This window comes from Spirabiliibacterium falconis (assembly GCF_014885015.1).
Lineage (GTDB): Bacteria > Pseudomonadota > Gammaproteobacteria > Enterobacterales > Pasteurellaceae > Spirabiliibacterium > Spirabiliibacterium falconis.
Genome location: NZ_JABMIJ010000013.1, coordinates 1 through 57,671, shown reverse-complemented (window position 1 = coordinate 57,671; position 57,671 = coordinate 1). Strand labels below are relative to the sequence as shown.

The following is a 57,671-nucleotide window of genomic DNA, read 5'->3' as shown; positions in this document are numbered from 1 at the left end:
TACGAATATCATAATATTGGTGTGCCGTCCAATCCTGAGTTACTGGCTTTGAATTCGCTACCGAGTGACTTTAAAGATGAAGGGCTAGCGGAAAATCCAATGATTACCGATCCAGCAGATAGAGCAAAACAGCGTGGTAAATTTAAAGTGCCAACCTTGCGTAATGTGGCTGTGACAGGCCCGTATATGCACAATGGTGTATTTAACGATTTGCGTACTGTGGTCTTGTTCTATGATAAATACAACAACCCAGACAATAAAATTAACCCTGAAACAGGCAAGCCATGGGGCAAACCAGAAGTGGCGGGTACGTTGAGTGTGGATAAATTACTCGCCAAAAAACTAACTGATCGCAAAGTCGATGCATTAGTGGCATTTATGGAAACATTAACTGATAAACGCTATGAGCCATTGCTAGAGCAACAGAAAAAAGCACGAGCAGAGGCACAAATGAAAAATGCTGAACGCCAATAACGTAAAACCGCACTTTTAGAAAGTGCGGTTTTATTATTAAGCACTTGCACTTGTTGTGCGAGGTTTCGCAGTATATAAAAAGAAGAATAAAACAGGGATTAAATAACCAAAATAAAGGACTAAATCACTCACTGTTGGGTGATCTGTGTAACCGAAAATGCCACCGAGTAAAATCCCGAATGGGCTTTTTTCGTTCAGTGTATTTGACCAATTGAACAGCACTTCTTGCCCCCAGTGCCATAAGCCCGCATTATGAAAACCGCGAAAGGCACTTGCAATCAATCCTGCGGCAACAAAAATTAAGAAGATACCAGTCCAGCGGAAAAATTTCGCTAAATTGAGGCTAACACTGCCTTCATAGATGAGCCAACCGATCACAATTGCAAAGGCTAAGCCGAGCACTGCACCTAGTGGCATATACTGTGAGCTACTTTGTTGGAATACCGCAAGGAGGAAAAATACGGTTTCAATCCCTTCTCGTACCACGGCAAGAAATGCCATGCCGACCAACGCCCAACCTTGACCATTGCCTTGTGCTAAGGCGGCTGTGACTGAATCTTGTAAGTGTTTTTTGACAGAGCGGGCCGCTTTTTTCATCCATAAAATCATATATGTCAGCATACCTACAGCAATTAATGCAATCGAGCCAGCTACCATGGCTTGTGCTTGTTGTGGAATTTCGCCCGTGCCTTTGTAAATGCCGTACCCAAGTGCGGCACATAATATTAAGGCTGCTAGTACCCCAATCCATACTTTAGGGATCATATGGCGATGACCTGATTGCTTTAGAAAACCAGCGACAATTGCGACGATTAATGCGGCTTCAAGCCCTTCGCGCAACATAATGAGAAAGGTAACTAACATGATGTGTCCTTGATTGTAAATTGTCGCTAGATTATATAGTTTTTGACGTTTAAATACAAATGACACGTATTCTTAATTTATTACAAGTATTTTGTAAATATGCTATGATTTTCCTATTGTTATTCAGTTGGCACATTTTATGATTTCACTCTTTTTGACAATATTACGTTTATTAAAAGCTTTGTGGCTAGGAATGAAAAACCGTACATTTCGGGCATTACTTGTATTATATATGGCAATATTATTCGGAGGGACGTTATTTTATCATCGTATTGAGCAATTTAGCTGGATTGATGCACTACTATTTAGTGTTGCGACATCAGCAACAATAGATTTTCATCATGTGTATGTACAAAGCCCATTGGGTAAACTTTTTTCTATGTTATATTTATTTGTGAGTGTTGGTGTTTTCTTTAGCTTAGCGATTTATATTGCCAGAATTTTAACAACAGATAAGAAATAATAAATGGCGCATCCGAGAGGATTCGAACCTCTGACCGCTCGGTTCGTAGCCGAGTACTCTATCCAGCTGAGCTACGGATGCGCTGAGATATGTTTGAAACCGCACTTAGACTTTTGACACTCACCTAGAGTAAAAGTGAATGGCGCATCCGAGAGGATTCGAACCTCTGACCGCTCGGTTCGTAGCCGAGTACTCTATCCAGCTGAGCTACGGATGCGCAGTATAAATGGCGGTGAGAGAGGGATTCGAACCCTCGATAGAGTTTCCCCTATACACCCTTAGCAGGGGTGCGCCTTCAGCCTCTCGGCCATCTCACCACATTTGGTTTGAGCGCACATGATACGATTTTCTGAAAATAAGTCAAATGCTTTTTGTCATCAAACCGCACTTTTTTGTTTGGTTGCTTGATTTGCAAGCAATTTGTTACGTTTTTGTCTTCAAAAATGCACGCAGATTCGCCACATTGTGCTGTGTTTTTTGCTCAATTTGTTGTTCTGTCAGCGGTGGTTTATCGTGTTCCCAGATCAAATCATGCTGTGGCAGCTCAAGTAAAAAGCGGCTTGGCTCGGGTTGGAATATTTCGCCATATTGGCGACGTTCACGGCAGAGGGAAAATGTCAGTTCTCGTTGTGCGCGGGTTATGCCAACATAGGCTAAACGACGCTCTTCTTCAACATTGTCTTCATCAATGCTGGTTTGGTGTGGCAAAATGCCCTCTTCCATGCCGATAAGATAAACGTAGGGAAATTCCAGGCCTTTGGAGGCGTGCAGTGTCATCAGTTGTACTTGATCGGCATCGTCACTCTCTTCACCACGTTCAAGCATATCACGCAGTGTGAGGCGTGCAACCACTTGGCTGAGTGTTAATGGTGGCTCAAGTTCTGAGCCTTTTAACATTGCTTCTACCCATTCAAATAGTGTTGCCACATTGCGCATTTGCATCTCTGCAATCGTCGGGCTGGTGGCGTTATCAAAGAGATAGGCTTGATAATTGAGTCCCTCGAGTAGGCTGCGTACCGCACTTTCACCGCCTGTGCGCTGATTTTCATCAGAAAGTGCCACCAGCCAATCGGCAAAATTTTGCAATGCCGCGTAACCTTTGGGATTTATGCGTTGAATGAGCTCAAATTCAAAAATCGTCGCGAATAAGCTTTGGTGTTTCTCTTGTGCTAACTGCCCAAGTTTTTCCAACGTGGCGGGGCCAATTTCACGTTTTGGGGTGTTTATGATACGCAAAAACGCAGCATCGTCATCAGGATTCACCAATACCCGTAGATAGGCCATCATATCTTTTATTTCAGCACGGGAGAAAAAGGATGTCCCGCCTGAAATTTTGTATGGGATGCGGTTTTGCATTAAGACTTTTTCTAGGCTGCGCGCTTGGTGATTGCCTCGGTATAAAATTGCGTAGTCTTTGTAGTGAGTTTTGCGCATAAAGCGGTGAGCCACTAATTCGGCCACCACACGCTCAGCTTCGTGTTCTTCGTTTTTGGCTTCAATAACATTGAGCTTTTCGCCTTCTTCCAGTTGTGAGAAAAGGCGTTTGGCAAAGACATGATCGTTATTATCAATTAAAATATTGGCTGCGTTTAAAATCCGCTGGCTAGAGCGGTAATTTTGCTCGAGTTTGATTACCGTTAAATTAGGGTAATCATCACGCAAGCGTTGCATATTCTCAGGGCGTGCCCCTCGCCATGAATAAATAGACTGATCATCATCACCCACCACCGTGAAATTGGCATCATTGCCGACTAACAGTTTAATCAGTTCATATTGGCTGGTATTGGTATCTTGGTATTCATCCACTAGCAAATACCGCACTTTGCTTTGCCAACGGGTACGCACGTCAGCATTGTTTTTGAGGAGCAATGTCGGTTGCATAATTAAATCATCAAAATCCAGTGCATTATAAGCACGCATTTGCTCGTGATATTGCTGATAACACAGTGCAAAAATAGGTTCTTTTTCACCTTGTGCTTGGGCACTAGCCTGTTGTGGTAGATAAAGATTATTTTTACAACGAGAAATATAATTGTGTAATTCAGTCAGCAAGTCTTTATCATTTTTTAGCGTTTTAGCAAATAATTCCTTTAGTAACGCGAGTTGATCATATTGGTCAAATAGCGTGATGTTTGCCTTGTAGCCTAGCAGGCGGTATTCTCGCTTGAGAAAATCAAATCCTAGTGTATGAAATGTGCAGACTGTTAAACCACGCGATTCCTTTTTGCCGATGGCGTGCGCCACGCGTTCTTTCATCTCACGAGCAGCTTTATTGGTAAATGTAACAGCAGCAATATGGCGAGGAGGATAGCCACAATGGTGGATAAGATGTGCAATTTTATTAATAATGACGCGCGTTTTGCCCGATCCTGCTCCAGCTAGTACGAGGCAGGGGCCTGATACTCGGTGTACGGCTTGCTCTTGTTGTGGATTTAATTTCATTTTTATTCCTGTGTCCACGCATAGGGTAAAAGTGCGGTATCCATTATAAATGACAACGGAATATCCAAAATCGGTAGCCCCCATTGTTGTGCCATCGCATAATCATACTTCACACCAGCATAAGGTGAGTAGGGCGTGGTTGGATTGAGTAAAGCAACAATTGTGCCGCATCCAACAATGGTTTGCGTTGCCAATATAATGGTGATAAGTTTTAGCATAAAGGGTGCATTAAAAGTGGACATTATACGGGTTTTACCCAAAAGCGAAAGTGCGGTCAAACCGCACTTTGACGGTTATTTATGTTTTCTCTTTTGGTGGAATGGCTTTGCGTACGACTTTAGCGAGTTTCACCATATTATCACTGACCTCAACGATGGTAACGAGTAATTCTTCAATCTGGCACACTTCGCCCTCTGGTGGGATTTCTTCCAAATGTTCTAAAATTAAGCCGTTAAAGGTGCGAGGCCCTTCGGTAGACAGTTCCCAGCCAAAGAGCTTGTTTAAATCACGAATATTGGCTTGCCCTTCGATCAAAACAGAGCCATCGGATTGTTCGGTGACTTCTTCTTCAATCGATGGTGTCATCGAGGTGGTAAATTCCCCCACAATTTCTTCCAAAATATCTTCCAGTGTCACCAAGCCTTTAATATCGCCGTATTCATCCACGACCAAGCCAATTCGCTCTTTGTTATTTTTGAAATTTAATAGCTGAGTGTTAAGCGGTGTGCCTTCGGGAATAAAATAAATTTCATCGGCAGCACGAATGAGCGTTTCTTTGTTAAATTCATTTTTATCCAGCATAAGGCGGTATGCTTCACGTACGCGTAACATCCCAATGACGTTTTCGTCCATATTCCCTTTGTACAACACAATGCGGCTGTGGGCAGAGTGGTTAAGTTGGCGCATAATGGCACGCCAATCATCATCAAGATCAATGCCGCCAATGTCATTACGCGGCACCATAATATCGTCCACAGTTACCTGTTCCAGATCGAGAATAGACAGCAGCATCTGCTGGTGAGCAGAAGGGATGAATTTCCCTGATTCATGCACAATACTACGCAATTCATCTTGGCTAATAGTTTGCACTTTTTGCCCTACATTCATACCAAATAGGCGGATTAATCCATTAGTAAACGCATTGATTAAATACACCAGCGGCAATGAAATTTTTAATAAAAGGGAAAGAAAATGGCTGCTGGTAAATCCTACGCGTTCAGGGTGCATTGCCGCTAATGTTTTCGGTAAAATTTCAGAAAAAACCAGCATAAAGAAGGTAAGCAGCCCTGTGGCAATTGCAACACCCGCATCGCCGTATAAGCGCATCCCTAAAATTGTGGCAATGGCAGAGGCAAGAATATTGACAAGATTATTGAAAATTAACACCAGTCCAAGCAATGTATCGGTACGTTTAAGCAGTTTTTCTGCTTTTTGTGCACCACGATGCCCTTGCTCTGCCATAAAGCGCATGCGATGGCGATTAATGGAGAGCAAACCTGTTTCTGAGCCAGAGAAGTAGGCTGAGCAAAAAAGAAGAATGATTAATACAATAAACAGTGTACTCGAGGGGATACTGTCCAAAAATGTGTTCCTTATTTTAGTGAATCAATTATAAAGTGCGGTTTGAACCGACCGCACTTTACCCTGTTATAATGTTAAAAATGTTCTGCTGCCAAAATAGGCAATAGTGAGAAGAATCATACCTGAAATTGTATAAATAAGCACCCTCTTTCCACGCCAATGTAATTTTTGATGTCCAATGAGCAGCAAGCCAAACACAATCCACGCCAAAAACGAGAATGTGGCTTTTTGTATTTGTTCTGGTGCAAAAAAATTGTGTAGCGAAATAGCACCACTTAATAATGCCAACGTTAGCAACATTTCACCGACGCCAAGCAATTTAAAAAATTGTCGCTGCACACTCATAATAGAAGGGATTATCGGCGAAAACACGATTTTTTTGTGTTTTAATTTATAATCTAACCAGGTTAATTGAAAGGCGAAGAGTGTGGCAATGAAGCAGACCGCATACGACACCAGCGCAAGGGTAATATGAATTAAAAGTGCGGTATTATCGTTAAAATACGCGACCATATGCCCAGGCAGCAGCGTACCTGCAATAATGCTTAGCATGGCAATGCTATACACCACCGGCAGCAAAAACCACAAGGTATTTAAGTGTGATAGAGCCATTGTCATCAGTAATACAACTAACAACGTCATCACATTGAGAATATTTAACAAGGTGAACGTGAAGGGCGGCTCACCGTGGGCTACGAGCTGATAAATAAATACGCCATGCAGCAACAATGCGACGGCTGAAATAGCGACAAATCTCCCACGTTTCGGGCTTGAAACCGCACTTTGTGTTTGCGCGAGGAGCAATTGTGGCAACAGTGACAGCGTGCACACAAGATACGCTATCACAGCTAAACTGGCGAAAAACATCATACCTTGACTATCCATTCATTTAACCTAAATGACTTTATAGTTTACGGCAAAATTCATCGCCTTTCCGCAAAAAGTAGCAATTTTATGGCAAAATTGCCAGCCAAAAAACATTCACAGATGAAAAAATGCGGAAATTGGGTATAATCGGGCTTATCTTAATGACTAAAAACGGCAAAGTGCGGTAAAAGGACAGTTTATGTTTGAAAATTTATCTGATCGTCTAGCAAAAACGCTACGCAATATCACAGGGCGTGGGCGTTTAACGGAAGACAACATCAAAGAAACCCTGCGTGAAGTACGAATGGCATTGCTTGAAGCAGACGTGGCGTTGCCCGTAGTACGCGAATTTATTAACAACGTGAAAGCGCGTGCTATCGGCGTTGAGGTGAATAAAAGCCTAACGCCAGGGCAAGAGTTTGTGAAAATTGTACAAGCTGAACTTGAGCAAGCGATGGGGGAGGTCAATGAAAGCCTCAATCTTGCAACTCAACCCCCTGCCGTTATTTTAATGGCTGGTTTGCAAGGGGCAGGTAAGACAACCAGCGTGGGCAAATTGGCGAAATTCTTGCGTGAACGAGATAAGAAAAAAGTGCTGGTTGTCTCAGCTGATGTGTATCGCCCGGCGGCGATTAAACAGTTGGAAACATTGGCGGAGAGTGTTGGGGTAGATTTTTTTCCTTCACAAACGACCCAAAATCCCGTTGAGATAGCCCAAAGTGCGCTTGCTCACGCTAAGTTGAAATTCTATGATGTGTTGATTGTGGATACCGCAGGGCGATTACACGTAGATAGTGAAATGATGGCGGAGATCAAAGCCGTCCACAGTGTGTTAAATCCAGTTGAAACGTTATTTACCGTCGATGCCATGACAGGGCAAGATGCCGCTAACACCGCCAAAGCCTTTAATGAAGCGTTGCCACTGACGGGGGTTGTGTTAACGAAAGTGGATGGTGATGCTCGTGGTGGGGCTGCTCTGTCAATTCGACAAATTACAGGCAAGCCAATCAAATTTTTAGGGGTCGGAGAAAAAACGGATGCCCTTGAGCCGTTTCATCCTGATCGTGTTGCCTCGCGTATTTTGGGCATGGGCGATGTCCTTTCGTTGATTGAGGATATTCAACGTAATGTCGATCACAAAAAAGCCGAAAAAATGGCACAAAAGTTCAAAAAAGGTGATGATTTTACGCTGGAAGATTTCCGTGAGCAATTGATCCAAATGCGCAATATGGGTGGAATGATGAGTATGCTGGAAAAACTCCCAGGTGCGAAAAATTTGCCAGAGCATGTGAAAGGTCAGATGGATGATAAGATGTTTCATAAAATGGAGGCGATGATCAACTCAATGACCTTCAAAGAGCGGCAAAAGCCAGAGATTATCAAAGGTTCACGCAAGCGTCGTATTGCCGCAGGATCGGGTACACAAGTGCAAGATTTAAACAAAATGCTCAAGCAGTTTACGGAGATGCAACGTATGATGAAAAAAATGCGTAAAGGCGGCATGGCGAAAATGATGCGGGGTATGAAAGGTATGATGGGGGGCATGGGTGCAATGGGCAACATGTTCCGCCGTTAATTTTTAGGATAAAAGTGCGGTCAGCCTATCCTTACCGCACTTTTTAAATGAACGAATAGTTAACAATTTCTACTTGCAATTTTTTATCAGCACGCTATCATCTTTCGCTCGATTAATCTTGGGTTCCCTAACCCCAAATCAAACTAAAAAGGTACTCTATGATCTCTGCAAATGCGTTATTTAACACGCAACAAAAACGTCGTACGCTTATTTTATTAAGCCTATTCCACATTTTAATCATTGCCGCGAGTAACTACCTTGTGCAAATCACATTTGAAGTGAACGTGCCATTCACTGACTTCAGTTTTGATAGCACATGGGGGTCGTTGACATTCCCATTTATTTTTCTGGCAACGGATTTAACCGTGCGTGTTTTTGGCGCACGTGAAGCACGTTGGATTATTTTTGTGGTGATGATTCCCGCATTATTCATCAGTTATATTGTGTCCACGCTATTTGTCGATCAGCAATATCAAGGCATGGGTGCATTGGCTGATTTTAATATGTTTGTGTTCCGAATTGCCTTCGCCAGCTTTGCGGCCTATGTGTTCGGGCAGTTGCTTGATGTGTTGGTGTTTAACCGCTTGAGAAAATTGAAAACGTGGTGGATAGCTCCAAGTTGCTCAATGGTATTTGGCAGTGCATTTGATACACTATTGTTCTTCAGTATTGCCTTTTATCAAAGCACAGATCCGTTTATGGCAGAACATTGGTTTGCGATTGGCGTGGTCGATTATGGCTTTAAATTGTTTATTGGGTTGCTCTTTTTCGTTCCAACTTATGGTGTGGTATTAAACTTCATTCTTCGCAAACTCAGTGAACTGACACAACGCCAAGCGTTAGCAATAAGCTAACTGACTTAACCGCACTTTGCGTTGTAAAGTGCGGTTTTATGTCTTATCGTCATTTTGAAATAAAAAACATCCTTCGTTTGCTTAAACAAAGTGCAGCATAATGCAATAACAATTGAGATTAACCGCACTTTGCTATACACTATGATCCCGTCTTAGATAAGCCAACTTATCATCACTCAAATTCAACTATTAGGTTTCAAATGGCTACCAATTATATTTTTGTAACAGGCGGTGTAGTATCTTCTCTCGGCAAAGGCATAGCTGCCGCCTCCCTTGCCGCAATTTTAGAAGCACGTGGGCTGAATGTCACCATGATGAAGCTCGATCCTTATATCAACGTTGACCCTGGCACAATGAGCCCAACGCAACATGGCGAAGTATTTGTGACCCAAGATGGTGCTGAAACCGATCTGGATCTTGGGCATTATGAGCGTTTTATCCGCACCAAAATGACCAAACGTAACAATTTTACGACGGGTAAAATTTATTCTGAAGTGCTGCGTAAAGAGCGTCGCGGCGATTATTTAGGTGCGACCATTCAGGTTATTCCCCATATTACTAATGAGATTAAAGCCCGTGTGATTGACGGCGCTGCTGATCATGATGTGGCAATTGTCGAGGTGGGCGGAACTGTTGGGGATATTGAGTCGTTACCTTTTTTAGAGGCGTTACGTCAGTTAGCGGTGCAAGTGGGGCGAGAGCGTACATTATTTATGCACCTGACGTTAGTGCCTTATATTGCAGCGGCAGGTGAATTGAAAACCAAACCTACCCAACACTCAGTTAAGGAATTACTGTCAATCGGCATTCAACCTGATATTTTAATTTGCCGTTCAGATCGTGCGATTCCCGCAAACGAACGTGCCAAAATTGCATTATTTTGCAATGTGTCTGAAAAAGCGGTTATTTCACTTAAAGATGTGAGTTCTATTTATCAAATTCCTGCACTATTAAAATCACAAGGTTTAGATGATTTTATTTGTCAGCGTTTTCATCTTGATTGCCCTGAGGCTGATTTGAGCGAGTGGGAGCAAGTGCTCTATCGTGAAAGTAACCCAAGCAATGGCGATGTCACCATTGGTATGGTAGGTAAATATACGGAATTGCCAGATGCGTATAAGTCTGTAAATGAAGCCTTGAAGCATGCAGGATTAGCCAATCGCGTGAATGTGCATATTAAGTATGTTGATTCGCAAGATGTGGAAACAAAAGGTATAGAGATTCTCAAGGGGCTTGACGGTATCTTGATTCCAGGCGGTTTTGGCTATCGTGGGGTGGAGGGAAAAATCCTAACTGCACAATATGCCCGTGAAAATAATGTGCCTTATCTTGGTATTTGTTTAGGTATGCAGGTTGCATTGATTGAATATGCACGCCACAAAGCGGGGATGGCGGGTGCGAATTCCACAGAATTTGATAAAAATACGCCATATCCTGTGGTGGGATTAATCACGGAATGGCAAGATGCCGACGGGAATGTTGAAAAACGTTCTGATAACTCCGATCTTGGCGGTACGATGCGTCTTGGCGCACAACAATGTCATTTAGCTCAAGGCTCTAAAGCGCATGAAATTTATGATTCCGATACCATTGAAGAGCGTCATCGTCACCGTTATGAGGTTAACAACAATTTATTACCTCAAATTGAACAAGCGGGGCTAACAGTTAGTGGTTTATCAGCAGATAAAAAATTGGTGGAAATTATTGAGATTCCAAACCATCCATGGTTTGTGGCGGCACAGTTCCATCCAGAATTCACTTCAACCCCGCGTGATGGACATCCCTTATTTGAAAGTTTTGTAAAAGCTGCACGCATACATCAAGAAGCAAAGTAAATTCAACTGAATATACCTTTATCCGCTTTGTTGATAAGGGTGTTTTTTTATTAAAAGTGCGGTTTTGAGTGAGCAAGGATGAACATCGAAGTTTGTGTTGAGAACATGGAGTCTGTCCGCATAGCAAACGCAGCGGGAGTTGATCGCATTGAGTTGTGCAGTGCGCTTGCTGTCGGCGGGTTAACACCATGCTATGGCTTTCTGAAAAGTGCGGTTGAGACTGCCACATTGCCGATTGCGATGATGGTGCGCCCACGTGCAGGGGATTTTTTATTCAGCCGCAATGAGGTCGCCATGATGGTTGATGATATTCACATGGCGCGTGATATGGGCGTAAGTTGTGTGGTGATTGGTGCGCTGACCGAGAGTGGTGAAATTGATGTGGCAAGCACGAAACGCTTTATTGAGGCCGCTGATGGGCTGGAGATAACCTTTCATCGTGCTTTTGACTTATGCGCCAATCCACAAACCGCACTTGAAACGCTTATCGACCTCGGCTGTATCCGTTTGTTGACTTCAGGGCAAGCCTCTTCCGCTTGGCTTGGGCGTAAGCTGATTGCGCAGTTAGTCTGCCAAGCACGCGGGCGCATCAGTATTATGGCTGGGGCGGGCGTGAATGCGCAAAACGCCAACGATTTATTGACCGCCACTGGTGCTGATGAGCTGCATTTGTCAGCCAAGCGCTTTCGCAATAGTGCTATGATTGGTCAAAGTGCGGTCGCGATGGGGCAAAACGCCGATAATGATCAGCGTATTATGGTCACTGATGGTGAGGAACTCGTGCGGCTTCGCCGTTCATTGGGCTTGCAATAAATCAACACGTATGCGTTAAACTAGATTTAAATCAATCAATTTGTAATTTTTACAAGACAAATGGCATAAATGGCTTTAAAATCGGGAAAGATTTTTTTGAATTAAACCTTAGCACAAATGAGGAAACAAAAATGGCTAAAATTGTAAAAGTACTGGGTCGTGAAATTATCGATTCTCGTGGTAACCCAACTGTTGAAGCAGAAGTGCATTTAGAGGGCGGCTTTGTTGGTATGGCAGCAGCTCCATCAGGTGCGTCAACGGGTTCTCGTGAAGCGTTGGAATTGCGTGATGGTGATAAAGCTCGCTTCTTAGGTAAAGGCGTTTTAAAAGCGGTGGCTAATATCAATGATGTTATTGCGCCAGCCCTTGTTGGTAAAGATGCAACTAAACAAGCTGAAATTGATCAAATTATGCTTGATTTAGATGGTACTGAAAATAAAACAAAATTGGGTGCAAACGCTATTCTTGCGGTTTCTCTTGCTAATGCAAAAGCAGCAGCGGCTGCGAAAGGTATGCCACTATTTGCATGGATTGCCGAACTTAATGGCACACCAGGTCAATATTCAATGCCATTACCAATGATGAATATCATCAACGGTGGGGAACATGCAGATAATAACGTTGATATTCAAGAGTTTATGATTCAACCCGTAGGTGCAAAAACCTTAAAAGAAGCCCTACGCATTGGTGCAGAAGTGTTCCATAACTTAGCTAAAGTATTGAAAGCAAAAGGCTTAAGCACTGCGGTAGGTGATGAGGGTGGTTTTGCGCCAAACCTTGAATCAAATGCAGCCGCACTTGCGTGTATCAAAGAAGCGGTTGAAAAAGCAGGCTATGTGTTAGGTAAAGATGTTACCTTAGCAATGGACTGTGCATCATCTGAGTTCTACAACAAAGAAAATGGTATGTATGAAATGAAAGGTGAAGGCAAATCATTCACTTCGCAAGAATTCACACACTACCTTGAAGAATTATGTAAAGAATACCCAATCGTATCGATCGAAGATGGTCAAGACGAATCAGATTGGGAAGGCTTTGCTTACCAAACTAAAGTGTTGGGAGATAAAGTGCAATTGGTCGGTGATGACTTGTTTGTAACCAACACCAAAATCTTGAAAGAAGGTATCGAAAAAGGTATTGCCAATTCTATCTTGATTAAATTCAACCAAATTGGTTCATTAACTGAAACGTTGAATGCGATTAAAATGGCGAAAGACGCTGGCTATACTGCGGTAATTTCACATCGCTCTGGTGAAACAGAAGATGCAACGATTGCTGACTTAGCCGTTGGTACTGCTGCAGGTCAAATCAAAACTGGTTCAATGAGCCGCTCTGACCGTATCGCAAAATATAACCAATTAATCCGTATTGAAGAAGCACTTGGCGACAAAGCACCGTTCTTGGGCTTAAAAGCGGTTAAAGGTCAAGCCTAATAATTTAGGTTTATGGACAAAAGGCTACCACATTGATTGGTAGCCTTTTTATTTTGACCGCACTTTGCTTTTTGCCGCTTGCATTCCCTTCGGCGCAATGTCAAACTTGTATCATAACTCAATTCAAGGAGTGCTCATGTCACAGGATCCTAATTTCGCCCAAGAAGCTGAAAAATACGACAACCCTATCGCCAGTCGAGAATTTATTCTACAAACCATCCGCGATCATAATGCGCCGATGAGTCGAGCTGATCTACAAACCGCACTTTCGATCACAGATGAAGCACAACAAGAAGGGCTACGACGTCGTTTGCGAGCGATGGAGAATGACGGGCAGTTGGTATTTACTAAGCGTAAATGCTATGCCTTGCCTGAAAAACTCGCGTTATTGAAAGGCACTGTGCTGGGACATCGCGATGGATTCGGTTTTTTGCAGGTGGAAAATGGGCAAGACTGGTTTATTCCAAATAATCAAATGCAGCGTGTGATGCACGGTGATTATGTCTTGGCACAGCCCAATGGTTTTGACCGTAGAGGGCGGCAAGAAGTGCGGATTGTGCGGGTGTTAGAAAGTCGTAAAAAGCAAATTGTGGGGCGTTTTTTTCTGGAAAGTGGCATTGGTTATGTCGTGCCAGATGACAGCCGAATCACGCAAGATATTTTGATCCCTGATGAACATCGCTTGAGTGCACGTATGGGGCAAGTGGTGGTGGTTGAATTGCAGCATCGCACCCGAAAAAATCAGCCCGTAGGCAAGATTATTGAGATCTTAGGCGATAATATGGCGCCAGGAATGGAGGTGGAAATTGCATTGCGTAATCACGATATTCCTCATGTTTTTCCTGAAAGTGTGGAAAAGCAGATTGCCAATTTAAGTGAAAGTGTGCCAGAAGACGCGAAGCAAGGGCGAGTGGACTTGCGGGATTTGCCGTTGGTTACCATTGACGGTGAAGATGCGCGTGATTTTGATGATGCAGTATTTTGTCGTCAAAATGATAATGGCACTTGGACGTTATGGGTTGCCATTGCGGATGTGAGTTATTATGTCAGGCAGAAAACTGCACTTGATAATGAAGCACGTGAGCGTGGAAATTCTGTGTATTTTCCAAATCGGGTCGTGCCAATGTTACCTGAAGTGCTATCCAACGGATTGTGTTCACTGAATCCGCAGGTTGATCGCCTGTGTATGGTATGTGAAATTACGTTGAGTAAAAAAGGGAAAATGAATGACTATCGCTTTTACGAAGCGGTGATGAATTCGCATGCACGTTTGACGTACACGAAAGTTTGGAAAATTTTGCAAGGTGATGAAGTACTCCGTGAACGTTATGCACCGTTGGTTGGCGATTTAGAAGCACTGTATGCCCTTTATCAGGTTTTAATCACTGCAAGAAAAAAACGTGGTGCGATTGATTTCGATACGATCGAGAGCAAATTTATTTTTAATCCTCAAGGACGAATTGAGCGTATTGAGCCATTGGTGCGCAATGATGCACACAAAATCATTGAAGAATGTATGATTTTAGCCAATATTGCAGCAGCACGTTTTATGGAAAAAACCAAAGAGCCTGCTCTTTATCGTGTGCATGCCGTCCCGAGTGAGGAAAAATTAACGGCATTTCGTTCTTTCCTGAAAGAGTGCGGTTTAACCCTAAGTGGTGGATTAAAGCCGACACCTGCTGATTATGCTGAATTGATGGAAAAAGTGCGGTTGCGCGCTGATCATGAACTGATTGAAACAATGTTACTACGATCGATGAGCCAAGCGGTATATTCTGGGGATAATATTGGGCATTTTGGTCTTGCGCTGCCAGATTATGCACATTTCACCTCACCGATTCGACGTTATCCTGATTTGAGCCTACATCGTGGCATTAAATATCAGCTTGCCAAAGCGCAAGGCTCAAATAAACGCAGTACCGCCACAGGGGGGTATCATTACACGTTAGACGACATTGATCAGCTTGGCGAGCATTGTTCAATGACAGAACGCCGTGCAGATGATGCTACGCGTGATGTTGCTGATTGGCTTAAATGTGAATTTATGCAAGATCACGTGGGTGAAGAATTTGAGGGGATTATCTCTTCGGTAACGGGTTTTGGCTTTTTTGTCCGCTTAAATGATCTGTTTATTGATGGGTTAGTGCACATTTCTACATTGGATAATGACTACTACCAATTTGACCCTGCAGGGCAACGCTTAATTGGTGAAAATAGTGGGATGTACTACCGTCTTGGCGATAAAGTCAAGGTGCGGGTAAGTGCGGTGAGTTTAGCGGAAAAGCAGATTGATTTTGCCTTAATATCAAGTGAACGCAAACCACTACGCGTGGGTAAAACAGCAAAAGATCGCGCCAAAAAACCGCGGTATAGTGAAGCTCTCGAAAAACGCTTAGCTAAGGGTAAAACTGTACCGAAAAAAGAGAAAAAATCCAAAAAACGTCGACATAAACGCAGGAGCAATAAATAGGATAATGTTGCAATGAATACGCAGACCAATTTAATTTTACTGACCTTTGGTGACCGCTTAGAAACGCATTATCAAGCGGCGTTAGCTATACTGAGTTTTTTAGGTGATCCTAATATTCATAAAGTCATCGTGGTGACTGATCGTAAGGGCTTTTATCGCTGTTTTCATGATCAGGTTGAGTTTATTGACATCAATGAAACCATTTTAACGCAGTGGCAAGGTGATTATCAGTTTTTCTGGCGAGTCAAAATTAAGGCGTTACAGCATGTTCTAGCGCATTACCCCGATCAACACGTGCTATATATTGATTCGGATACATTTTTGGGTGCGCCGTTGAAGCCACTTATTGACAAACTGAATCAAAATCAAACCTTTATGCATACGTTTGAAGAGTATTTAAGTGAAGGAAAAAGTAAAACAGTGCGTAAAATGTGGGCTCGGCTACGAAACAAATCATTTGGTGGCGTTACAATCGATCAACAAACTGCGATGTGGAATGCGGGCGTTATTGCATTACCACGCGATATTGCGCATAAGACGCTATCGCTCGCATTGACGATTTGCGATGAAATTTGTGCGACAAATTGCCCGCGCCGTTTGGTCGAACAGTTTGCTTTCTCCTTGGCACTCAATCATGTTTGTCCGTTACAAAGTTGCGAGCATCTCATCGGGCATTATTGGGGCAACAAAGCACAATGGAATCAAATTGCACAAATGCTATTATTAACCGCCTTTTTGCATAACGAGACGCTTGAACAAATGAAAGTGCGGTTTAAACAAATTCCGGTCAGTGACATTCCCATTTATGTGAAAAGCAGTAGTACTGAAAAGCGTTTGATTCGCTTCATTAAACGGTGCTTTAAGCGTAATCAACAACACTTTTTTAGCCCACAGGAGCGTGTAGAATGACAGATGTGATTTATGGCATTCATGCGGTGTCGTCATTGCTGGCGCGTGCACCCGAACGAATTATTGAGGTGTTTGTGTTAAAAGGGCGCGAGGACAAGCGACTGACCGCACTTTTATCACAGTTACAACGTTTGGGCATTACCGTACAGGCGACCCATCGGGCGGCATTGGATAAAAAATGTGATGGCGAAAATCATCAAGGCATTGTGGCGCGTGTGCAGCCACAAAAAGAGCTTAATGAAAATGATTTAGACCGCACTTTACAACAGGTAGATAAGCCATTTTTATTGATTTTAGATGGCGTAACTGATCCGCATAATTTAGGGGCGTGTTTACGCAGTGCTGATGCGGCTGGCGTAACAGCGGTTATTGTGCCTAAAGATAAATCCGCACAGCTTAATGCCACAGCCCGTAAAGTGGCGTGTGGGGCGGCAGAAACGGTGCCATTAATTCGTGTAACAAACTTAGCCCGTACGTTACGTGAATTACAACATCAGCACAATGTCTGGATCGTGGGAACCGCTGGGGAGGCCACGCAAACTTTGTATCAAGCGACACTGACGGGTGCCATTGCGTTGGTGATGGGGGCAGAAGGGGATGGAATGCGTCGTTTAACACGAGAATGTTGTGATGAGCTTATCAGTATTCCGATGGCTGGCAGTGTGTCATCACTCAATGTATCCGTCGCAACGGGCGTGTGCTTGTTTGAAATTGTGCGCCAGCGTGGTGTTTAGGAGAATGAAATGGATTATCGAGTCGTTGCGTTTGATTTAGATGGTACATTATTAAATTCGCAAGGGCATATTCTGCCCGAGAATCTCCGTGCGATAGCTAAAGTGCGGTCGCTTGGGATAAAGGTCGTGCTGGTCACTGGGCGACATCATACGGCGGCACGTTTTTACCATGCTCAGCTTGGTTTAGATACCCCTATTATTTGCTGTAATGGAACCTATCTCTATGATTATCAACAGGAAAAAGTGCTGAGTGCCAATCCTCTCACATGGGCGCAATGTCGGCGAATTATCGCATTAAATGAACAATTTGGCATTCATCTATTGATGTACACGCGTGATGAAATGGCATTTTGTGAGATCAATTCGCATATGGCGAAATTTAAACAATGGGCGACGAGTTGCCCTGTCAATGAACGCCCGCAATTACGCCAGCTTACCAGTTTTTATGAGCCGCTTGCTGGTGGGGAAACCATCTGGAAATTTGTGTTAAGTGACCCTGACACAACGTTGATGCAAAAGGTGGTTAATACGCTACCTGAAGATCAATTTAGTTGTGAATGGTCGTGGTTCGATCGGGTTGATATTGCAAGTTATGGCAACACCAAAGGGCGACGATTGCTTTCTTTACTCGCATCGTGGCACATTTCACCGCATCAGGTCATCGCTTTTGGTGATAATCATAACGATTTGAGCATGTTGAGTCAGGTGGGGCTTGGTGTGGCAATGGGCAATGCTGAAAGTGCGGTTAAAACACACGCGACATGTACTATTGGCGATAATAATCAACCGAGCATCGCACAATTTTTAGGCAAACAGTTCGATTTTGTCGTATCTTAAGATTTTATTAAGATTTTTTTGTTGTAATGCTCCTGTCAATCAATGGGATTGAAAATAAGGCATAGGAGATTACAATGAAAAAAGTATTATTAGCATCAATGATGTTATCAATGTTTACGGCTAATGCGGTGTGGGCAGCATCAGAGACGAACTTACCAGAACCTCAGGCACAGCCGTATCCTAAGGTAGCAAAAGCACACAAGCATGAGCGAAAGCATGACCCTAAACACAAAGAAGCACGAGGTGGGTTTGTCGCCACAGATCAGGTTACGCCAAGTGATAAAATAAGCACGCTAAATGATCACAGCATGGTGGTGTTAGAGGGAGGCATTATTGCACAGACAGGGCGTGATGAGTTTACCTTCAAAGATGATGCTGGCGAGGCAAGCGTCAAAATTGATAAGCGTGCGTGGGCGGGGCAAACTGTTCAGCCTACAGATAAAGTGAAATTGGTCGGCAAAGTGGATAAATCGTGGGGAAAAACGACGCTGTATATTCACCATGTCATGAAGCAAACATCCACAAATTAAACTAAAGTGCGGTTAGACCGCACTTTTATGTAGAGTGTTAGATGCGAATTTTAGTCATCGAAGATGATAAGATAATTGGTGATGGAATCAACGTTGGGCTAACCCACTTTGGTTTTAGTGTAGATTGGTTTTGCAGTGGAAAAACAGGTTTTCATGCACTGATGAGTGCGCCTTATGACGCAGTAGTATTGGATTTGACATTGCCCGAAATGGATGGTATTGACATTTTGCGCCACTGGCGTGCAAAACACGATGATACACCAGTACTTATTCTTACTGCACGAGATAGTATCGATCAGCGTGTAGAAGGGTTGAAACAAGGTGCTGATGATTATTTATGCAAACCTTTCGCACTGACAGAACTAGTAGCTCGTCTTGAGGCGTTGATTCGGCGACGGACAGGGACGGTTCATCCCATAATAGAATATGGCAATATTCGTGTTGATCGTCAAAACTATCGTGTCAGCGTTAATGGTAAAGATATTGCACTGACTGCGATGGAGTGGCAGGTATTAAGTCTGTTTCTACAGCATAAAAACCGCACGTTAACCCGCACATTCATTGAAGAAAAGTTACACAATTGGAACAGTGAAGTTAGTAGTAATGCGATAGAAGTACATATTCACCACCTGCGTAAAAAACTGGGTAATACACTTATTAAAACGGTTCATGGCATAGGCTATCGTTTAGGAAATTGCAATGAAAACTAGTTTACGTTTGCGGTTGATTCTTATACTGTCTCTTGCGACGTTGCTTTTATGGATTGTCGCCAGTGCAGTAGCTTGGTTTACGGCAAAAGAAGAAGCGGATAAAGTGTTTGATCGACAACAAATTTTATTTGCTCAGCGGCTTGCAAGTTCTAATTTACACGATCGTTTTTCTCGTCCTCTCCCCCCTCCTGGACGATTTTTACATAAAAAATACCATGGTGATGATGACGCAATTAGCTTTGCACTGTTTAATGCACAAGGTGATAGGCTATTTAGCGACGGTGATCAAGGCAATTTTTTGCAATTTAAGCCGAAAAAAGGCTTTGGTGTACAGCAGATTAATGGCGAATCTTGGCGTGTATTTTGGTTGCCTACGCAACGAGGGCGGCTGTTTATCGCAGTCGGACAAGCGCAAGATTATCGAGATGACCTAGTAGAAAAGCTGGTTTTGGGGCAACTATGGATCTGGCTTGCGGGCTTACCGATCTTGCTTTTGCTGATTTTTTTCGTCGTTAATGCTGAATTAAAATCACTGAAGCGATTACAACAACAGCTTCATCAACGTTCACCACTAGACAATTCGCCGTTAGACAATGCACATCTACCAAGCGAAATCACACCACTTGTAGCGAGTTTAAATCACTTTATCATACGTACAGCACACCTCTTCGAACGAGAGCGTCGTTTCACGTCTGATGCGGCTCACGAATTACGCAGTCCTTTAACTGCACTTCGTGTGCAAACAGAAATCGCACAATTGCCCAACTGCCCAGATCGTGTACGTCAACAAGCACTGCATCAACTGACGTATGGGGTTGAGCGGGCGAGCCAATTGATTGAGCAATTGCTGATGTTGTCGCGCTTAGATCATGTGAATGAGTTAGTTGACACTGTTACGATTAATTGGGGAGAGCTGATTCATGACGTCATTGTACATGAAATGCCATTCGCTGAACAAAAACAGATTACGATCGATTTCATTGAGCATGACGCACCATCTGTGCAAGGGCAGCCAGTGCTATTGACAGTACTCATACGGAATTTAATTAATAATGCGATTAATTATTGCCCAAATTATAGCCATATTGACCTTATTTTGGATGAACGGCAATTCATCGTACAAGATAATGGCGACGGTGTGGCAGATGAACATATTGAAAAATTAGGGCATCGTTTTTACCGTCCTGCTGGTCAAAATGAAAAAGGAGCAGGGCTTGGTCTATCTATTGTTGAGCGAATTGCACAATTGCATCGATTTACCATTCATTACACTAATCGTGAGCCCAGCGGTTTTAAAGTGCTTGTAACATTTAGTGAAATTAGTTGATCTTGCTCGCAATTTGCGTATTCAATAATTGACAAGGTTGTTATAAACAGGTTAAAAAGAATTTAGATAAAAGTATAAAACACTTCACTTTTCACCTTTCGAGGCTTTTGCCCCAATGCCTAAAGGAGGTATTTATGCGAAAAAATATCGGTCGTCCAGATCGTGCAATTAGAATTATTATTGGTGCATTGCTATGTTTACTAAGTGCAATGAAGGTTATTGGTCCGTGGGGCTATATCGGTGTTGTGCTGGCGATGTCTGGCGTTATCGGTTACTGTGTGGCCTATCAATGTGCAGGATTTTCAACCTGCCCTTATGTACCCGAAGAAGAACTTGAAGAAGAATAATGAAAGTGCGGTTTGACCGCACTTTTTTATTATCCCCCCATTATTTCTTATTATTGCCACAATCTAATGGACTGATGTTAATTAATGCTAATGCATAGATTAGGTTGAATGTATCATATTAACCGCACTTTGATTGAATTTGCGTTAGTTTTGAGCAAAAAATGCGATTAACATTGCGCCTTTCATTTGTACTGATATAATAATGAAACTAATTATCAATAAGATTTCGGTTTGTTTGAGGCAGCTATGGACGCACTATTTGAGTTTTTAGAGCAATATACGGATTATATTATTTTAGGCACACTGGCATTGATGAGTTTTATTATGGTGTGGAAAGTGATTGAACGAATCCTCTTTTTTTCCAGCGTCAATGTAGCGAATTATGCCACTATCCACGATCTTGAAATCGACTTAACACGCAATTTAACCCCAATTGCCATTATTGGCTCGAATGCGCCTTATGTTGGCTTGCTAGGCACAGTAATTGGCATTTTATTGACCTTCTATACGATGGGGCAAGCTGGCGGCGATATTGATGCTGCATCAATTATGGTGAATTTATCGCTTGCGTTAAAAGCCACTGCGGTAGGGATTTTGGTTGCGATCCCATCAATGGTGTTTTATAACGGCCTTAATCGCAAGGTGGATGTCAATAAAATGAAGTGGTATGCCTTACAAGAACAGCAAAAAGTGCGGTAGAGAGGGGCTAGATGAAAAAATTTGATGAAATTAATATTGTCCCTTTCCTTGACATTATGCTGGTATTGCTTGCTATTGTGTTGGTGACTGCATCATTTATTACACAAGGAAAAATTCAAGTTAATGTACCAAAATCAAGCCATAATGTTACGATGAAAGCAGATGATTTGGCGAAATTGTTGACCATTACTGACGATGGAAAATGGTACTTTAATGACAAACCGATTGATCATGCACAATTAGAGCAAGAGATCGCTAAGTGGGATAAAAGTCAAAAAGTGACACTAAAAGTTGATGCCGCAACGCCATTTCAGCAATTTGTGAATGTAACCAACTTATTCTCAAAATATGAGATTAAAAATGTGGCTATTGTGACCATTAAGGAAGAAGGGCAGTAATATGAAAGGGCGTTCGCTTGTTGGTTTTGCAGGATCTTTGTTGCTGCACTCGGCGGTTGCCTCTGCTGTGATTATGGCGATAGCGAACACCGATGATCAAAGTATAAACGGCATTGCTGTACAAAATCCCAGTGACAGTATTTCAATGGAGATGGTGATGGCAATGATTCAAGCGCAAAAGCAGCCTGAGCCTGTTGTACAGGAGCAAACAGAGCCTGACCCAGAACCTGAGGAGCAGCCTAAAGAAGAGCCTAAAGAGGAAATTCCAGATCCAACGGTATTACCAAAACCTGTAGAAAAACCTAAAGTAGAAAAAAAGAAAGAAAATCCGAAGCCAAAACCAAAGCCAGCACCTAAAAAGCCAGTAAAAAAAGTGCAGGAAAAACCCACTAAGCAAAAAACACAAAGTGCGGTTTCTGGTGAGCGGACAGTGAATAGTCCAAATCAAGCCAACTCAAGTTTGGCGGCAGGTGCGAAAAGCAGTAATCAAGCTGTCATTGGGCAAGGTGGTGCACAGATCGACGATTATCGCCGTCAATTACGCCGAGAGATTGAACGTAATAAACGTTATTCACAACGTGCAAAAATGATGCGTCAACAAGGGAAAGTGATCATTCGCTTTACGTTATCGCCAAATGGTACGATAACGGGAGCGAGTGTTGCGAAATCATCGGGCTTTGCTGAACTTGATAAATTGGCACTGCAAGCCGTGAATGCAGCGAGACCTGTTGGTCCACGTCCTGCTGGCATGAATAGTTTAGTTACGGTACCCATTGATTTTACCTTGCGCTAACTGCACTTTCATAAAAAGCGTGTTTTGGACTTAATGACACGCTTTTTATTCATTACATCCATGCATTATTACGAATGATGCCAACAGCAATACCTTCTATTTCTAATGATTGGTGGCGTAAGTCCACCACGATGGGAGAAAGCTCGTCATTTTCTGGATGAAGATAGACTGTTGAGCCTTTTTTCTCAAGCCGTTTTACGGTCACGTCATCGTCGATACGCGCGACAACAATTTGACCATTTCGCACATCTTTAGTGCGATGCACGGCAAGCATATCACCGTCCATAATTCCGACATCTTTCATTGACATACCATACACTTTCAGTAAAAAGTGCGCTTGGGGCGTAAACATGTTTGGATCAATTTGATATGTGCTTTCAATATGTTCTTGCGCCAAAATAGGCTCACCTGCGGCCACCCGCCCGATCAGTGGTAGTCCCTCTTCTTCTTGCTCCGGTGTGCGGGTATCATCTTCCAGTAGGAGACGAATGCCGCGTGAAGTGCCCGATAAAATTTCGATGACACCTTTGCGCGCTAATGCTTTGAGATGTTCTTCGGCAGAATTAGCAGAGCGAAAACCAAGTTCTCTGGCAATTTCCATGCGAGTTGGCGGCATACCCGTCGATTCAAGATGTTCACGAAGAAAATCATACACTTGTTGCTGACGTGGAGTGAGTATTTTAGAAGCCATAGTTGATCCTGTTCGTTTATACAGTTTTACTGATATTATATACAGAATAGAGAGATGTGCAATGAGATTTTGTACAAATATATTGCCTTTTCTGTGCAGTAGTTCACGAAAAAAAGCACAAAGTGCGGTCAGGGGCATTATTTATCCCAAACAGTGATTTTTTATAGTAAAATCATTTTTTATTTCTCATCTTGATGGTATGGATTTGATATGTCTGTTTTATTGACGCTTTATCGTGAAATGATACGTTTTGTATTGTCTTTTTTGGTCAAAACGAGCCCTATTCCAAATGATCCCATAGCAGAGTTAGAACTGGATACGAGCAATCCAGTCGTTTATTTATTACCATACACGTCACAAACTGATTTATTGATTTTACAACAAAATTGTCAGCAATTGGGGCTACCAGATCCGCTAGAGATGAATGACATTGCGGGTATGCAGATGCCACGTTATGTTTTTTTAGATAAAGGACGGCGTTTTTTTAAATCAAAACACGTTGATCAAAATGTGCGTGAATTTTTCTCGCGTTACTTTGAATTACAACGTGAAAGTCATGAGCTTAATGTGCAAATTGTCCCTGTTTCCGTATTGTGGGGGCGTGCACCAGGGTATGAGAAGAAAGTTGCACATTTACGCTTTTTAGGTCCGTTACAAAAATTATGGGCAATTTTGTGGTTTGGGCGTGATAATTTTGTGCGATTTTCACCTGCTGTGGCGATGCGTGATATGGTGCAAGTGCAGGGCAATGATGATGAAATTGCACGCAAATTAACACGAGTGGCGAAAATTCATTTCGCCAAGCAACGCATGTCAACGACTGGACCACGTTTACCGAATCGCCAAGCGATGTTTAGTAAAATTTTGCAATCTGACGCGGTACAACGTGCAATATTAGATGAAGCCAAAACCAAAAAAATTCATGAAGCTAAGGCTTATCAGAATGCGCAAGCGATTCTGCACGAAATTGCCGCCAATATGAGTTATGAAAGTTTGCGTATGGCGGATCGTTTTTTAGGCTGGTTATGGAATAAACTGTATCGTGGTATCGAAGTGCAACACGCAGATAGAGTGCGAAAACTTGCCATTGAAGGGCATGAGGTGGTGTATATTCCGTGCCATCGTAGCCATATTGACTATTTGCTACTTTCTTATGTGTTGTATCATCAAGGTTTATTCCCACCACATATTGCTGCGGGTATTAATCTGAATTTTTGGCCTGTTGGCGGACGTTTTCGTCGCTGGGGAGCATTTTTCATTCGTCGTACATTCAGCGGCAATCGCTTATATTCGAGCGTATTTCGGCAATATCTTTCAGAACTGTTTCAGCGAGGTTATTCGGTTGAATTTTTCATCGAAGGCGGGCGTTCGCGAACAGGGTGCTTGCTTGCACCCAAAACAGGAATGTTATCAATGACGTTGCAGGCTTTACTGGAGGGGCATACTCGTCCAATTAGCCTTGTGCCAGTGTATATTGGTTATGAACACGTGCTAGAAGTGGATACTTATGCCAAAGAACTACGTGGTGTGGCAAAAGAAAAAGAAAGTGCGGGTTTGGTATTACGTGTGATTAAAAAATTACGCAATATGGGAAAAGGTTATGTGAATTTTGGCGAACCAATTACCTTAAATAGCTATTTAAATACGCATTACCCAAATTGGAAAGAGCCGCAAGCACAAGAGGAAAGTAAAACATGGTTACCACAAATTGTGGATAACATTGCAACGGACGTAATGCGTAATATTAATAATGCAGCTGCGATTAATGCAATGAATTTAATCGGTACAATCCTGCTGTCTTCCCGTCAGCGTGCGTTGACGCGTGAGCAATTATTATCGCAATTAACGTGTTACCAACAATTGCTAACGAATGTGCGTTATAGCCACGATGTGATTGTGCCACAAGAATCGCCACAAGAGATGTTAGAACATGTACTCAGCTTGGATAAAGTTGGTATTATTGTCGAACAAGATAATTTCGGGGAGATTATCCGACTTGAGCGTGCGTCTGCGGTATTGATGACGTATTATCGTAATAATATTAAACACTTATTTGTATTACCATCGTTAATAGCCTCGATTGTAATGCACCATGAAGCCATTGCACAAGGGCTGTTATTAAAAGGTATTGAGAAACTGTATCCATTTTTGAAAGCAGAGCTATTCTTAGACTTTGAGCCAGATGATGTTGAGCGCGTGGTAAAACAGTTGATTGATGAGCTCGAACGTCAAGAACTCATTGTGCGACGTGAAACATTGCTCGCGATCAATAAACGCCGTATTCGCAGTCTCCAACTATTGGCGGCAAATGTACGCGAAATTATGCAGCGTTACTATATTACGTTGAATTTCTTACAAGCTGATCCGACGATTTCGCGTAATCGCCTAGAGCGTGAAAGTCAATCGGTCGCACAACGATTATCGGTATTGCATGGCATTAATGCGCCAGAGTTTTTCGACAAAGCGGTATTTTCAACATTTATTGCGAGCTTGAAAGACAATGGTTATTTTCTTGATAATGATCAGGCAAATCCAACCAAAGTGGAAGAGCTTAATTTGATTTTGCGTGCGTTGATGTCGAGTGAAGTGCATATGACCATTGTCAGTGCAGTTGAGCGTGCACTCGAAAATGAAACAGATGATGAATAATCAATATGAAAAGTGCGGTCAACCGCACTTTTAATCGCGTTCTGATAAGTGTGTTTTCGTCATCGTAAAGGCACATAAGTTTTCAGGGTGATAAGCACAAGGTGTGAGATAAAACGTAGTGTTTTCATGTTCTAGCGAACGGGTCAAAATGAGTTTATCGTCACTTTTTGCCAACACATAGTAACGCTTTTGAGCGAGAGTTAAAACGGGATACTCTACACGAAATAACGGGCGATAGTAGCCCACCATAAATGCTGAGATGACGAAATAGCAATAGCAGAATAGTGCAGTGTAAACCATATTCAGTTTACGTTTCTGAATGGCCGTTAAAAGTGCGGTATTATTGATACTTTTCAGTTTATTACGAAAAATAATGGACAGTGAAAGCGCACAGGAAAGATATAGCCCAATAAAGAGATAATTGATGCGGTGCATAAAGAGAAAAATTTGAATCAAAATGGGCGCACTTAAAATTGTGCAGAAAATAAAGGTTCTTAGCACCTTTACCGCAACACTTGGTAAGTGCGGTTTAACAAAGAGTAAGCATGCTAACCCTAACAGGTAGAGAATGGCCGCAATAAAAGACAGAAATAACACATAGCCAATGCTGCGTGCAATATTGGCGATGCCCACATCAACTAGCTCCCAAGGATAACCGTAATAATACGATTGTGCCCAACCATAAACATAGGCAACAGACCAACCTAGCCCGATAAAAAATGTCGCTAAAATCGACGAATTAATTAATTTATCCAAATTGTGCATAATTTCCCCATAATGATTTTTTTGAGTGATATTTTAGTAAAGTTACTATTTTTACGCTATGATTTTTAGGTGAAAAGTGCGGTCATGATGACAGAGTTTTATGACGTCATATTAATCGATATGAGAGAAAATACTTGACGCAGAAAGCAATAATCTTTATATTCCTTGCCCTAATCGAACGATTTCGGTGAGATGTCCGAGTGGTTGAAGGAGCACGCCTGGAAAGTGTGTATGCGCGAAAGTGCATCGGGGGTTCGAATCCCCCTCTCACCGCCATATTTTAGACCGCACTTTGTGTTAAAGTGCGGTTTTTTTATTGCCAATGTTTGCGTTTTGACGTCTTACCAATGCCAGGATTGAAACTGTTTGTTGGATCAAGATCACGGTAGAATTTTTTCAAAATAGGTTTAGCTTGATAGAGATGCCCTACATTGTGTTCGGCGGGGTATTCTGCACCACGCTGGTCGAGCAATTTGAGCATTTCTTCTTCTATTTGATGCACATTAGCCCCTTTTTTGGCGATATAGTCTTGATGGAACACGTGGCAGAAAAAGTGCCCATAGTAGAGTTTATGGATGAAGTGCTGATCAATCTCCGCTGGCAGCGTTTCAAACCATTGACGGTCGTTGCGACGTAGTGCCACATCAAGGGCGACAATATCTTCAACGTCTTTGTGATGAACAATGCGATAACGCACGGCAGCACCCGCGACGGCAAAGCGGTGCAACATGGCAGCTTGTGCTTCTTTAGCATCACACACATAAAAATCCCCTGCTTTGCTGGCGAAATAGTCGTTCAAAAAGGCATTTGCTTCCTCAATACCGTCTCCTGCCATTGCTAAAATTAAATGATGCTGGTATTTATCCCGATATTGGCGCATTTTTTTAGGCAAATGTTGTGGTAAAAAGCGACTTAAAAATTGTAAAGTGCGGTCGGAGAGGTGTGCTGGCATAAATGAAAATTTGCTACACAGGCGATCGACTTTGTTTTTCAATGCGAATAGTTTGGGTAGATTATTCGTCCCGAGTGTTTTAATTGCCCAAAAAGTATCTTTGCCATAAATCGTTGCCACATCAAACGCCTCACGGTGGATATACTCTCCAGAAACGGGTAGCTGTTTGAAATTTTGCAGAATATGGCGACGGATGTCGTCAAGTTCGGCAGTGTCGTTGGTGCCGATGTAAAACACTTGCGTGTTTTTTTCCAAAGGAAAGGTATCAAGTCGCACGGCAAAGACCATCAGCTTACCGGCACAGCCTGAGGCTTCATAAAGTCGCCGTGGATCAGCATTAAAGCGTGCGGGCGTGTTGGCATCCACATCACGCACATGCGTGTGGTAGCCGTGATCATGCCCACATTGATGGTTGTATTCAATATCCGTTGCATCATAACGTTGCTGCTCGAGGTTGGTCAAAATCTCCTCTGGCGTTTCACCCAAGTTCACACCCAAGTGATTGATAAGCATCAGCTCGCCTTCTGCATTGATTTGAGCATAAAGTGCCATTTGGGTGTAAGCAGGTCCGCGTTGTACTAATGCACCACCAGAATTATTACAGACCCCACCTAATACTGATGCACCAAGACAAGAAGAGCCAATCACAGAATGTGCTTCACGTTGGTGTTTTTTCAGTTCAGCTTCTAGTTGAAATAAAGTCGCTCCTGGCAGGCAGATAACCTGTTTGGCATCATTAATAAGTTGAATGTGGGCAAGACGTAGTGTACTGACAATCACAATATCACGATCATATTCATTACCATCAGGCGTAGAGCCGCCGGTTAATCCCGTATTTGCAGCTTGCGTGATGACAATAACATCAGCATGATGACAGGCTTTTAAGATCGCCCATTGTTCAAGCAATGTACCAGGTTTAACGACAGCTAAGGCTTTGCCTTGTCCGAAACGAAAACCGCTACGGTAAGGTAGTGTTTTAGTCGGCTCGGTTAAAACATACTTTTCCCCAACAATATTGATTAATTGTTTAATTAATGCGCTCATACAGACTCCTGTTTACCATCGTCACATTATTTTGCCTAAAAATAATTGCATTAAGAATGCGGATTATTATCTTTACGTCAATTATGTGATCTCGTAGGCATTTTTATCGTTATTTTTTTGGGAATGAAAAAAAATGTTTTTTATTTTTTCTAAATGTGGTATCAATATGTCATTGTGTTAAAAACAGTTTAATTATGATGAAAGCAATCCGAATTATTAGCATTATTCGCATTTTGGTGATTATTATCGCCAAACGCGAGTGTTATGCTTAAATTCGGTTTAAGACGTGTTTAACTAACCCTCGCAGCTTCTGCGAGGGTTTTTTTATATAAAATAAAAACGAAAAGTGCGGTTAGGAGGAGAGATGAACGGTTCCCAGCTTATTATAGCTAGCCTGAAAGCTCATGGCGTGAGTACGCTATTTGGCTATCCAGGTGGGGCTATTATGCCGGTGTATGATGCCATTTATGATTCAGGGATTGATCATTTGCTTTGTCGAAATGAACAAGGTGCGGCAATGGCAGCCATTGGCTACGCGCGTGCCAGTGGCAAAGTGGGGGTGTGCATTGCCACTTCAGGCCCAGGGGCGACCAATTTGGTAACAGGCTTAGGCGATGCGATGATGGATTCTATCCCCGTGGTGGCCATCACTGGGCAAGTTGCGTCCCCTTTTATTGGCACAGATGCGTTCCAAGAAGCAGATGTGTTGGGGCTGTCATTAGCGTGCACCAAGCATAGTTTTATTGTGCAGCATATTGATGAATTGCCTGAGGTGCTTGCTCAGGCTTTTTATCTGGCGCAAAACGGGCGACCAGGGCCTGTGTTGGTTGATGTGCCAAAAGATGTCCAGTTTGCCCAAACCACCGCCCAGCCGATTGTCAAACCGCAAGAAAAACCAACCGCACTTTTAGATGCCGATCTCATGCAAGCCAAACAATTATTAAGAGATGCCAAACGCCCAGTGCTTTATGTGGGCGGCGGTGTGGGTATGGCCGATGGTGTAAGTGCGGTGCGAGAGTTGCTACATGTCACGCAAATGCCATCGGTATCGACCATTAAAGGCTTAGGTACGATTCCACCTGACAATCCGTATTATATGGGGATGATCGGTATGCACGGCACAAAGGCGGCAAACCATGCGGTGCATGAATGTGATTTATTGTTGGTGATGGGGGCGCGTTTTGACGATCGTGTCACGGGCAAACTGGAGACATTTGCACCTTATGCTAAGGTAATCCACGTGGATATTGATGTCGCCGAGATCAATAAATTACGCCAAGCAGACGTTGCCTTGCGGGGCGATTTGATTCAAGCCGCACAGGCGTTGTCTATTCCGCTGGATATTGACCCATGGCGAGAGGCGATTTTAGCGTTTAAGCGTGAAGGGGATTTCTGTTATGCGCAAAATCAAGGTGAGCAGCCGATTAATCCATGGTGGTTACTCAATACCCTATCGACTAAGAAAAAGCAAAGTGCGGTCATCACCACCGATGTGGGGCAACATCAAATGTGGTCAGCACAGCATATGCGTCATTTTGATCCGAAAAATTACATCACCTCCGCAGGCTTTGGCTCAATGGGATTTGGGCTGCCCGCAGCGGTGGGAGCACAAAAGGCACGCCCATATGACGATGTGATTTTGCTCACGGGGGATGGGTCATTTATGATGAATATTCAAGAACTTGGCTCAATCAAACGTGGCAATTTACCGATCAAAATCGTGTTGTTAGATAATCAACGTCTTGGCATGGTGCGCCAATGGCAGAGCCTCTTTTTCAATGCACGCCACAGTGAGACGATTTTAGACGATAATCCTGATTTCGTGACGCTTGCTAGTGCGTTTGGGATTGCTGGCGAACGCATCGAACGAGGATGTGAGGTGGATGCGGCATTAGAGCGGTTATTGAATGCTAAAGGGGCATATTTGTTGCATGTGTGCATTCCAGCCGATGAAAATGTATGGCCGTTGGTGCCGCCAGGTGCGTGCAATGTAGATATGTTGGAAGATATTGGAGTGTAAAATGAGCGAATACCAACTCAGTATTACAGCGGTATGGCGACCTGAAACGCTGGAGCGGATTTTGCGGGTGGTGCGCCATCGTGGATTTCGTGTCAAAGCGATGACGATGCAATTAAACAATAACAAAGTGGAGATGACGTTGACCGTGTCAAGTGACCGCACTTTGCACTTATTAACCAATCAACTGGTAAAATTATTTGGTATTGAACGCGTTATCGAAACAGCGTAAAGTGCGGTTTTACTAATATCAACATGTGGGAAAGGAAAGAGTATGCCAAAACTACGATCAGCGACCAGTACACAGGGGCGCAATATGGCAGGGGCACGCGCACTTTGGCGTGCGACAGGAATGAAAGAAAATGATTTTGGAAAACCAATTATTGCGGTGGTCAATTCATTTACCCAATTTGTGCCTGGACATGTTCATTTGCGCAATTTAGGCGCATTGGTTGCCGAGCAAATTGAAGCCGCAGGTGGTGTGGCGAAAGAATTTAATACCATCGCAGTTGATGACGGCATTGCGATGGGGCATGGCGGCATGCTTTATTCTCTACCCTCACGAGAACTGATTGCCGACAGCGTGGAATATATGGTCAATGCCCATTGCGCCGATGCGATGGTGTGCATTTCTAACTGCGATAAAATCACCCCTGGCATGTTAATGGCGGCATTGCGCTTAAATATTCCGACCATTTTTGTCTCAGGCGGTCCGATGGAAGCGGGCAAGACCAAATTGTCTGATCAGCTCATTAAACTCGATCTGGTTGATGCGATGGTGCAAAGTGCGGATCCTAACGTGAGTGATGCCGATAGTGAGGCGATTGAACGCAGTGCATGCCCAACGTGTGGTTCGTGCTCAGGGATGTTTACTGCAAACTCAATGAATTGCTTAACAGAAGCATTAGGGTTGAGTTTGCCGGGCAATGGTTCGTGCTTGGCTACCCACGCGGATCGGAAAACCCTATTCTTGAAAGCGGGTACGCAGATTGTGGAACTGTGCAAACGCTATTATGCCGAAAATGATGACAGCGTATTGCCACGCAATATTGCAACTAAAGCGGCCTTTGATAATGCGATGAGTTTAGACATCGCCATGGGGGGCTCAACCAACACTGTCTTGCACTTATTGGCCGCCGCACAAGAAGCCGAGGTTGATTTTACGATGCAAGATATTGACCGCCTATCACGCAGTGTGCCGTGTTTGTGCAAGGTCGCCCCTAATACTAACAAATACCATATGGAAGACGTGCACCGTGCAGGTGGCGTGATGGGTATTTTAGGTGAACTTGATCGGGCGAAGTTGCTACATAGCCACACGCGTACGGTATTGGGCTTAAGTTTGCAAGAGCAGCTCGAACAATACGACATCAAACGCACACTTTCACAAGAAGTGCACGATTTTTATCGTGCAGGACCGGCGGGTATTCGCACCACGGAGGCATTTTCTCAAGCGTGTCGTTGGGACAGCGTTGACGACGACCGCACTTTGGGGTGCATCCGTGATAAAGCCCATGCATATAGCCAAGATGGTGGCTTGGCGATGCTTTCTGGTAATTTGGCGGAAAAAGGCTGCATTGTCAAAACCGCAGGCGTGGATGAGAGCATTTTAACGTTTGTGGGCAGAGCGAAAGTGTTTGAAAGCCAAGAAAGTGCGGTTGAAGGCATATTAGGCGGTGCGGTGCAAGCAGGTGATGTGGTGGTGATTCGCTATGAAGGGCCGAAAGGCGGGCCAGGCATGCAAGAAATGTTGTATCCGACCAGTTATTTAAAATCCATGGGGTTGGGCAAAGCCTGTGCACTGCTGACAGACGGTCGTTTTTCAGGCGGTACGTCAGGGCTTTCCATTGGACATGTTTCTCCAGAAGCGGCAAATGGCGGCACCATTGGTTTAGTTCGTGACGGTGATACGATTACCATTGATATTCCAAATCGTAAAATCGAATTGAACGTTGATGAAGCTGAGTTAGCACAGCGCAGAGTGGAACAAGAAAAGTGCGGTTGGAAGCCGAAAAACCGCCAACGCAGCGTGTCTTTAGCACTCAAAGCCTATGCGATGCTGGCAACCAGTGCCGACCAAGGTGCAGTGCGTGATAAGCGTAAATTAGAGGATTAAGCTATGGCTGCAGTGCAACTTTCAGGTAACGATTACCTGCGCACAGTGCTCACCGCTAAAGTCTATGACGTGGTGGAAGTTACCCCTGTGCAAAAAATGGACAAGCTATCTGAGCGTTTTCACAACCAGATCTTTATTAAGCGTGAAGATCGCCAGCCCGTTAATAGTTTCAAAATTCGAGGGGCGTATGCAATGATTGCCTCGCTCAGTGAGGCACAAAAAGCGGCGGGAGTGATTGCTGCTTCGGCGGGCAATCATGCACAGGGCGTGGCACTGTCGGCTAAAAAATTGGGATTGCGTGCCCTGATTGTGATGCCACAAAATACGCCGAGCATTAAAGTTGATGCGGTGCGTGGTTTTGGTGGCGAAGTGTTGCTTTATGGTGCCAATTTTGATGAAGCGAAAGCCAAAGCCATCGAGTTGGCAAATACGCAAAAAATGACGTTTATTCCCCCTTTTGATGCACCAATGGTGATTGCAGGGCAAGGAACATTAGCAATGGAATTATTGCAACAGTTACCACAGATTGATCGTATTTTTGTGCCTGTTGGTGGCGGTGGTTTGGCGGCAGGTGTTGCAGTGTTGATCAAGCAATTAATGCCGCAAATCAAGGTGATTGGCGTGGAATCTAAAGATTCAGCTTGTTTAAAAGCGGCTTTAGCCGCAGGTGAACCTGTTGATTTGGCGCGCGTAGGCTTGTTTGCCGACGGGGTAGCGGTCAAGCGTATTGGTGATGAAACATTTCGCCTTTGTCAGCAATATCTTGATGATGTGATAACCGTCGATAGTGATGAAATTTGTGCTGCGGTGAAAGATATTTTTGAAAATGTGCGTGCAATTGCCGAACCTTCGGGGGCGTTATCACTTGCTGGGTTAAAGAAATACGTTCAACAGCATGCGATTGAAGGCGAAACGCTGGTAAATGTGCTTTCGGGTGCGAATTTGAATTTTCATAGCCTGCGGTATGTGTCAGAGCGTTGCGAAATCGGGGAGAAACAAGAAGTACTGTTAGCCGTGACGATTCCAGAGCAAAAAGGGAGTTTTTTAAAATTTTGCCATATTTTAGGCGATCGTGCGGTTACCGAATTTAATTATCGTTATGCCAATCATCGCAATGCGTGCATTTTTGTTGGGGTACGCGTCAGTGGAGGGGATGAGGAGAAACAAGAAATCATCTCACAATTACGCCTTGCAGGCTACGATGTAAATGATTTAAGTGATGACGATGTCGCAAAAACGCATATTCGCTATATGATTGGTGGGCGCAGTGCAAGCGCAGAGCGTGAAAAATTGTACAGTTTTGTGTTCCCAGAACATAAAGGTGCACTGGTCAAATTCTTGCAATTGCTAGGTACGCAGTGGAATATTTCCCTGTTTCACTATCGCAACCACGGTGCAGATTATGGCGATATTTTATGCGCATTCCAAATGAGCGAGGCCACCGAACAAGTGTTTCAGCATCATCTTGAAGAATTAGGTTATGCGTATCAAGATGTCACCGATCTGGCTTCTTATCAATATTTCTTAACGTAATCTCAGCCTGCGATATGCAGGCTTTGGCCACACTTTTATATTTCACCGCACTTTGCTATTTTGGGCGTGATTTGATTTATTTTTTTAAATAAATTATTATATTTCGTGCTAAAAAAATCCTATTTTCTAACATAATCATCTGATTGTTAATCAAAGGAGTTCTATTTTGTTTTCTGAATTAAGAAAACGGACAACGTTTAGTATGCCCGTTTTCGTACCCAGTTTTATTTTTATTGTCGCCATTGCATTGGCGTGTATTTTCTCGCCTGATGCGATGCAATCCGCACTTGATTCGGCAAAAAATTATGCGTTTATGTATTTTAGCTGGTTTTATATTTTATCCGTCAGTTTCTTTATTTTATTTCTGGCGTTGCTGGCGATGAGTCGCTTGGGGGATATTCGTTTGGGCAGTGATGACGAAGAGCCTGAATATCCATTTATTTCTTGGATAGCAATGTTATTTGCCGCAGGAATGGGCGTGGGCTTGATGTACTTTGGTGTGGCAGAGCCTTTGATGCATTATGTTTCGCCAATTACGGCCGCTCACCCGAAAAAAGATGCACTGCTTTACACCTTCTTCCACTGGGGCATTCATCCTTGGGCTATTTATGGCACGATTGCGTTATCGTTAGCCTATTTTGGTTTCCGTTACCGTATGCCATTGTCGATTCGTTCGGCATTTTATCCTATTTTACGTGATAAAATTCATGGATTTTGGGGGCATTTAATTGATGCCTTAGCCCTTATTGCGACAGTATTCGGGATTATCACAACATTAGGTTATGGTGCTTCGCAGCTGAATGCTGGGCTATCAACTGTGGGAATTTTAAGCGACGCCACTTTGGGAACGAAGGCGGCAATAATCATCACAGTGGTCAGTATTGCGATTATTTCTGCCATTTCAGGTGTGGGGAAAGGGGTTCGCCGCTTAAGTGAAATTAATCTTGGGCTCGCATTGAGCTTAATGATCTTTATTTTAGTGACAGGTTCTTCTATTTATCTTTTGTCCGTATTCTCAGAAAACATTGGTTATTATTTAAGTAATTTGGTGAATATGAGTTTTCGTACATTCAGTTATGATACCGATCACGCTGATTGGTTTACAGGCTGGACGGTACTATATTGGGCGTGGTGGTTCTCATGGGCACCGTTTGTCGGGCTATTTATTGCTCGTATTTCACGGGGGCGCACCATTCGTGAATTTATTTTAGGGGTGTTGATTATTCCATCAACGTTCAATTTGTTATGGTTTACCATCTTCGGTGATAGTGCCATTTTAGAAGACATCACCCACTCGGGTGCATTGAGTGCGTTGACCTCTAGCCCTGAAACATTGTTGTTCTCATTTTTAGATTATTTCCCGTTGCCGACCGTGACCAGCCTTGTGGCACTGTTAATTTTATCCCTCTTTTTTATCACTTCAGCGGATTCTGGGATTTTTGTATTAAATAATATCGCATCCAGTGGCCGCACGACGGATATGCCGCGTTGGCAAAGTGTACTTTGGGGTGTGATTATGATCGTGCTTGCCATTGCGTTACTGAATTCAGGCGGTTTAGGTGCCGTTCAGACGATGACCCTTGTGGTGGCATTGCCATTTGCAGTTATTACGGTTGTGATGTGTTTTAGCCTGCTGCAAGGTTTGCGCGTGGATCAAAATTATTTCAATACACGTTTGGATCAATCCACAGTATTTTGGAGTGGTGAGAAATGGAAAAAACGCTTGGGGCAAATTCTTAAACAAAATCAAGAAGATGATGTTTACAGCTTTATGGATAATACCGTCAAGCCTGCGTTTAACGAGTTGCTTGCAGAATTGGTCAACAAACACCACTTGCAAGCAAGCATTGTGGAAAAAGACGACGAGCAACGCAGTATAGAGTTGCATATCCACAAAGGGGTAATGCGCGATTTCATCTATGGTGTTACCATTGAATCGCGTGATACTGCCAGTGCCATGGTGGAAGATGCTGCCGTGCCGAATGTGAAACACGAGCAAATTTACGCACCTGTGACCTATTTTGGCGACGGACGTATTGGTTATGATATTCAATATATGGCACGCGAAGAGCTGATTGCGGATATTTTAAAACAATATCAACGCTACCTCGTGCTACTTGCCAGTGAAGAAAATGAACTGATGGTGCAAGCCCCATTAGAGCATGAGTAAAACCAAAATAAAAGTGCGGTTAGACCGCACTTTAATAAAATCCCCACTAATCGGTGGGGATTTTTTGTTTGTTGAGGCATTAAAGTGCGGTTAGAGTTTTTCCGCTAACATCGCTTCCAGTTTTTCTTGGTCGATGGCAAATTTACGAATGCCCTCGGCAAGTTTTTCTACCGCCATTGGATCAAGGTTGTGCTCCCAATAGAATTGCGCTTCTGTCATTTTGTCTGGGCGAGCCACAATTTCGCCTTTATACTCAAGTTTGCGCTCAAGTTTCGCGTCAGAGGCTTGTAATTCTTTTAATAATGCAGGGGAAATGGTGAGGCGATCACACCCCGCAAGTTCGGTAATTTCGCCTACATTACGGAAGCTGGCACCCATCACGACGGTTTCATAGCCGTGTTTTTTGTAATAATGGTAAATGTCGGTAACGGAAATAACGCCTGGATCGTCTGCTGGAGCAAATTCTTTTTTCTCGCCGTTTGCTTTGTGCCAGTCAAGAATACGTCCGACGAATGGCGAGATGAGATAAACGCCCGCTTCCGCACAGGCACGAGCTTGTGCTTGTGAGAAAAGCAGTGTGAGATTACAGTTAATGCCTTCTTTTTCTAAGATTTCTGCGGCACGAATACCTTGCCAAGTAGAGGCGATTTTGATCAAAATTCGCTCATTACTGATGCCCGCATCGTTATACAATTTGATTAATCGGCGTGCTTTTTCCACCGTGGCTTGGGTATCATAAGAAAGACGTGCATCTACTTCAGTTGAGATACGTCCTGGTACAATTTTTAAAATCTCTAAACCAATATTGACCGCTAATTTGTCTTCAGCATCGATCAATTGTTGTGCTTTATTTTGGCTTTGGGCTTTGGCATAGGCAATCGCGTCATCAATTAATGGGGCGTATTGCGGGAGAGATGACGCACTTAAAATCAATGATGGATTGGTGGTGGCATCTTGTGGTTGATAGGTTTTAATTGCGTCAATGTCGCCAGTGTCGGCAACAACAACAGTCATTTCGCGTAGTGCTTGTAGTTGTGACATAGTCCTTCCTTCTTTTTGAGTAAAACAGTTGCTTCATTCTAACCTTATCAATTCAAATGTGCCAATAATTTGTCTGATAGGAAAAATGTTTCAATGTATAGATAAGGGGGTAAGAAATATATGCGTTACGGTCTAATTTCTTGTACAATCAACCTAATTTTATTTATTTGATCAACGTGAGTTATGCAATGAAACGCAATCAAGTTACCCTTTTAAGCATTTTAGTGTGTAGTGCATTATATGGCAACCTGGCCTATGCGGATTTGAGGCAGCAATGTCTTTTGGGTGTACCGCACTTTACGGGTGAGACAGTGAAAGGCGATGTGAACACACTGCCTGTTTATATTGAGGCCAATGAGGGGGAAATGCAAAATGCGATGCAGGCAACCTATCGTGGCGATGTGGCCATTCAGCAAGGTAACCGCACTTTGCATTCTCAGCACGCTCAAATCGCAACACACGAAAATGGTGCAAATGTTCAGCGTTATGCCTTTGTGAACGGGGCATTGCGCTATCAAGATGAATTAATTTCCTTGACAGGGCAAGATGCAAAAATTGACTTGAATAGTAAAGATAGCGATATTCGTCATATTGATTATCAATTTGTTGATCGTCAAGGGCGTGGCACAGCGGAAAATGTACAAATGCAAGGGCGTTACCGTACGTTGTATCATGCCAGCTTCACTTCTTGTTTGCCTGATGATAATGCATGGTCAATTGAAGCCAATGAAATCCGCCAAGATTTACAAGAAGATGTGGCGGAGATGTGGGGCGCACGTTTTCGTATTTTAGGTGTGCCCGTGCTTTATACGCCCTATTGGCAATTTCCGCTGGGTGACCGTCGTCGTAGTGGGTTGTTGATGCCTGATTTTGGTTCATCAAGCCGCGATGGGCTGAGTTGGGGGCAACCTGTTTACTGGAATATTGCACCGAATTATGATGCCACCATTGTGCCTAAATATATGAGCAAGCGGGGCATGCAATTATTGGGTGAGTTTCGTTATTTAACACAATTTGGGCAGGGTAAACTTGCTGGCGAATATCTTGCCCACGATCGTCTCAAAGATTATGTCGGTGAAAATAAATCTCGCCACTTATTTTATTGGCAACACGCTGCACAATTTGCTAATGATTGGCGATTGAATGTTGATTACACACATGTGAGTGATAAACGCTATTTCAGTGATTTTGTATCTCAATATGGAAGTAGCACTGACGGCTATGCGACACAACAATTTAAGCTGCGGTACTATCAACCAAATTATAATCTCACTATTTCAGGGCGGCAATTCCAAGTTTTTGATGTGGCGGAAATTGGTCCATATCGTGCGTTGCCACAGGTTGATTTCCACTATTATTCTAACGAGCTCAACCCTTGGGGGATAAATTACGCTGTTTATGCACAAGCAGCCCATTTTGATAACGACAGCAAACGGATGCCAAGTGCATGGCGGTTTCATGTAGAGCCTGAGCTGAATTTACCGTTGAGCAATCAATACGCCAGTTTAAATGTGCAAGGCAAAATTTATGCCACACATTATGTCCAAAAACAAGGCAAAGGCGCAAATGCGTATGAAGTGCAAAGTGCGGTCAGTCGTGTGTTGCCACAATTTAAAGCGGATCTTGAAACAGTACTACTGACCAATCAAACCGTCTTTAAAGGCTATTCGCAAACATTTGAACCGCATGCCCAATATTTGTATCGCCCTTATAAAAATCAAAGCAATATTGGTGCACAAGGCGTTAATTCCAGTTTTCTGGGGTTAGGCTATGACAGTGCATTGTTGCAACAAGATTATTTTTCAATGTTCCGTGATCGTCGTTATAGTGGGCTCGATCGCATTGCATCTGCCAACCAAGTTACATTGGGAGGTACAACGCGCTTTTTTGACAACCAAGCACAAGAACGGTTCAATCTCTCTCTTGGACAAATTTACTACTTGCGTGATTCTAAGGTTGATGAAAGTGCGGTGAACAGCACCAGTGGACATTCATCTTCATCTTGGGCATTAGAATCAAATTGGAAAATTACGCCACATTGGGAATGGCGCGGTAGTTATCAATACGATACTACATTAAGTGAAACGTCTTTGGCGAATATGGCATTAGAATACAATCCATCGGGTAATAATCTCGTGCAGTTGACTTACCGCTATGCGTCCAAAAATTATATCGATCAAAACTTGCTCAATGGCATCAATCGTTACAACCAAGATATTAAACAAATCGGAGCAACGTTTGCATGGGATTTGAGTGATAACTGGGCGGTTGTGGGGCGTTATTATCATGATGTGGCACTAGGCAAACCTGTGGAGCAATATGCAGGCATTCAGTACAACACCTGTTGTTGGAATGTGACGTTCAGTGCTAGACGCTATCTTACCTCAAGTCATTATGCAACGAGCAATAGCGATAAAGAGGTGTTCTACGACAACGCGTTTGGTATCAATTTCCAAATTCAAGGATTAGGTACAAATTATAATAGTGACTTGCGCAAAATGCTAAGCAAGGGAATGTTACCTTACGTTAAACCATTTAGCTTATAAAATAAAAAGTGCGGTTAGGAAACGTAACCGCACTTTATATATTGCCAATAAAAAATTAATCCGCAGGAAAGAGTAGCGGGTTCACAGTGCTTTTTGCATAACCTTTCTGTTCCATTTCATCATCTAAAAACAGGCTGGCTAAATCGTCTGCAATAGCTTCTACGTCAACATCTTTGTCTTGATACATTACTTTTAAATAGCTATGGCAATCGTCACAGCTTTCCGCTTTTACAGCAGCATTTTCTCCGTCAATAGACCAATAATGTAGCGACTTTCCTGATTCACAATTGCTGCATAATGCTCGCACTAAGTGCCACTCGCTTTCACATAAGCCACAGTGAAGATAACGCGCACCTTGTGCTTCTCCAATGTGAATAGTGCTTGCAACTGGCATTGAGCCACAAACAGGACAAGTTTGGCGTTGCTCACCTATTTCGCTGTGTTTACGGCGTGGTAATTGCTGCACGAGCTGTACCCAATAGAGCGATAAAGCAGCCCATAAGAAAAAGGCTTTATCACTTTGTTGGGGTAGGTAGCCTTCACTGAGCAGTTTATCAGCAAGGGCATCTAGCTCTGTATTGGATGCTTTTTCTAACCATTCTATTGTGCCTAAAATGGTGTCATTAGCATCGTTTTTGACGTTTGCCAAAATAGCACGCAATATTGCGATCCATATATCGTTGCGTTTGAATGTGGTGACATCCAGCGGTTTTTGTTGCCAGAGGTGTTCATCATCTGGCAGTGTTGCTAAACGTGCATCTGTGGCTAACGGTTGCTCATTCAAAACGGCTAATTGTGCATCAGCTAATGCGGCACAAAAGCGCAGATAGGCTTGCAATGGACTATTTTCGCTGAGTTGTCGTAGGCGTGCTGCACGTCGTTGATATAAGTTTTTAGGATTAGCAAACAGTAAAGGCGGGGTGTGCATTTCCCCCGCCGCTTGCTTAATCTCGCTCTCTGGCAGAATGCGTGTGCTCATGAGCTACATTTTCCTTAGTTTGTGCTTTGTTACGCTCCATTTCTTCGAGTTTTGGTAGAATTTCGTTACGATACCAACGTGGGTGATGTTTTTTCGCCCAACGTGCGGTAACCCAACCTTCAACCATACTACGGATTGAGCCTTTAACCCAAATTGCCATGTAGATATGTACCATAATACCTAAGATAAGAGCAATAGCACTGACTGCATGCAGAAGTAATGCTACACGGATCACTGGGATTGGGAAATTATGTGCAAAATATGGTCGCCACATAATCACACCAGTGACCAGCAAAATAGCAAGTGCCATAATAAGTGTCCAGAAAAGTAATTTCTGCCCCATATTATAGTGTCCCACATCAGCAACATGATGTTCGTTGCCTTTGAGAACTTCAACTACGTTCAGTAGCCATTGCCAGTCACCTTTTTCAATCAGATTATCTCGCCAATAGTGTTTTGCAAGGATAGAAAATGCGACAATCATCACTAACCCTGTAAAGGGATGCAATACACGGGCAAGTTGTGGTGTCCCGAGAATTTCTGCAATCCAAGCAAAATCTGCAAAGAAAAACGATAAACCTGAAAGTGCGGTCATAAAGAAACACAGCACTAACAACCAATGGCTTAGGCGTTCTTTGAGATTATGGCGGAGAACTTTTGTGTTTAAATCGACCATAATTATTCCCCCTTACCGTGGTCATTATCGTGTGGATCAAGCGGCTTATCTTCATCTTCATACTCAGTATTCGGTCCAAGAGCGATATAGTGAGCAGCCGATGCGAGAGCCAATGCCCCCATTGCCATTCCTGACAACGGTTTCAAAATGCCTTTCCATAAGCTCACCACTGGGCTAATGCTTGGATCTTTTGGCAAGTTAGCATAGAGCTCTGGGCGATCAGCATGGTGTAGTACATACATGACGTGTGTACCACCAACGCCTTCAGGATTATAAATCCCCGCATTTTCATACCCACGGCTTTTTAGATCCGCCACTCGTGTTTCTGCATATTCCAGCATCGCTTGTTTGCTGCCAAAATGGATTGCTCCAGTTGGGCAGGTTTTGGCACATGCAGGTTCTTGTCCGACTTGTACACGGTCTGAACATAAGGTGCATTTATAGGCACGATTATCTTCTTCATTGATTCGTGGTACATTAAATGGACAACCTGAAATACAGTAACCACAGCCGATACATTTATCGGATTGGAAATCAACAATCCCGTTGGCATATTGGATGATTGCGCCAGGGGATGGACAAGCTTTCAAACAGCCAGGATCGGCACAGTGCATACAGCCTTCTTTACGAATTAACCACTCTAGACGACCATTCTCTTCCACTTCATTGAACTTCATCACCGTCCATGATTTGGCAGTCAGGTCAATGGGGTTATCGTAGCTACCGATACATTTGCCTGGAGTATCGCGAATATCGTTCCATTCAGAACACGCCACTTGGCAGGCTTTACAGCCAATACAGGCACTCACGTCAATTAATTTTGCAACTTCAGCCACAAAATCACGCGTGCGTGGTGCAGGCGTTAAGCTAGAGGTGGCGGATGCTTTAATAATATTTTGTGTTTGTACAGCCATATTAAGCCTCCGTCACTTTTTCAATGTTAACCAAGAAGGTTTTAAACTCAGGTGTTTGGGTTGTTGCATCGCCCACTGGCGGGGTTAAGTTATTTGCAAAGAACCCTTTTTTACCTAGTGATGAAAAACCCCAATGGATTGGTACGCCAATGGTGTGAACTGTTTTGCCATCAACGTGTAGCTCTTTGATGCGTTTAGTTACCACAGCAACAGCTTTTATATAACCGCGTTTAGAGTACACTTTGACCGTATCACCATTGTTAATGCCTTTTTCTTTCGCTAATGCTTCACCCATTTCAATAAATTGCTCTGGTTGAGCGATAACGTTTAGCAATACATTTTTTGTCCAGTAGTGGAAATGTTCTGTTAAACGATAGGTGGTGGCAACATAAGGGAATTCTTCAGCATTACCAAAAGAGTCACGATCGTTTGGTAATACACGAGCACATGGGCTTTGCACTACATTTGGATGCAACGGATTGGTACCGATTGGTGTTTCAAATGGTTCATAGTGCTCAGGGAATGGGCCATCAACCATTTTGTTAATAGCAAATAATCGGCCAACTCCTTCAGGTTGCATAATAAACGGCGTTACATTGCTTCCTGGTGGTGCAGTACCGTAGTCAGCCACATCGTTAAAGTTCCAGTTTTTACCGTTCCATTTAACTAATTGGCGTTTAGGATCCCAAGGATTGCCGTTGACATCAGCCGAGGCACGATTATAAATGGTGCGTCGATTCATTGGCCATGCAAAAGCCCAGCCAAGTGTAATGCCTAAACCTGACGGATCGGCATTATCACGACGAGCCATTAGATTGCCATCTTCTGTCCACTGACCTGTATAAATCCAGTTTGCGGCACTGGTTGTACCGTCATCACGCAATAGACCGAAACTTGGTAGCAATTGCCCTTTTTTCAAAATGACATTGCCATTAGCATCTTTAAGATCTTCTAAAGCATAGCCGTTATTTTCTTTTGCCAACTCTTCTGCTGTTGGTTCAAGTGGATTGCGGTAATTCCAGCTATACGCCTTGATTTGTTCAAAGCCAGGGCCGCCTTCTTTTTCATACAGTTCGAGGAAAAGATGACGTAATTCTGATAGAATTTCATTATCCGTTTTGGCCTCTTCTGGCGAATCAGAGCCTTTCCAGTGCCACTGCAACCAACGTCCAGAGTTAGCAATGGAGCCATCTTCTTCGACGAAGCAGGTTGTTGGTAAACGGAAAACCTCGGTTTGAATTTCTTCAGGGTTAACATCATTGTATTCCCCAAAGTTTTGCCAGAAATCTGATGTATCTGTTTTTAACGGATCCATTACCACTAAGAATTTTAGTTTGCTTAACGCCGACCGCACTTTTTCTTTATTTGGGAATGACGCAATCGGGTTGAAACCTTGGCAGAGATAACCATTGACTTTACCTTCATACATCATATCAACAAACATAAATTGGTCGTATGTATTGTCGATTTTTGGTAAGTAATGGAAGCCAAATTCATTTTCAGGCGTTGCGTTGTCGCCAAAGAAAGCTTTAAGCATACTGATATAGAATTTTGGCGTATTTTTCCAGTAATTCACTTGATCAGGACGGGTGTTTTTCGGTGTAATCCGCTCAAGGAATTTTTCTAAACTGGTATCTTTATCCGTTGGCAGAGGCATATAACCTGGCATCATATGTGGGAATAATCCCATATCGGTGATACCTTGTACGTTAGAGTGCCCACGCAACGCATTAATCCCGCCACCAGCAACACCAATGTTACCAAGTAAAAGCTGGATAATTGCCATAGTACGGATGTTTTGTGAACCCACAGAGTGCTGTGTCCAACCTAATGCGTACAAAATAGTGGCATTTTTATCAGGTGCACTGCATTTTGCCAATTCTTTACAGAAATATAAGAAGTCTTTTTGTTTTACACCACAAATACGTTCTACCATTTCAGGGGTATAACGCGACACGTGATCTTTTAATAGATTTAACACGCAGCGTGGATGTTGTAAGGTTTTATCTTGTTTTGCAAAACCTTGTTCATCGAATTGATAGTTCCAAGTGGATTTATCATATTGTCGAGTTGTTTCATCATAGCCTGTAAACAGCCCGTCTTCAAAGCCAAAGGCCTCGTCCACAAGGAAACTTGCGTTGGTGTATTCCCGTACATAATCGTGCTGAATTTTATCGTTTTCAAGTAGATAACGAATAACACCCGACAAGAAAGTAATATCCGTACCAGAACGAATTGGCGAATAAAAATCAGACACTGCAGCAGTCCGATTAAAACGCGGGTCGATCACAAATAGTTTTGTGCCACGACGTTTTTTCGCTTCAATAACCCAGCGGAAACCAACAGGGTGTGCTTCAGCAGCGTTACCGCCCATTACAATGACCATATCTGAATTGGCAATATCACACCAGTGATTTGTCATCGCACCGCGACCAAATGATGGAGCAAGACTTGCTACCGTTGGTCCGTGTCAGATACTCGCTTGGTTGTTAATGGAGATTAGCCCTAAAGAGCGTGCCCATTTTTGGCTTAACAAGCCAGTTTCGTTACTTGCCGCAGATGCCATTAGCATACCCGTGGTTAACCAACGGTTAACGGGGGTGCCTTCAGCATTTGTAGTAATATAGTTAGCATCGCGGTCGTCTTTCATCAAGCGCGCAATGCGTGTTAGTGCATCATGCCAGCTAATGCGTTTCCACTCTTTTGAACCTGGTGCACGGTATTCAGGATAGAGCATACGGCGTTCGCTGTTAACGTAATCCAATGCACCAGCACCTTTTGGACACAGCGCACCACGACTCACTGGATGATCGGGATCCCCTTCAATGTGAATGAGTTTTTCGCGGGCATTCATAGACCCATCGCCCAAACTGTACAGCAGCATACCGCAGCCAACAGCACAGTATGTACAAGTGTTACGGGTTTCACGCGCACGCAAGAGTTTATACTCACGTGGTGCCGCTAATGCGGTTGCTGGTGCAAAACCTAACGCAGCGGCAGTTGTTCCTGCCATGCCACCTGCACAGACTTTAAAGAACTTTCTTCTGCTTAGTTGCATAAGAACTCCTTAATGTTGTGGAATGTAGAGTTAAAGTAATAATTCGTATTTGCATTTGTAACGAAATTGTAAAATTACAAATTGGCTCAATGGTACTCTTGATTAAGCCTATGTGCAATATTTTAACGCAATTTATGCAATCTAGTTCACAATGCGCTACAATGAAAGGGTGAATTTTATTGAAAATATTGACATAGATCACGCTATGAGGAACAAGGTGTGCAAAATTTAACCGAGCGACGAATAACCCGCTATCAATCAAACAACGCGACCGCACTTTTGTCACAAACAGATTATCTTGCTAATGAAGTGCCAGTGGCACTGGTCTATAACGGCATTGCGCACACGGTAATGATGTGTACACCACAAGATTTGGAGGATTTTGCGCTCGGTTTTTCGTTAGCGGAAGGCATTATTGATACGAAAAGTGCGGTTTATGGCATGGATGTTGTGACGCAATGTAATGGGCTCGAGGTGCAAATCGAGATGGCGACACGCTATTTTGTGGCACTTAAAGAAAAGCGACGCACACTGACGGGGCGAACAGGCTGCGGGCTATGTGGTGTGGAGCAGCTGAACCAAGTCACACGTCCACTAACTGACGTTGAGCAAACAATCACCTTTTCTTTATCTCAATTAGATGACATACTCATACAAATGCAGCAACAGCAAGTGTTGGCACAAAAGTGCGGTGCGACGCACGCAGCGGCGTTTTTTTCGCCACAAGGTGAATTGCTTGCTATTCGCGAAGATGTTGGGCGGCATGTTGCATTGGATAAATTATTAGGCTGGCATGCAAAGTGTGGTCAGCCACACGGCTTTGTCCTCGTTTCTAGCCGTGCAAGTTATGAAATGGTGCAAAAATGTGTGGCATGCGGCATCGAAATGTTAATCGCTATTTCAGCTGCGACTGATTATGCCGTGCAGCTGGCACAACAATACAATCTTACTCTACTTGGATTTGCTCGCACAGGACGTGCTGTGATTTATCACGATAATCAACGTTTACAGCAATAAACGTTTACAGCAATAAAAGGAGCAACTATGCAAACGGTTAATGCAACAACCCTTACGCAATGGCTTGAGAAGGAAAATGCGGTATTAATTGATGTGCGTGAGCCAAATGAATACGCCGCAAGCCACATTCCGCAAGCCTGTTCTCTGCCACTTTCACAGCTTGAGCAAAGTCTCGCACATATCCCCGTAGGGCGTAAAGTCGTGATTCAGTGTCAAAAAGGCAAACGTGGCGAAAAAGGCTGTGCGATTATTGCACAACATGCCCCACACGTTGAGCTTTACAATCTCGAAGGTGGCATTGAAGCGTGGCAACAAGCTGGTTTTCCCGTGATCTCTGCCAGCAACAGGAAAACATTACCGCTGATGCGTCAAGTACAACTCGCCGCAGGCAGCCTTGTGGCACTGTTCTCTCTGCTAAGCCTTGCTGGTGCGCACGGATTTTCGGTACTTACCTTATTAATTGGTTGTGGGCTGATTTTCGCTGGTGCAACAGGCTGGTGCGGTATGGCGATTTTGCTGCAAAAAATGCCGTGGAATAAATAATCCCGACCGCACTTTGCATAAAAGTGCGGTGTTCTTTCATCTGTACTCACAAGGCAAAATCCTTTAGGATAGTCAGCAATGTTGAATTATCTTTGAGTACTGCCCATGAGTGCTAAAATTGCTGAAAATCCGTTCGTGTTAGTGGACGGGTCGTCTTATCTTTATCGCGCCTTTCACGCTTTCCCGCCATTGACCAATTCGTTAGGCGAGCCAACGGGGGCGATGTATGGCGTGTTGAATATGCTCAAAAGCCTGATTGCGCAGGCCAATCCGAAATACATTGCGGTCGTGTTTGATGCCAAAGGCAAAACCTTCCGTGATGAACTTTATGCTCAATACAAATCTCACCGCCCGCCAATGCCCGATGATTTGCGTGCGCAAATTGCGCCATTGCATCAGATGATTAAGCTATTGGGCATTCCGTTATTGGTGGTGGATGGTGTGGAGGCTGACGATGTCATTGGCACGCTGGCGGTACAGGCGTCAAAGTGCGGTCAATCTGTGCTGATTAGTACGGGGGATAAGGATATGGCGCAGTTGGTTGATGATCATATTATGTTGATCAACACGATGAACAATACCTTGCTCGACCGTGCGGGCGTAGAGGAAAAATATGGCATTCCGCCTCAGTTAATCATTGATTATCTCGCCTTAATGGGCGATAGCTCCGATAACATTCCAGGCGTGCCGGGTGTGGGGGAAAAAACCGCACTTGCACTATTGCAAGGCTTAGGCTCAATGGCGCATATTTATGCGAACCTAGATCAGGTCGCAACACTGCCAATTCGTGGTGCGAAGACGCTAGGGGCAAAATTAGCCGATGCGAAATCGCTTGCGGATTTGTCTTATCAGCTGGCAACGATTAAAACGGATGTGGAACTGCTGATTTTGTATGAGCAATTGGTTATGCAGCCCCAAGATACGGATGGGCTAATCGAGGCGTTTGGACGTTATGAATTTAAGCGTTGGTTGAATGACTTGTTAGGTAATGCCGCCACAGAGAGCAAGCCAATTAATGTTAGTGCGGCAGCGAAGGGCTATGCGGAACGTGATAAAAATGAAAGTGCGGTTGCCGAAGTCAATATTGATCGTAGCCGTTATCAGACCATTTTAACCTCTGCGCAATTCGATGAATGGCGAGAGAAGTTGTCAGCGGCGGCATTGTTTGCGCTCGATCTTGAAACCAATTCGCTAGATTATATGCAAGCACGCATTGTGGGTATGTCATTTGCGTTGGAAAATGGTGAGGCGGCTTATTTGCCATTGCAGCATTATTATCTTGATGTGCCAACACAGCTGGATTTTGACCGCACTTTAGCCTTGCTGAAACCTATTTTTGAAAATCCGAAAATTGCTAAAGTTGGGCAGAATATTAAGTATGATTACACTATTTTGAGCCGTTATGGCGTGGTATTGCAAGGCGTGCAGTTTGACACTATGTTGGAGTCCTACACACTGGATAGTACAGGACGGCACAATATGGACGAGCTCGCCAAACGTTATTTAGGGCATCAGACCATCAGTTTTGAGACTATTGCAGGTAAAGGAAAAGGGCAGTTAACATTCGATCAAATTGAGATTGCAAAGGCGAGTGAATATGCTGCGGAAGATGCGGATGTAACGATGAAATTGCATCAGCAGTTATGGCAAAAACTAGAGGCACAATCGTCATTAAAAACATTGTTTACCACTCTTGAAATGCCGCTCGCCTTGGTGCTTTCTCGCATTGAGCAAAATGGCGTGAAATTAAACTGTGAACGGCTTTTGCAGCAAAGCAATGAGATTAGCATACGTCTTAACGAGCTGGAAACACAAGCACATGAACTGGCAGGAGAGCCATTTAATTTAGCTTCCACTAAACAGTTACAGATGATTTTGTTCGAGAAACTGGCGTTGCCTGTGTTGAAAAAAACGCCTAAAGGAGCACCAAGCACGAATGAAGAGGTGCTAGAAGAGCTGGCTGTGGATTATGAATTACCTCGTATCTTGCTTGAACATCGTGGCTTAGCGAAGTTGAAATCAACCTATACAGACAAGCTGCCGCAAATGATTGATCCTACTACGGGGCGTGTGCATACCTCTTACCATCAGGCGGTAACCATTACTGGACGATTGTCATCAAGTGATCCGAATTTGCAAAATATCCCTATTCGTAATGAAGCGGGGCGACGCATTCGCAAAGCCTTTATTGCAGAAAAGGGGAATTGTATTGTTGCAGCAGACTATTCACAAATCGAATTACGGATTATGGCGCATCTTTCTGGCGATAAGGGATTGTGCGAAGCATTTGCACAGGGTAAAGACGTCCACCGTGCTACCGCGGCAGAAATTTTTGGCGTAAGTTTAGAGCAAGTGAGCAGTGAACAACGCCGCAGTGCAAAAGCGATCAATTTTGGGCTAATTTATGGGATGAGTGCTTTTGGGCTAGCACGTCAATTGGGCATTGCACGCAATCAAGCACAGGAATACATTGACCGTTATTTTAAACGCTATCCTTTGGTGCAGCAATTTATGCACGATATTCAAGAAAAAGCCCGCACGCAAGGTTATGTGGAAACGTTATTCGGGCGTAGGCTTTATCTGCCAGAAATTCAATCCAGTAATGGGATGCGCCGTAAAGCAGCGGAGCGTGTTGCCATTAATGCGCCAATGCAAGGCACTGCGGCGGACATCATTAAAAAAGCTATGTTGGCGATCGATGCTGAGATTCAAGACCGAGATGACATCAAAATGATCATGCAAGTGCACGATGAATTGGTGTTTGAAGTTGCAGTTGATAGCGTGAGCCAGTGGAGTGAGATGATTAAACAAAAAATGGAAAGTGCGGTTATGCTTAACGTGCCTTTAATTGCTGAGGTGGGCGTGGGTGATAACTGGGATGAAGCACATTGAGGCTAAAGAATGAAATACAAAAATTTACGCGATTTTTTAGATTTATTAGAGCAGCGAGGCGAGTTAAAACGCATTAGTTTGCCGATTGATCCGCATTTGGAAATGACCGAAATTGCCGACCGCACTTTGCGTGCAGGTGGCCCAGCGTTGTTGTTTGAAAACCCAATCGGATCGGATATCCCAGTGCTATGCAACTTGTTTGGCACAGCAAAGCGTGTGGCACTTGGCATGGGGCAAGAAGAGGTGAGTGCGCTGCGTGATGTGGGTAAATTGTTAGCATTTTTAAAAGAACCCGAGCCGCCGAAAGGGTTCAAAGATTTTATCCAAAAATTACCGCACTTTAAGCAGGTGTTGAACATGCCCACCAAAGTGCTGGGTAAAGCACCGTGTCAGCAAATCGTGTGGCAAGGTGAGGATGTGGATTTACACAAACTGCCGATTATGCACTGCTGGCCAGGTGATGTTGCCCCTTTGGTGACATGGGGGTTGACGGTAACCAAAGGCCCTTATAAAAAACGGCAAAATTTGGGCATTTATCGCCAACAATTGATCGCAAAGAATAAGTTAATTATGCGCTGGCTTTCTCACCGTGGTGGTGCGATTGATTTTCAAGAATGGAAAGAGGCGCATCCAGGTGAGCCGTTCCCGCTTTCTGTGGTGTTGGGCGCAGATCCAGCCACGATCTTAGGGGCTGTGACGCCCGTGCCTGATACCTTGTCAGAATATGCGTTTGCAGGGCTTTTGCGGGGAAACAAAACGGAAGTGGTCAAATCCGTTTCCAATGATTTAGAGATTCCAGCCAGTGCGGAAATTGTGCTTGAGGGCTATATTGACCCTGAAGAAACCGCACTTGAGGGGCCTTATGGCGATCATACGGGCTATTATAATGAACAGGATTATTTCCCTGTTTTTACGGTTACGCACATCACGATGCGGGAAAAGCCGATTTATCACTCCACCTACACTGGCCGTCCACCTGATGAGCCCGCAGTGCTTGGCGAGGCTTTGAATGAAGTGTTTGTGCCAATTTTGCAAAAGCAATTCCCTGAGATTGTGGATTTCTATTTACCGCCTGAGGGCTGTTCGTACCGTCTGGCGGTGGTGACGATCAAAAAGCAATACCCAGGGCACGCGAAGCGTATTATGTTGGGGGTATGGTCGTTTTTACGCCAATTTATGTACACCAAATATGTGATTGTGTGTGATGATGATGTGAATGCGCGGGACTGGAAAGATGTGATTTGGGCGATTACCACGCGTAGTGATCCTGCTCGTGATGTCACGATGATTGAACATACGCCGATTGATTATCTTGATTTTGCCTCGCCTGTGGCAGGATTAGGCTCTAAAATGGGCATCGATGCCACGAATAAATGGCAAGGTGAAACCGCAAGAGAATGGGGAATTCCTATTGTAAAAGATAAAGAAGTAGTGAAAAAAATAGATGAATTATGGGATAAATTGGCAATTTTTTAGAAAAAATATAGTTTACAAGGCGATAAAAGTGCGGTATGTTTAAGACCTAAAATTTATTTTTAGACCCTATCAAAATAATAATATGACTTAAACACAACATCATAACAAAAACAGAGGTACATTATGAGTAACTTACCAACCGTTGAAGAATTTTTAGCACGCCTTGAACAACGTGACCCAAACCAACCTGAATTCTTGCAAGCAGCGCGCGAAGTGTTAACATCACTTTGGCCGTTTATTGAAAAAAATCCAAAATACCATTCACAAGCCTTGCTTGAACGTATCTGCGAGCCAGAGCGTGCTATTCAATTCCGCGTACCTTGGGTGGATGATAAAGGGCAGGTGCAAGTTAACCGTGCATTTCGTGTACAATTTAATAATGCCATTGGTCCATTCAAAGGTGGCTTGCGTTTTCACCCATCGGTAAACCTATCAATTTTGAAATTCTTAGGCTTTGAACAAGTGTTTAAAAATGCACTGACAACATTGCCAATGGGCGGTGGTAAAGGTGGCTCTGACTTTGACCCTAAAGGGAAAAGCGAAGGCGAAATTATGCGTTTTTGCCAAGCGTTAGTCACCGAGCTTTACCGTCACGTTGGGCCAGATACTGACGTGCCAGCAGGCGACATCGGTGTGGGCGGGCGTGAGATTGGTTATATCACGGGTATGATGAAAAAAATCACCAATAATACGGCTTGCGTTTACACAGGGAAAGGTTTAAGTTTCGGTGGTAGTCTGATTCGCCCTGAAGCGACAGGTTACGGATTGGTGTATTTTGCTCAAGCCATGCTGAAACACAAAGGCGATAGCTTTGCAGGCAAAGTTGTTTCGGTATCAGGCTCGGGTAACGTGGCACAATATGCTATTGAAAAATGTTTAGAACTCGGTGCGAAAGTCATTACTTGTTCTGACTCCCAAGGCACAGTAGTCGACCCAGAGGGCTTTACAACGGAAAAACTCGCTGCCTTAATGGAAATCAAAAATGAAAAATACGGTCGTGTGAAGGAATATGCGGAAAAATTTGGCCTTGAGTATCTAGAAGGTAAAAAACCGTGGGGCGTGAAAGTGGATATTGCACTGCCGTGTGCGACTCAAAATGAACTCGGCTTAGATGATGCAAAAACCTTGATCGCCAACGGTGTACAACTGGTGGCAGAAGGTGCGAATATGCCAACCACCATTGAGGCGACCGATGAGTTGATTGCAGCAGGTGTTGCGTTTGGACCGGGTAAAGCGGCGAATGCGGGGGGCGTGGCAACATCTGGTCTAGAAATGTCACAAAACGCACAACGTTTAAGTTGGACACGAGAAGAAGTGGATGCCAAATTGCATGAAATTATGCTTGATATTCACGCTGTGTGTGAAAAATACGGGAAACAACCAGATGGCTCAATTAACTATGTGGTGGGTGCAAACATTGGTGGCTTCGTTAAAGTGGCGGATGCCATGTTGGCACAAGGTGTTTGTTAGACAAACCGCACTTTATGTTTTATCAAGCCAGAGTTCGCTCTGGCTTTTTTGTTAATAATGAAAAGTGCGGTCAAGAAATTGATATCCCTCTATTTTGTATTGATAAAAAAAGCGTATAATGTGCATAAATTAATTCATTTAGTAAAATAATAAAGAAAGGATTATCTGTGTTATGTGTCAACTTCTAGGAATGAACTGTAATAGCCCAACCGACATTGTTTTTTCCTTTGAAGGCTTTCGCCGTCGGGCTGGGGTGACCGATCAACATAATGATGGTTTTGGGATTGCTTTTTTTGAAGGTAAAGGTGTACGCATTTTTCGTGATGATCGCCCTGGTGCATCTTCACCTGTGGCGGATTTAGTTAAGCAATATCACATCAAATCGTACAACGTAATCGCGCATATTCGCAAAGCCACCCGTGGGAGCGTGAACCTTGAAAATACACACCCTTTTATTCGAGAAGTGTTTGGTGAAAATTGGGTATTTGCGCACAATGGCGATTTAGAAACTGTGCCCGATCTGGAACAAAGCCATTGCCATCCGATTGGCACAACAGATTCAGAAGCCGCATTTTGTTATATTGTTGACAGCATTAAAAATCGTTTTGCGAGCAAACCGAGTGAGCAAGAGATTTTTGAATTTATGCAAGAAATCACACCCGAGCTTTCAAGCCGTGGCACATTTAATTATATTCTTTCGAATGGGCAGTGGATGTTGGCACATTGTTCCACAAATTTGCATTATATTTGTCGCAAAGCACCTTTCGGCAAGGCGTGCCGTATTGATGATGATGAGGTGATTGACTTCAGTCAATATGCTAAACCTGATGATCGAGTGGTGATTATTTCCACTTATCCATTAACCAAAGATGAGCAATGGACACGGATGGGCAAACACGGCTTTGCGTTTTTCAAAGATGGCGCACTGCTATTCAATGAGCCGGGGCGACCGTTTACGCCTGAAGAGATCGACGCAATGCGGATTACGGCAGCAGATTGTAAACCGCTTAAAGTTGCATAATGGAGAAATAAAAAACCGCACGTTAAAGTGCGGTTTTATTTTGTGCGTTAACCGCACTTTCTATTTTGCTAATTGTTTGTTGGTTTTCTTGAATAGGGTTAGGGCAATAAAGCCAAATGCTAAGAAGCATGAGGAAATCAGAGCATAGAAGCCGCCGTCCCATCCAAAGTTATCAACCAATGCACCAAGCACGGTTCCTGCACTGGCTGAACCGATGAGATAACCAAATAAGCCTGTTAAGCCTGTTGCTGTACCTGTAGCCACTTTTGGCACTAAATCCGCTGCTTGCAAGCCAATCATCATAACAGGTCCGTAGATTAAAAAGCCGATTGCAATTAAGCAGGCGTTATCAACGGCTGGGTTGCCAGCTGGATTTTTCCAGTAAATTATAATGGCAATTAATACACCAACGAGGAATAACAGCATTGGTGGCGCACGGTGACCTTTAAATACTTTATCACTTAGATAGCCACTGACTAACATTCCCGGAATACCTGCATATTCATATAAGAAATACGCCCAACTTTGTTTGTCAAATGAGAAATGTTTCACTTCTTTTAAGTAGGTTGGTGCCCAGTCGATTATGCCATAGCGAATAAAATAGACGAAAATATTGGCAATGGTAATCGCCCATAAAAATTTATTTGTTAAAATATATTTAAAGAAAATATCACGTCCAGTAAGCGTATGTGCAGATTCCACTTGCTCACCCGTGGCTTCGCCTTTGTATTCCTCAATAGGAGGCAGACCTTCTGATTCAGGTGTATCACGCATCAAGAAAAACATAATCACACTAAGTAACACGGCGATGGTCGCAGGTAGGTAGAACAAGGCTTGCCATGCACCAAACAAATAGACACCTAAAATAGCCAATGGACCGATTAACCCGCCGCCGAGATTGTGAGAAATATTCCACCAACTCCACCATGAACCACGCTCTGAGGTTGAAAACCAGTTGGTCATGGTTTTCGCCCCTGGTGGATAGCCCATGCCTTGGAACCAGCCATTAAGCGCACTTAAAGCAACCATGGCGGGTAGCGATGCAAGCACGCCTGGTACAAGTCCGAAAATCATACTGACTGCAGCAGAGGCAACCAAGCCGATGCTAATAAAATATTTTGGGTTTGAACGGTCAGATACATTCCCCATAATGAACTTACTAAAGCCATACGCAATCGCTAGCGCGAATGAGACAGTTCCAAGTTGGGCTTTAGTGTAGCCATATTGTTCGATTAAGTGCGGTATGGCTAAGGAAAAATTCTTACGAATTAAATAGTATGCAGCATAGCCGATAAATACCCCAAAAAAGACCTGCCAACGCAAGCGTTTGTAGTCGTTATCAATTTGCTGTTGATTTTGTATGCGAGGCGCAGGTGGCGACGCTTTTAAAAAAGCAAACATAGTCTCTCCAAAGTTAGATTAAAGAAGTAAAAATAGTATTATTTTTAAGGGAGACCATAATATGAAAAGTTCAAAAGAAAATCAATTTGTTTATTTTCGAACATGACTTTTTGATAGATGATGACTATCTCAGACATTATGTTAGACAATTAGCATATTTTAGGGTGGGATTTATAATATGTAACGTAAACACATATAAGGAGGCTATTATGAAAACCCAAATTGGTTTAGATAAAAAACAATCTGAAACATTAGCGAAAGAATTGAATGAATTACTAGCTGACTATCAGATTTTTTATATGAATGTACGTGGCTATCATTGGAATATTCGAGGCATTAATTTCTTTGAATTGCACGCAAAGTTTGAAGAAATTTATGATGATTTGGTGATTAAAGTAGATGAAATTGCAGAGCGTATTTTAACCTTAGGCTACCGCCCAAGCAATGCGTTTAGTGAATACTTGAAAATTGCCGACATCAAAGAGCACACTGGCGTTTCAAGTGCAAAAGATTGCTTGCAAGGCACATTAGAGGGCTTTAAAACCTTACTGGTTAAACAACGCGCCATTTTAGAAACCGCCAGCGAAGCGGGTGATGAAGGTACCGCATCGCAAATGAGTGATTATATTTCTGAGCAAGAAAAATTAATTTGGATGTATAGTGCAGCTTGCGAAAGTTGTCATCAATAATATGGAATAGAAGTAAAAAGCCGACGATGTTCGGCTTTTTTGTTTTATAATATAATACAGCAAAAAATAAAAAGGAGATTGTATGACAACATTACTTGAAAATTTACAGTGGCGACATGCAGTGAAAGCATATAGTCCAAATAAAAAAGTCCCGCAGGAGAGCGTGGAAAAGATCATTGAGGCGGCACGGCTTGCGCCAACCTCATCAGGCTTGCAACCATTTGAAATGATTGTAATCGAAAATCAAGCATTGAAAGAGCAATTGAGCGAAACCGCACTTAATCCTGAGTGTATGCGAAACTGCTCGCATGTATTAGTTTTTGCTGCTTGGGATAATTATACCGAGCAACGCATTGATAATATGTATGATTTTATCACTGATGAACGAGAGTTACCGCGAGGTCGTTTTAACCGATATACTACCATGTTGAAACAAAAAGTGCTGAAGCATACCCAAGCTGAAAATTTTGCCCATGCGGCACGTCAAACGTATATTGCAATGGGCTTGGCATTGGCACAAGCGGCAGAATTACGGGTAGATACCACCCCGGTAGAAGGCTTTAACAACAATATACTCGACGAACTATTAGAGCTGCCACAGAAAGGATTAAAAAGTGTTTCACTCATCTATATTGGCTACGCAGATACAGAAAAAGATTGGCTTGCACCGATGAAAAAGGTACGCCGTAGCAAAGAAAATATGGTGCATTTTATTAAATAATGCGAAGTATGGATTCAGAGAATGTATGAATTGGTGGGATAGACGGGAACAACTTGGGGATATAACAAATTGATTTAAAACAAACTTATTTTTTTATTATTTGTTTTGTGGGTACTTTATTGGGTACTAAAAATCGGTTTTGTGGTGCTTCGTAGTGCGTCTATATACATCTTTCCCGCCTATTCCCGCGTCTTCCCGCATAATCCCTAATAAAAAATAGTTTTTATTGCGGTTTTATGCGGTTTAGCCCTAAAATGCAATTATACGCTATTTTAGGGTATTTTTGTCGGTTTTAATGGTTTCTATTAGCTAATATGTCAATGATCTTCAAAAA

The 57,671-nt window shown here is 43.3% G+C and carries 47 protein-coding genes and 4 tRNA genes (1 of these 51 running past the window's edge); 34 read left to right on the top strand and 17 right to left on the bottom strand.

The annotated features are described in order from the left end of the window. Positions 1–474, top strand: partial view of a cytochrome-c peroxidase gene (locus tag HPC40_RS07910; RefSeq protein WP_208118952.1) — the final stretch only. The gene continues 735 nt to the left of window position 1, outside the view; 474 of the gene's 1,209 nt are visible here — the last part of the coding sequence; its start codon lies beyond the left edge, outside the window; the stop codon is at positions 472–474. 36 nt (positions 475–510) lie between these two features. On the opposite strand, the gene efeU is transcribed toward HPC40_RS07910, so the two are convergent. Further along, the gene (gene efeU, locus HPC40_RS07905; protein WP_208118951.1) at positions 511–1,338 is read right to left on the bottom strand and encodes an iron uptake transporter permease EfeU; all 828 of its coding nucleotides are present in this window, start codon (positions 1,336–1,338) and stop codon (positions 511–513) included. Positions 1,339–1,531: 193 nt separating this feature from the next. On the opposite strand from efeU, the gene HPC40_RS07900 reads away from it, so the two are divergent. Continuing rightward, positions 1,532–1,801, top strand: a complete 270-nt coding sequence (locus tag HPC40_RS07900; protein WP_208118950.1) for a two pore domain potassium channel family protein — start codon at positions 1,532–1,534, stop codon at positions 1,799–1,801. Between the two features lie 4 nt (positions 1,802–1,805). On the opposite strand, the gene HPC40_RS07895 is transcribed toward HPC40_RS07900, so the two are convergent. The 7 genes from HPC40_RS07895 to HPC40_RS07865 all read right to left on the bottom strand — a co-directional run bounded on the left by HPC40_RS07895 (position 1,806) and on the right by HPC40_RS07865 (position 6,709). Further along, a tRNA-Arg gene (locus HPC40_RS07895) sits at positions 1,806–1,882 on the bottom strand. A 59-nt stretch (positions 1,883–1,941) separates the two neighbouring features. After that, positions 1,942–2,018 (bottom strand) — tRNA-Arg (locus HPC40_RS07890). Positions 2,019–2,028: 10 nt separating this feature from the next. Then, a tRNA-Ser gene (locus HPC40_RS07885) sits at positions 2,029–2,118 on the bottom strand. 106 nt (positions 2,119–2,224) lie between these two features. Beyond that, positions 2,225–4,243, bottom strand: a complete 2,019-nt coding sequence (gene rep / locus HPC40_RS07880; protein WP_208118949.1) for a DNA helicase Rep — start codon at positions 4,241–4,243, stop codon at positions 2,225–2,227. A gap of 2 nt (positions 4,244–4,245) precedes the next feature. After that, positions 4,246–4,461: a YceK/YidQ family lipoprotein gene (locus HPC40_RS07875; RefSeq protein WP_208118948.1), complete on the bottom strand. Its 216-nt coding sequence runs from the start codon at positions 4,459–4,461 to the stop codon at positions 4,246–4,248. Positions 4,462–4,540: 79 nt separating this feature from the next. After that, a complete protein-coding gene (locus tag HPC40_RS07870; RefSeq protein WP_208118947.1) occupies positions 4,541–5,824 on the bottom strand; it encodes an HlyC/CorC family transporter in 1,284 nt (427 codons plus the stop codon). Positions 5,825–5,890: 66 nt separating this feature from the next. Beyond that, positions 5,891–6,709: a cytochrome C assembly family protein gene (locus HPC40_RS07865; protein ID WP_235972362.1), complete on the bottom strand. Its 819-nt coding sequence runs from the start codon at positions 6,707–6,709 to the stop codon at positions 5,891–5,893. A 181-nt stretch (positions 6,710–6,890) separates the two neighbouring features. On the opposite strand from HPC40_RS07865, the gene ffh reads away from it, so the two are divergent. The 16 genes from ffh (at position 6,891) to HPC40_RS07785 (ending at position 22,956) form a co-directional block, all read left to right on the top strand. Then, positions 6,891–8,267: a signal recognition particle protein gene (ffh, locus tag HPC40_RS07860; RefSeq protein ID WP_208118946.1), complete on the top strand. Its 1,377-nt coding sequence runs from the start codon at positions 6,891–6,893 to the stop codon at positions 8,265–8,267. A gap of 158 nt (positions 8,268–8,425) precedes the next feature. Beyond that, on the top strand, positions 8,426–9,121 hold the full coding sequence (locus HPC40_RS07855; RefSeq protein WP_208118945.1) for a 7-cyano-7-deazaguanine/7-aminomethyl-7-deazaguanine transporter: 696 nt from the start codon (positions 8,426–8,428) through the stop codon (positions 9,119–9,121). A gap of 200 nt (positions 9,122–9,321) precedes the next feature. Then, complete coding sequence (locus HPC40_RS07850) at positions 9,322–10,956, top strand: CTP synthase (protein WP_208118944.1); 1,635 nt, start codon at positions 9,322–9,324, stop codon at positions 10,954–10,956. 78 nt (positions 10,957–11,034) lie between these two features. Continuing rightward, positions 11,035–11,769: a copper homeostasis protein CutC gene (locus tag HPC40_RS07845; RefSeq protein ID WP_208118943.1), complete on the top strand. Its 735-nt coding sequence runs from the start codon at positions 11,035–11,037 to the stop codon at positions 11,767–11,769. Between the two features lie 131 nt (positions 11,770–11,900). Next, positions 11,901–13,202, top strand: coding sequence for a phosphopyruvate hydratase (gene eno, locus HPC40_RS07840; RefSeq protein ID WP_208118942.1), 1,302 nt, complete (start codon positions 11,901–11,903; stop codon positions 13,200–13,202). A gap of 97 nt (positions 13,203–13,299) precedes the next feature. Beyond that, positions 13,300–15,672, top strand: a complete 2,373-nt coding sequence (gene rnr, locus HPC40_RS07835) for a ribonuclease R (RefSeq protein ID WP_208118941.1) — start codon at positions 13,300–13,302, stop codon at positions 15,670–15,672. Positions 15,673–15,684: 12 nt separating this feature from the next. Next, entirely contained in the window at positions 15,685–16,581 is an 897-nt protein-coding gene (locus HPC40_RS07830; RefSeq protein ID WP_208118940.1) for a hypothetical protein, read from the top strand. Continuing rightward, positions 16,578–17,315 carry a 23S rRNA (guanosine(2251)-2'-O)-methyltransferase RlmB gene (gene rlmB / locus HPC40_RS07825; protein WP_208118939.1) on the top strand — a complete coding sequence of 246 codons (738 nt, stop codon included), beginning with the start codon at positions 16,578–16,580 and terminating at the stop codon, positions 17,313–17,315. The genes HPC40_RS07830 and rlmB overlap by 4 nt, the downstream gene beginning before the upstream one ends. Positions 17,316–17,324: 9 nt before the next feature. Next, a complete protein-coding gene (locus HPC40_RS07820) occupies positions 17,325–18,152 on the top strand; it encodes a pyridoxal phosphatase (protein ID WP_208118938.1) in 828 nt (275 codons plus the stop codon). A 74-nt stretch (positions 18,153–18,226) separates the two neighbouring features. Next, positions 18,227–18,682, top strand: a complete 456-nt coding sequence (locus HPC40_RS07815; protein ID WP_208118937.1) for a YgiW/YdeI family stress tolerance OB fold protein — start codon at positions 18,227–18,229, stop codon at positions 18,680–18,682. 41 nt (positions 18,683–18,723) lie between these two features. After that, positions 18,724–19,392, top strand: coding sequence for a response regulator (locus HPC40_RS07810; protein ID WP_208118936.1), 669 nt, complete (start codon positions 18,724–18,726; stop codon positions 19,390–19,392). Continuing rightward, on the top strand, positions 19,382–20,719 hold the full coding sequence (qseC, locus tag HPC40_RS07805) for a quorum sensing histidine kinase QseC (RefSeq protein WP_208118935.1): 1,338 nt from the start codon (positions 19,382–19,384) through the stop codon (positions 20,717–20,719). Before HPC40_RS07810 ends, qseC begins: the two co-directional genes overlap by 11 nt. Before the next feature lie 134 nt (positions 20,720–20,853). Continuing rightward, entirely contained in the window at positions 20,854–21,066 is a 213-nt protein-coding gene (locus tag HPC40_RS07800) for a YgaP family membrane protein (RefSeq protein ID WP_208118934.1), read from the top strand. 246 nt (positions 21,067–21,312) lie between these two features. Further along, positions 21,313–21,765, top strand: a complete 453-nt coding sequence (gene exbB, locus HPC40_RS07795; RefSeq protein ID WP_208118933.1) for a TonB-system energizer ExbB — start codon at positions 21,313–21,315, stop codon at positions 21,763–21,765. A gap of 11 nt (positions 21,766–21,776) precedes the next feature. Then, positions 21,777–22,163 carry a TonB system transport protein ExbD gene (exbD, locus tag HPC40_RS07790; RefSeq protein WP_208118932.1) on the top strand — a complete coding sequence of 129 codons (387 nt, stop codon included), beginning with the start codon at positions 21,777–21,779 and terminating at the stop codon, positions 22,161–22,163. 1 nt (position 22,164) lies between these two features. Next, positions 22,165–22,956 (top strand): energy transducer TonB family protein, encoded by a 792-nt coding sequence (locus tag HPC40_RS07785; protein ID WP_208118931.1) that lies wholly within the window; start codon positions 22,165–22,167, stop codon positions 22,954–22,956. A 52-nt stretch (positions 22,957–23,008) separates the two neighbouring features. Here the strand turns inward: HPC40_RS07785 and lexA are convergent, their stop codons facing one another. After that, entirely contained in the window at positions 23,009–23,647 is a 639-nt protein-coding gene (lexA, locus tag HPC40_RS07780) for a transcriptional repressor LexA (RefSeq protein ID WP_208118930.1), read from the bottom strand. A gap of 210 nt (positions 23,648–23,857) precedes the next feature. Between lexA and plsB the strand changes: the two genes are divergently transcribed. After that, entirely contained in the window at positions 23,858–26,296 is a 2,439-nt protein-coding gene (gene plsB / locus HPC40_RS07775) for a glycerol-3-phosphate 1-O-acyltransferase PlsB (protein ID WP_208118929.1), read from the top strand. 30 nt (positions 26,297–26,326) lie between these two features. Here plsB and HPC40_RS07770 read toward each other — a convergent pair whose 3' ends face one another. Next, positions 26,327–27,061 carry a hypothetical protein gene (locus HPC40_RS07770; RefSeq protein ID WP_208118928.1) on the bottom strand — a complete coding sequence of 245 codons (735 nt, stop codon included), beginning with the start codon at positions 27,059–27,061 and terminating at the stop codon, positions 26,327–26,329. Positions 27,062–27,247: 186 nt separating this feature from the next. On the opposite strand from HPC40_RS07770, the gene HPC40_RS07765 reads away from it, so the two are divergent. Beyond that, positions 27,248–27,337, top strand: a tRNA-Ser gene (locus HPC40_RS07765). Positions 27,338–27,374: 37 nt separating this feature from the next. Here the strand turns inward: HPC40_RS07765 and dld are convergent. Next, positions 27,375–29,057, bottom strand: coding sequence for a D-lactate dehydrogenase (gene dld / locus HPC40_RS07760; protein ID WP_208118927.1), 1,683 nt, complete (start codon positions 29,055–29,057; stop codon positions 27,375–27,377). A 364-nt stretch (positions 29,058–29,421) separates the two neighbouring features. Here dld and ilvG point away from each other — a divergent pair, with 364 nt between their 5' ends. The 5 genes from ilvG to HPC40_RS07735 all read left to right on the top strand — a co-directional run bounded on the left by ilvG (position 29,422) and on the right by HPC40_RS07735 (position 36,893). Next, positions 29,422–31,077: an acetolactate synthase 2 catalytic subunit gene (ilvG, locus tag HPC40_RS07755; RefSeq protein ID WP_208118926.1), complete on the top strand. Its 1,656-nt coding sequence runs from the start codon at positions 29,422–29,424 to the stop codon at positions 31,075–31,077. A gap of 1 nt (position 31,078) precedes the next feature. Continuing rightward, on the top strand, positions 31,079–31,306 hold the full coding sequence (ilvM, locus tag HPC40_RS07750) for an acetolactate synthase 2 small subunit (protein ID WP_208118925.1): 228 nt from the start codon (positions 31,079–31,081) through the stop codon (positions 31,304–31,306). 42 nt (positions 31,307–31,348) lie between these two features. Further along, a complete protein-coding gene (ilvD, locus tag HPC40_RS07745; RefSeq protein ID WP_208118924.1) occupies positions 31,349–33,190 on the top strand; it encodes a dihydroxy-acid dehydratase in 1,842 nt (613 codons plus the stop codon). A 3-nt stretch (positions 33,191–33,193) separates the two neighbouring features. Continuing rightward, the gene (ilvA, locus tag HPC40_RS07740; RefSeq protein ID WP_208118923.1) at positions 33,194–34,723 is read left to right on the top strand and encodes a threonine ammonia-lyase, biosynthetic; all 1,530 of its coding nucleotides are present in this window, start codon (positions 33,194–33,196) and stop codon (positions 34,721–34,723) included. Positions 34,724–34,925: 202 nt separating this feature from the next. Then, positions 34,926–36,893, top strand: a complete 1,968-nt coding sequence (locus HPC40_RS07735; RefSeq protein WP_208118963.1) for a BCCT family transporter — start codon at positions 34,926–34,928, stop codon at positions 36,891–36,893. Positions 36,894–36,983: 90 nt separating this feature from the next. On the opposite strand, the gene tal is transcribed toward HPC40_RS07735, so the two are convergent. Next, positions 36,984–37,934, bottom strand: a complete 951-nt coding sequence (tal, locus tag HPC40_RS07730; protein WP_208118922.1) for a transaldolase — start codon at positions 37,932–37,934, stop codon at positions 36,984–36,986. 188 nt (positions 37,935–38,122) lie between these two features. On the opposite strand from tal, the gene lptD reads away from it, so the two are divergent. Beyond that, on the top strand, positions 38,123–40,480 hold the full coding sequence (gene lptD, locus HPC40_RS07725; RefSeq protein ID WP_208118921.1) for an LPS assembly protein LptD: 2,358 nt from the start codon (positions 38,123–38,125) through the stop codon (positions 40,478–40,480). Positions 40,481–40,535: 55 nt separating this feature from the next. Here lptD and fdhE read toward each other — a convergent pair whose 3' ends face one another. Genes fdhE through fdnG form a run of 4 tightly spaced genes read right to left on the bottom strand, consistent with a single transcriptional unit; the run spans position 40,536 to position 46,107 of the window. Continuing rightward, complete coding sequence (fdhE, locus tag HPC40_RS07720) at positions 40,536–41,459, bottom strand: formate dehydrogenase accessory protein FdhE (protein WP_208118920.1); 924 nt, start codon at positions 41,457–41,459, stop codon at positions 40,536–40,538. Next, positions 41,425–42,135: a formate dehydrogenase subunit gamma gene (locus HPC40_RS07715; protein ID WP_208118919.1), complete on the bottom strand. Its 711-nt coding sequence runs from the start codon at positions 42,133–42,135 to the stop codon at positions 41,425–41,427. Before HPC40_RS07715 ends, fdhE begins: the two co-directional genes overlap by 35 nt. A 2-nt stretch (positions 42,136–42,137) precedes the next feature. Then, positions 42,138–43,049 (bottom strand): formate dehydrogenase subunit beta, encoded by a 912-nt coding sequence (gene fdxH / locus HPC40_RS07710; protein ID WP_208118918.1) that lies wholly within the window; start codon positions 43,047–43,049, stop codon positions 42,138–42,140. 1 nt (position 43,050) lies between these two features. Then, positions 43,051–46,107, bottom strand: coding sequence for a formate dehydrogenase-N subunit alpha (gene fdnG / locus HPC40_RS07705; RefSeq protein WP_235972361.1), 3,057 nt, complete (start codon positions 46,105–46,107; stop codon positions 43,051–43,053). Positions 46,108–46,326: 219 nt separating this feature from the next. Between fdnG and fdhD the strand changes: the two genes are divergently transcribed. The 6 genes from fdhD to HPC40_RS07670 all read left to right on the top strand — a co-directional run bounded on the left by fdhD (position 46,327) and on the right by HPC40_RS07670 (position 54,526). Beyond that, positions 46,327–47,124: a formate dehydrogenase accessory sulfurtransferase FdhD gene (gene fdhD, locus HPC40_RS07695; RefSeq protein ID WP_208118915.1), complete on the top strand. Its 798-nt coding sequence runs from the start codon at positions 46,327–46,329 to the stop codon at positions 47,122–47,124. Positions 47,125–47,151: 27 nt separating this feature from the next. Further along, positions 47,152–47,667, top strand: a complete 516-nt coding sequence (locus tag HPC40_RS07690) for a rhodanese-like domain-containing protein (RefSeq protein WP_208118914.1) — start codon at positions 47,152–47,154, stop codon at positions 47,665–47,667. 105 nt (positions 47,668–47,772) lie between these two features. After that, the gene (polA, locus tag HPC40_RS07685) at positions 47,773–50,559 is read left to right on the top strand and encodes a DNA polymerase I (RefSeq protein ID WP_208118913.1); all 2,787 of its coding nucleotides are present in this window, start codon (positions 47,773–47,775) and stop codon (positions 50,557–50,559) included. Between the two features lie 9 nt (positions 50,560–50,568). Beyond that, a complete protein-coding gene (gene ubiD, locus HPC40_RS07680) occupies positions 50,569–52,035 on the top strand; it encodes a 4-hydroxy-3-polyprenylbenzoate decarboxylase (protein ID WP_208118912.1) in 1,467 nt (488 codons plus the stop codon). Between the two features lie 123 nt (positions 52,036–52,158). Continuing rightward, positions 52,159–53,505 carry an NADP-specific glutamate dehydrogenase gene (gene gdhA / locus HPC40_RS07675; RefSeq protein ID WP_208118911.1) on the top strand — a complete coding sequence of 449 codons (1,347 nt, stop codon included), beginning with the start codon at positions 52,159–52,161 and terminating at the stop codon, positions 53,503–53,505. Positions 53,506–53,677: 172 nt separating this feature from the next. Beyond that, complete coding sequence (locus tag HPC40_RS07670; protein ID WP_208118910.1) at positions 53,678–54,526, top strand: class II glutamine amidotransferase; 849 nt, start codon at positions 53,678–53,680, stop codon at positions 54,524–54,526. 60 nt (positions 54,527–54,586) lie between these two features. Here HPC40_RS07670 and pgtP read toward each other — a convergent pair whose 3' ends face one another. Beyond that, complete coding sequence (gene pgtP / locus HPC40_RS07665; RefSeq protein WP_208118909.1) at positions 54,587–55,927, bottom strand: phosphoglycerate transporter protein PgtP; 1,341 nt, start codon at positions 55,925–55,927, stop codon at positions 54,587–54,589. Positions 55,928–56,136: 209 nt separating this feature from the next. On the opposite strand from pgtP, the gene HPC40_RS07660 reads away from it, so the two are divergent. Both HPC40_RS07660 and HPC40_RS07655 read left to right on the top strand, forming a co-directional pair. Beyond that, a complete protein-coding gene (locus tag HPC40_RS07660) occupies positions 56,137–56,616 on the top strand; it encodes a Dps family protein (protein ID WP_208118908.1) in 480 nt (159 codons plus the stop codon). A gap of 82 nt (positions 56,617–56,698) precedes the next feature. Continuing rightward, positions 56,699–57,337 carry an NAD(P)H-dependent oxidoreductase gene (locus HPC40_RS07655; RefSeq protein ID WP_208118907.1) on the top strand — a complete coding sequence of 213 codons (639 nt, stop codon included), beginning with the start codon at positions 56,699–56,701 and terminating at the stop codon, positions 57,335–57,337. Positions 57,338–57,671: the final 334 nt, after the last annotated feature.

Excerpts from the sequence above, each read along its gene's own strand:
- efeU (WP_208118951.1), bottom strand. The coding sequence starts at position 1,338 with ATGTTAGTTACCTTTCTCATTATGTTGCGCGAAGGGCTTGAAGCCGCA.
- HPC40_RS07900 (WP_208118950.1), top strand. The coding sequence starts at position 1,532 with ATGAAAAACCGTACATTTCGGGCATTACTTGTATTATATATGGCAATA.
- rep (WP_208118949.1), bottom strand. The coding sequence starts at position 4,243 with ATGAAATTAAATCCACAACAAGAGCAAGCCGTACACCGAGTATCAGGC.
- HPC40_RS07875 (WP_208118948.1), bottom strand. The coding sequence starts at position 4,461 with ATGCTAAAACTTATCACCATTATATTGGCAACGCAAACCATTGTTGGA.
- HPC40_RS07865 (WP_235972362.1), bottom strand. The coding sequence starts at position 6,709 with ATGGATAGTCAAGGTATGATGTTTTTCGCCAGTTTAGCTGTGATAGCG.
- ffh (WP_208118946.1), top strand. The coding sequence starts at position 6,891 with ATGTTTGAAAATTTATCTGATCGTCTAGCAAAAACGCTACGCAATATC.
- HPC40_RS07855 (WP_208118945.1), top strand. The coding sequence starts at position 8,426 with ATGATCTCTGCAAATGCGTTATTTAACACGCAACAAAAACGTCGTACG.
- HPC40_RS07850 (WP_208118944.1), top strand. The coding sequence starts at position 9,322 with ATGGCTACCAATTATATTTTTGTAACAGGCGGTGTAGTATCTTCTCTC.
- HPC40_RS07845 (WP_208118943.1), top strand. The coding sequence starts at position 11,035 with ATGAACATCGAAGTTTGTGTTGAGAACATGGAGTCTGTCCGCATAGCA.
- eno (WP_208118942.1), top strand. The coding sequence starts at position 11,901 with ATGGCTAAAATTGTAAAAGTACTGGGTCGTGAAATTATCGATTCTCGT.
- rnr (WP_208118941.1), top strand. The coding sequence starts at position 13,300 with ATGTCAAACTTGTATCATAACTCAATTCAAGGAGTGCTCATGTCACAG.
- HPC40_RS07830 (WP_208118940.1), top strand. The coding sequence starts at position 15,685 with ATGAATACGCAGACCAATTTAATTTTACTGACCTTTGGTGACCGCTTA.
- rlmB (WP_208118939.1), top strand. The coding sequence starts at position 16,578 with ATGACAGATGTGATTTATGGCATTCATGCGGTGTCGTCATTGCTGGCG.
- HPC40_RS07820 (WP_208118938.1), top strand. The coding sequence starts at position 17,325 with ATGGATTATCGAGTCGTTGCGTTTGATTTAGATGGTACATTATTAAAT.
- HPC40_RS07815 (WP_208118937.1), top strand. The coding sequence starts at position 18,227 with ATGAAAAAAGTATTATTAGCATCAATGATGTTATCAATGTTTACGGCT.
- HPC40_RS07810 (WP_208118936.1), top strand. The coding sequence starts at position 18,724 with ATGCGAATTTTAGTCATCGAAGATGATAAGATAATTGGTGATGGAATC.
- qseC (WP_208118935.1), top strand. The coding sequence starts at position 19,382 with ATGAAAACTAGTTTACGTTTGCGGTTGATTCTTATACTGTCTCTTGCG.
- HPC40_RS07800 (WP_208118934.1), top strand. The coding sequence starts at position 20,854 with ATGCGAAAAAATATCGGTCGTCCAGATCGTGCAATTAGAATTATTATT.
- exbB (WP_208118933.1), top strand. The coding sequence starts at position 21,313 with ATGGACGCACTATTTGAGTTTTTAGAGCAATATACGGATTATATTATT.
- exbD (WP_208118932.1), top strand. The coding sequence starts at position 21,777 with ATGAAAAAATTTGATGAAATTAATATTGTCCCTTTCCTTGACATTATG.
- HPC40_RS07785 (WP_208118931.1), top strand. The coding sequence starts at position 22,165 with ATGAAAGGGCGTTCGCTTGTTGGTTTTGCAGGATCTTTGTTGCTGCAC.
- lexA (WP_208118930.1), bottom strand. The coding sequence starts at position 23,647 with ATGGCTTCTAAAATACTCACTCCACGTCAGCAACAAGTGTATGATTTT.
- plsB (WP_208118929.1), top strand. The coding sequence starts at position 23,858 with ATGTCTGTTTTATTGACGCTTTATCGTGAAATGATACGTTTTGTATTG.
- HPC40_RS07770 (WP_208118928.1), bottom strand. The coding sequence starts at position 27,061 with ATGCACAATTTGGATAAATTAATTAATTCGTCGATTTTAGCGACATTT.
- dld (WP_208118927.1), bottom strand. The coding sequence starts at position 29,057 with ATGAGCGCATTAATTAAACAATTAATCAATATTGTTGGGGAAAAGTAT.
- ilvG (WP_208118926.1), top strand. The coding sequence starts at position 29,422 with ATGAACGGTTCCCAGCTTATTATAGCTAGCCTGAAAGCTCATGGCGTG.
- ilvM (WP_208118925.1), top strand. The coding sequence starts at position 31,079 with ATGAGCGAATACCAACTCAGTATTACAGCGGTATGGCGACCTGAAACG.
- ilvD (WP_208118924.1), top strand. The coding sequence starts at position 31,349 with ATGCCAAAACTACGATCAGCGACCAGTACACAGGGGCGCAATATGGCA.
- ilvA (WP_208118923.1), top strand. The coding sequence starts at position 33,194 with ATGGCTGCAGTGCAACTTTCAGGTAACGATTACCTGCGCACAGTGCTC.
- HPC40_RS07735 (WP_208118963.1), top strand. The coding sequence starts at position 34,926 with ATGCCCGTTTTCGTACCCAGTTTTATTTTTATTGTCGCCATTGCATTG.
- tal (WP_208118922.1), bottom strand. The coding sequence starts at position 37,934 with ATGTCACAACTACAAGCACTACGCGAAATGACTGTTGTTGTTGCCGAC.
- lptD (WP_208118921.1), top strand. The coding sequence starts at position 38,123 with ATGAAACGCAATCAAGTTACCCTTTTAAGCATTTTAGTGTGTAGTGCA.
- fdhE (WP_208118920.1), bottom strand. The coding sequence starts at position 41,459 with ATGAGCACACGCATTCTGCCAGAGAGCGAGATTAAGCAAGCGGCGGGG.
- HPC40_RS07715 (WP_208118919.1), bottom strand. The coding sequence starts at position 42,135 with ATGGTCGATTTAAACACAAAAGTTCTCCGCCATAATCTCAAAGAACGC.
- fdxH (WP_208118918.1), bottom strand. The coding sequence starts at position 43,049 with ATGGCTGTACAAACACAAAATATTATTAAAGCATCCGCCACCTCTAGC.
- HPC40_RS07690 (WP_208118914.1), top strand. The coding sequence starts at position 47,152 with ATGCAAACGGTTAATGCAACAACCCTTACGCAATGGCTTGAGAAGGAA.
- polA (WP_208118913.1), top strand. The coding sequence starts at position 47,773 with ATGAGTGCTAAAATTGCTGAAAATCCGTTCGTGTTAGTGGACGGGTCG.
- ubiD (WP_208118912.1), top strand. The coding sequence starts at position 50,569 with ATGAAATACAAAAATTTACGCGATTTTTTAGATTTATTAGAGCAGCGA.
- gdhA (WP_208118911.1), top strand. The coding sequence starts at position 52,159 with ATGAGTAACTTACCAACCGTTGAAGAATTTTTAGCACGCCTTGAACAA.
- HPC40_RS07670 (WP_208118910.1), top strand. The coding sequence starts at position 53,678 with ATGTGTCAACTTCTAGGAATGAACTGTAATAGCCCAACCGACATTGTT.
- pgtP (WP_208118909.1), bottom strand. The coding sequence starts at position 55,927 with ATGTTTGCTTTTTTAAAAGCGTCGCCACCTGCGCCTCGCATACAAAAT.
- HPC40_RS07660 (WP_208118908.1), top strand. The coding sequence starts at position 56,137 with ATGAAAACCCAAATTGGTTTAGATAAAAAACAATCTGAAACATTAGCG.
- HPC40_RS07655 (WP_208118907.1), top strand. The coding sequence starts at position 56,699 with ATGACAACATTACTTGAAAATTTACAGTGGCGACATGCAGTGAAAGCA.